Consider the following 43,660-nt stretch of genomic DNA (forward strand, 5'->3'; position numbering starts at 1 on the left):
ACTCATCCGGCTCGTAGTCCGGGAAAATCGTGTCGCCTTCGACTTCCGCATCAATATGCGTCAGATACAGGCGATCCGCGCGCGGCAGCAGCTGTTCATAGACGCGCCCGCCGCCAATCACCATGATCTCTGCCACGTCGCCCGCCGCTTTCAGCGCTTCCTCAATGGAAGTGACCCAGCACACGCCTTCCGCATCGCCCTGCTGGCTGCTGATCACAATATTCAGCCTGTCCGGCAGCGGACGGCCGATCGACTCAAAAGTGCGGCGTCCCATAATGACCGGTTTGTTCAGGGTGTGCTTTTTAAACCAGGCCAAATCGGCTGGCAGATGCCACGGCATGGCATTTTCCATCCCGATAACGCGGTCGGTCGCCATGGCTGCAATCAGGCTTATCATCTGAGAATACTCACAAGGTGTAAAATTGGCGCCATCATACGGAAAGGCGAAAGTTTCGTCGATAGCAAAACCTGGCGAATTAAGTAAAGGTTTAGCGGCGCCGTGTTATTTATTAGCGCTTCAGGCTAAAATAGCCACGGCAAACCCTTTGGGGTTTCTCTCTTCTGCTGAATTCTGAGAACACCATGTTAGAAACCAGTTTACTTATCGTCACTATTGCGACGCTGGGCATGCTTTCGCCCGGCCCCGATTTTTTTCTGATTATCAAAAATGCCGCGCGCTATCCACGCCGCGCCGCGCTGATGACGGCGCTTGGCGTTAACTGCGCCGTGGCAACGCATATGACCTATTGCGTCGCCGGGCTGGCGGTGGTGATCACCACCACGCCGTGGCTGTTTATGCTGCTGAAGTATGCCGGGGCGGCTTATCTGATCTACGTCGGCATCCAGGCGCTGCTTTCACGCGGCGGCAGCAAGATGGACCTCAGCAACGTCGCGGCGGAAAGCACCTCGTTAAAGAAAGCCTTTATGCAGGGCTACCTTTGCAATCTGCTGAATCCTAAGGCCACGCTGTTTTTCCTGTCGATGTTTACGCAGGTGCTGAACGTGCATTCCAGCCTGGGCGAGAAGATTTGGTATGCAGGCATTATTATCACGCTCTCTTCCATCTGGTGGCCGACGCTGGTGGTGCTGATCCAAAGCCCGCCCGTACGCCGTGGCCTGGCCCGCGCGCAGAAGCTGATCGACAGGCTGCTGGGCACCGTGCTGATCGCTTTCGGTATCAAAGTCGCGCTCTCCTGATTAGCGGGGGATAAGCGAAGGCCCGGTTGGCATTGTTGGCAACCGGGCCTTTTTACTTTGCGGCTTTAGCGACTATACGGCAGCAGCAATACCTACTTCCCACGCGCGGACGGGGTAAAACCACAGGGTTATTCTGCGGTGGGTTATCTGTCGAGGTTTCCGGCCAGCGTCGTCTGACGTTTAAACTCGTCCTTCGCTTTTTGTAGCTGTTGCATAAAACTTTCGTCAGCGTGCAGACGGGCCACGACAGCCCCGCCGACGATGCGGGCGGCGTTAACATCGCTCTGCCAGTGATAGCCGCAAATTACCCGGCTCTGGCCCATTTCATAGCCGCGCTTGAGGATTTCATTCTGTCTGGCGGGGTTTATTTCGGTCAGCACCAGCGCCGTAGCCCAGCCAATTGTTGTATGCCCGGAAGGATAAGCGCCGTTGGTAGACAGCTCCTGCTGCTGATCGGTGCGGCAGGTCGGTTCCTGATAAAAAGCAAAAGGACGAATGCGCATATAGCGAATTTTGGCGCTGCGGGTGGCCAAATCGCCGGCATCCTCACGCATTTTCATCACCAGCCGATAAAGCTCCGGCGTTTTACTCTTGCTGATTTCTCGTCCAAACGCGCCGGAAAAAGCCGCGGCCACGCCATCGCCTGCGACATGCGCATCTTGCCACGCCTGCTTGCCCCGGGGCGTATCGCGCAGGCTTTTGCCCAGCTCGTACTGCGCTTTGTCGTTAAGAAATTCGATGCTGTCCGTCGCGGGCGGCGGCGGCAACAGCGTCAGGCTGTCGGGGGATTGCGCCTCCTGCAGGAAATAAAAGTCAGGTTGCGTGGTAACGTCTTTCGCCGCAAAGGCCTGCGAAAAAAAGGCCATGCAGGCCAGAGCTATTAAGCGTTTTTTCATTGTTTCATCCCTGATGTTGAGTAAAAGCGCCGACGGTTCGGCAACGGGACAAGCCTATAGCATTTTTTGGCGCATCAATTTTAAAGGCGTCACAAAACACATTATTGGGGCGGGAACGCGGCGGAGATAAAAAAATCCCCGCCGTAGCGGGGATGGGCAGAGAAAACGCTTTAAGCCTGTTTGATCTGCGCGTGCATTTCCTGCACGGAGATCACCTGCTCAGTCGGATCGGCATTCAGCGACATAGCCGTCGCGAAACCGCCGTTCAGCGTGGTGTCATAGTGCACCTTATACTGCAACGCGCTGCGGCGGATCAGTTTGGAATCCTCAATCGCCTGGCGTCCGGCCGTGGTGTTAACAATGTAGGCATATTCCCCGTTCTTCAGGCGATCCTGAATATGCGGGCGGCCTTCATGCACCTTGTTAACCAGACGCGGATTGATGCCCGCTTCGCCCAGCACTACCGCCGTGCCGTGGGTGGCGTCCAGCTCAAAGCCCAGCTTTTGCAGCTTAGCGGCCAGATCCACAATACGCTTTTTGTCGCCTTCGCGAACGGAGAGCAGCGCGCGGCCGCTTTTCTTCATATTGCTTTGCGCGCCCAGCATCGCTTTAGAGAAAGCTTCGGCAAAGGTGCGGCCAACGCCCATGACTTCGCCGGTGGAGCGCATTTCCGGGCCAAGGATAGGATCGACACCCTGGAATTTATTAAACGGCAGTACCACTTCCTTCACCGAATAATAAGGCGGGATCACCTCTTCCGTTACGCCCTGCTCTGCCAGCGTTTTGCCCGCCATCACGCGCGCGGCGACTTTCGCCAGCGGCACGCCGGTCGCTTTAGAGACAAACGGCACGGTACGCGCGGCGCGAGGGTTAACCTCAATCAGATAGACTTCGTTATCTTTTACCGCGAACTGCACGTTCATCAGCCCGCGCACGCAAAGCTCAAAGGCCAGTTTTTCGACCTGCTGACGCATTACGTTCTGGATCTCTTTGCTCAGCGTATAGGCCGGCAGTGAACAGGCCGAGTCGCCGGAGTGCACGCCAGCCTGCTCGATATGTTCCATGATGCCGCCTATCAGCACGCGCTCGCCGTCGCAGATGGCGTCAACGTCCACTTCAACCGCGTCGTCCAGGAAGCGATCCAGCAGCACCGGTGCATCGTTGGAAACGGAAACCGCCGTCTGGAAATAGCGCTTCAGGTCAATTTCGTCATAGACGATTTCCATTGCCCGGCCGCCCAGCACGTAAGAAGGACGCACCACCAGCGGATAGCCGATAGCCACCGCTTTTTCCACCGCCTGCTCCAGCGCCGTGACCGTTGCGTTGGCCGGCTGCTTCAGGCCCAGGCGGTCCACCGCCTGTTGAAAACGCTCGCGGTCTTCGGCACGGTCAATCGCATCCGGGCTGGTGCCGATAACCGGCACGCCTGCGGCTTCCAGCGCGCGCGCCAGCTTCAGCGGCGTCTGGCCGCCGTACTGCACGATCACGCCTTTTGGCTTCTCGATGCGCACAATTTCCAGCACGTCTTCCAGCGTGACCGGCTCAAAGTAGAGGCGGTCAGAGGTATCGTAATCGGTAGAGACGGTTTCCGGGTTGCAGTTAACCATAATGGTTTCATAGCCGTCTTCACGCAGCGCCAGCGCGGCGTGCACGCAGCAGTAGTCAAACTCAATGCCCTGACCGATACGGTTTGGCCCGCCGCCCAGCACCATGATCTTGTCGCGATCCTGGTTGGGATTGGCTTCGCACTCTTCTTCATAGGTGGAGTACATATAGGCGGTATCGGTAGAGAACTCCGCCGCACAGGTATCCACGCGCTTGTAAACCGGGTGCAGATTATACTGCTGACGCAGCTTGCGCACTTCTGATTCCGCCACGCCAGCCAGCACGGCCAGGCGCGCGTCGGCAAAGCCTTTACGCTTCAGGGTACGCAGGAAATCGGCGGTCAGGCCGTTGATGCCTTCGCGGGCAACCTGCTCTTCCAGCCGCACCAGCTCTTCGATCTGCACCAGGAACCAGCGGTCAATATTGGTCAGATTGAAGACGCCGTCCACGGACATGCCCGCGCGGAACGCATCGGCCACATACCAGATACGGTCACAGCCGGCATCTTTCAGCTCGCGGCGAATGGTGGTCAGCGCTTCCGCATCGTTCAGGTCAACTTTCGGGTCGAAACCGTGCGCGCCTACTTCCAGGCCGCGCAGTGCTTTCTGCATTGATTCCTGCAAGGTGCGGCCAATCGCCATCACTTCGCCCACGGACTTCATCTGCGTGGTCAGACGATCGTTGGTGCCCGCAAACTTTTCAAAGTTGAAGCGAGGGATTTTGGTGACGACATAGTCGATGGAAGGCTCAAACGAGGCCGGCGTGCGGCCGCCGGTGATATCGTTCATCAGCTCGTCCAGCGTATAGCCGACGGCCAGCTTGGCGGCGATTTTCGCAATCGGGAAGCCGGTCGCTTTGGAAGCCAGCGCCGAAGAGCGGGAAACGCGCGGGTTCATTTCGATAATGATCAGACGACCGTTTTCCGGGTTCACCGAGAACTGCACGTTGGAGCCGCCGGTTTCCACGCCGATTTCACGCAGTACCGCCATCGAGGCGTTACGCATGATCTGGTACTCTTTGTCGGTCAGCGTCTGCGCAGGCGCTACGGTGATGGAGTCACCGGTATGGATGCCCATCGCGTCAAAGTTTTCAATGGAGCAGACAATGATGCAGTTGTCGTTTTTGTCACGCACCACTTCCATTTCATACTCTTTCCAACCGATCAGCGATTCATCAATCAGCAGTTCGTTGGTTGGCGACAGATCCAGACCGCGCTCGCAAATCTCTTCAAATTCTTCGCGGTTGTAAGCGATACCGCCGCCGCTGCCGCCCATGGTAAAGGAGGGACGGATAATGCACGGGAAGCCAACGTCTTCAGCAACTTTCAGCGCTTCTTCCATATTATGGGCGATACCGGAACGTGCGGTTTCAAGGCCGATTTTCTTCATCGCCTTATCGAAACGCTGGCGGTCTTCCGCTTTATCAATTGCATCCGCCGTCGCGCCAATCATGGTGACGTTGAACTCTTCCAGCACGCCCTGACGCTCCAGCTCCAGCGCGCAGTTCAGCGCGGTCTGGCCGCCCATGGTCGGCAGCACGGCATCCGGACGCTCTTTCTCAATAATTTTGCGCACCACTTCCCAGTGAATCGGTTCGATGTAGGTGGCATCGGCCATTTCCGGGTCGGTCATGATGGTCGCCGGGTTGGAGTTCACCAGGATAACGCGATAGCCCTCTTCGCGCAGCGCTTTACAGGCCTGCGCGCCAGAGTAGTCAAATTCACAGGCCTGGCCGATAACGATCGGACCCGCGCCCAGGATCAGGATACTTTTTATGTCGGTACGTTTTGGCATTCTTTCGCTCCTGATTATTTATTTGAACGGTAGGCTTCGATCAGTTCGATAAAGTGATCGAACAGCGGTGCGGCGTCGTGTGGGCCAGGGCTGGCTTCGGGATGGCCCTGGAAACTGAACGCCGGCTTATCCGTGCGATGAATGCCCTGCACCGTGTGGTCAAACAGCGAGGTATGGGTAATACGCAGGTTCGCTGGCAGGTTGTTGTTGTCTACGGCAAAACCGTGGTTTTGCGCGGTGATCATCACGGTATTGTTGTCGTGATCTTTCACCGGATGGTTGCCGCCGTGGTGGCCCAGCTTCATCTTCACCGTTTTCACATCGCTGGCCAGCGCCAGCAGCTGATGGCCCAGGCAGATGCCGAATACCGGGATCTCCGTTTCCAGGAAAGTCTTAATCGCGGCGATAGCGTAGTCGCAGGGTTCCGGATCGCCAGGGCCGTTAGAGAGGAAGATGCCGTCCGGGTTCATCTTCATTACCTCTTCCGCAGGCGTTTGCGCCGGGACAACCGTCAGACGACAGCCGCGATCCACCAGCATCCGCAGGATATTTCGCTTCACGCCGTAATCGTAGGCCACCACGTGGAAAGGCAGCTCCTCTTCTTTCTTCGGTGCAGGCAGGCCGTCCAGCGTCCAGCTGCCCTGTAGCCACTTGTAGGTTTCTTGCGTGGTGACTTCCTTCGCCAGATCCATGCCCTTCAGGCCTGGAAAAGCTTTTGCTTTTTGCAGCGCCAGCTCGGCATCCGGCGCGTCGCCTGCGATGATGCAGCCGTTCTGCGCGCCTTTTTCACGCAGCAGACGGGTCAGCTTACGCGTGTCGATATCGGCAATGGCGACAATATTCAGACGCTTCAGGTAAGCGGAAAGCCCCTCTTCATTACGGAAGTTGCTGGCGATCAACGGCAGGTCGCGGATAACCAGGCCTTCAGCATGAACCTGGGCGGATTCTTCATCGGCGATATTGGTGCCGACATTGCCGATATGAGGATAAGTGAGAGTAACAATCTGGCGGGAATAGGAAGGATCAGTGAGGATTTCTTGATAACCGGTCATTGAAGTGTTGAAAACAACTTCACCCACTGCCGTTCCTGTTGCCCCGATGGCCCGACCGTGGAATTGGGTTCCGTCTTCCAGAACCAATAGCGCTGACTTAATCAAAACATCCTCCAGAGAATAAACAGTCACATTATTTGCATATTAATTCATGATACACCTTTAAATCAATGCAAAACCTGCCTGCCTGCTCGATTTTTGGCAAATTGCGCGCATTCTAATGATCGCCCCGGCTGATGTCTACCCTGAAGCGGAGTTTTTCATTGTTTTTTGTGCCACTGGCGTAAAAAGATGATGATAGCCACCAAAAACAGCAACTATCGTGGTGATAAAAACGGTTGCCTGACGAAATGAATGGGAAAAATCCAGATAGCCCGAAAAATAGTGGACCAAATGGTCAAAATTAACAAATCAACCCTGTAAAAATGCAGAAAAACACCTAAAAACAACTTTTTGTTAAAAATACCATCTAAATATTATTTATATGCACAAATAAAAAAGGGCAGCAAAACTACCCAATTAAAACAGCAGCTTAAAAAAATATCCAGACTCGTACTTATCAATTATTATCAATATTAAGCACATTCCTCATATCAAAAAGACCTTCTTTACTCGCAAAAACCCAGGATGCAGCACGAACAGCGCCTTTTGCAAAGGTCATACGACTTGAAGCCTTGTGCGTTATCTCTATACGCTCGCCAATATCCGCAAACATCGCGGTATGCTCGCCGACGATATCGCCTGCCCGCACGGTAGCAAAACCAATGGTTTGTGGCTTACGTTCGCCGGTGTGCCCTTCCCGACTATAGACCGCATGCTCTTTAAGATCCCAGTCCATGGCGTCCGCTATCGCTTCGCCCATCGCCAGCGCGGTGCCGGAAGGCGCATCAACCTTATGGCGATGGTGCGCTTCGATAATTTCGATGTCCGCATAATCGCCCATCACCTGCGCGGCCTGCTCCAGCAGCTTCAGCACCAGATTGACGCCCACGCTGAAGTTGGCGGCAAAAACGATGGCTATCTCTTGCGCAGCCGCGCCGATCGCCGCCTTACCGGCCTCGTCAAAGCCGGTGGTGCCGATGACCATCGCTTTTTTGTGCTGACGACAAAACGCCAGATATTCCAGCGTGCCTTCGGGACGGGTAAAGTCGATCAGGACATCAAACTCATCGGCAACCAGCCGATCGCTGACCTTCACGCCCAGCGTACCGGTTCCGGCCAGCTCGCCCGCGTCAATGCCGACCAAAGAAGAGCCGTTACGCACCAGCGCGGCTCCCACGCAAACGCCTTCCGCTTCGTGAGCGGCCTGAATTAACTGACGCCCCATGCGTCCCGCTGCGCCAACAATAGCCAGACGGACCTGTGCCTCATTCATAATGTTTCCCTTAAGTCTGTGCATACAAAACGAAGACAGGTTAACGACACCTTAAGCGCCGCGCCACTAAAAAACACAGGACAGCGCGCGCCTGGCAAAGCTTTCAGGCGGACGGAGAACAGGAAGTGCCGTGTAACAAACTGACGGAAGGTAAACTGGCCCGGACGCCGCGTTATAGCAGCGCCCGCAGGTTAAAATGACGGCATCATTTTATGGGACATGAAAGATCGTGACTACAGGGGGGGTTCTGGTGCTGTTGTTGGTGCTGGTGTTGGTGTTGTTGGTGCTGGTGTTGGTGGTGTTTGTGCCCCTGAACACAGACAGTTCATCAATACCAGCCCGCCCAGCAAAAAGAAACCTACTTTGAACAGGTTGGCGGTTAACGCCAGGTTGGCCTGACTGAGATCGCATAAAAAGCTTCCGCCGCTGACGCGGGTGGCTTCTGTTCGGGTTATTTCTCTCATTTTAATTTCCTTTTAAAATTGAACGGCGCCACACAGAAATAGCAGCGTGAGGCACGACTTATCACCTGAAAATAGTATATCCCCTTCTGACAGAGCAAAATCATACTACGTCTGATAAAACATCCCCGTCAAAATAAATATTCACCCTGCAGTGAAAAAACAAAAAAAACAGGCAAGATTCATTAACAATAAGAAAATAACCAATCAAAAGAGGCTTAAACATGGTAATTTCACGTCACTACATGAAAAATCGAGAAAGGAAGTGTTTAAAGCGCCCCATCAGAACGAATACAACTTTCAGCCCCGCTTAACTGCAAACCCTGACTGCAAACCCTGACCGCAAACTCTAACCGCAAACCCTGACTGCAAACCCTGACCGCAAACCCTGACTGTAAACCCTGACTGCAAACCCTGACTGCAAACCCTGACATTAGGCATTAAAGTTTAAATATTAAAGATCAATATTTTAAGATGAAAACCAAAAATCTTTATTATCGCTTTATCTACCAGACTTCCCCGGCTATTAATTAGCATCATAATGTTCATTTATATATGTAACTATTTAAAACACTTTCCAAAACCACTGCATTAATTATTTCCAGCAGATGAAAATAAGAAACGAAAATAACTACTTTTAAAGCACCATTGAAAACAGGTGGCCCAGTTGCTAATGAGTAACTGTCTTATTTTATTGGCGCTCCGGTTACCTGATTGAGATAAACCCGGGCGGCCAGTCTGTCCGCCCGTTTTGTAAAACGGCCATTTTCATCATGGCTCAGAGATTTGCTTACGGCAATCGCGGATAGGCATCGGCAATCCTGTCGCCAGTGAAGTTCGCAATCCAGCCTTCCTGATTGTCGAAAATACGGATAGCGGTAAAGTGCGGTGACGATCCCATATCAAACCAGTGCGGCGTTCCCGCAGGCACGGAGATTAGATCGTTCTTTTCACACAGGATTTGATAAATATGCCCGTCCAGATGCAGGCAGAACAGCCCCGCCCCCTCCACGAAGAACCGCACTTCGTCCTCGCCATGCGTATGTTCGGAAAGAAACTTTTCCCGCAGCGTCTCTTTCTGCGGATTGTCCGCGCGCATACTGATTACGTCCCAGCTCTGGTAGCCTTTTTCCGCGACCAGCCGATCGATAGCGTGCTGATAAGCGTTTATAACCGTTTCCGGCTGCGGATCCACGCCTAAATCGCGATCCGCCTGCCAGCGCTCAAAACGCACGTTTTTGCCACTCAGTTTCTGACGGATCGCTTCTTCATCGGTACTTTGCCAGATCGGCGTTTTCGCTTCGCTGTCGGTAAAAATGGTCAGTGCGCTCATACAAACGACTCCAGAGTAAGGTGATCGAACCGGTTGACCTGAGGATGACGGCTGACGTCATCCGCTTCATCGCGAATTAGCTGCACGGTATGCCAGCCCGCTTCCCGAGCGGCGTCCAGCTCCTGACGAATATCGGATAAAAACAGCAGCTCGCCCGGTGCCAGCCCGATATCTGCGGCAATATTGCGGTAAGAGTCCGTTTCGCGCTTGGCCCCGACGTGCGTATCGAAATAGCCGCTGAACAACGAGGTAATATCACCCTCGTCGCTGTAGCCAAATAACAATTTCTGCGCAGCTACCGAGCCGGATGAATAAACATACAGCCCAATGCCAGCCTGGTGCCAGGCTTTCAGCGCGGGCAGCACGTCCGGATAGAGATGGCCGGTAAAGCTGCCGTTAAGATAGCCATCGCGCCAGATCATGCCCTGTAACGCTTTCAGCGCGGTGGATTTGCGGTCTTCATCCATAAAACCGAACAGCACGGTGATTAAATCCTCTACCGTGGCCTGCGGCTGCGCGATTTCATCACGCAGATCGCTCAGCGCCTGCGCCACCTCTTCCCGGTGCTGAAAAGCGGCAATAAAGGCCGCCAGATTTTCGCGCGCATACGGGAAAAGCACGTTGTGTACGAAGCGAATATCGCTGGTGGTGCCTTCAATATCGGTGACAATAGCGCGGATCATTTGGCCTCCAGAAGCCGACGTTGTAATTCACACTGGAAAAGGAACTCCAGCCCTTCAAGATGGCGACGCGCTTCGTTCACGTCTCTTCCCCAGCAGGTCAGGCCGTGGCCGCGCAGCAGGAAACCGTAGCGCAGCGGATGGCCTTCCGCGTACTGCTCAATACGTTTCGCCAGCGCCTCAATATCCTGATCGTTATCGAACAGCGCAATAGCCACCTCTTCCAGATGCGAGCTTTGTCCGGCCAGCGTTTTCTGCATTTCATAGCCTTGCAATACTAATGCGGCGCGTTTCTCAACTCTTGAGAGTACGGTCGCGTTCACCGTATGAACGTGCAGTACGGCACCCGCTTCGGGAAACAGACGATAGATTAGCGTATGCAGGCCCGTTTCTGCGGAAGGCCTGCGGCCGGAAGGCGCATGGTTAGTGGCGATGGCGACCTGAATAAAGTCCTCGCGGGTTAGCGAACCTTTGTCTTTGCCGGATTCGCTCAGCAGGCAAAACTCGCTGTCCTGCCGCACCGACATATTGCCGCCGGTGGCGGGCGCCCAGCCTTTGGCACCGATCCAGTGGCAGGCCGCCACCAGCCGATCTAATTGCGATGTTGTCATAACCTTCCTTTTCAACCGCTAAGCACGGCATATTCTTATCGTTTAGACGTCTAAGCGTCTTGATTGCCAAATATTAGCACTGACGTTATAGTGGCAGCAACGGGCTAAAACATATCCATAGCGTTCCGCAAGGGTGACTAATCATGAGCCAGACGCCGATTAAGCCTGAGAGCAAACTCCCCGCTCTGGGTACCACTATTTTTTCGCAAATGAGCGCGCTGGCGCAGCAGCATAACGCCATTAATCTTTCTCAGGGCTTCCCGGATTTCGACGGCCCGGATTATCTGAAAGCGCGCCTGGCGCATCACGTCAGCGCTGGCGCCAACCAGTATGCGCCGATGACCGGCGTGCAGCCGCTGCGGCAGGCGATTGCGGCTAAAACGGCGGAGCTTTACGGGCATAAACCCGACGTCGACAGCGAAATCACGGTGACGGCAGGCGCGACCGAAGCGCTGTATGCCGCCATTACCGCGCTGGTGCGGCCGGGCGATGAGGTGATCTGTTTCGATCCCAGCTACGACAGCTATGCGCCAGCAGTGGCGCTGGCTGGCGGCGTGATGAAGCGCATCGCTTTGCAGCCGCCGGCTTTTCGCGTCGACTGGCAGGAATTTACCGCGCTGCTGTCGCCTCGTACCCGTCTGGTTATCCTCAATACGCCACACAATCCTTCCGCTACCGTCTGGCAAAAAAGCGATTTTGCCTCGCTGTGGCAGGCGGTGAAAGCACAGGAAATCTATGTGCTGAGCGACGAGGTTTACGAGCATATCTGCTTTGCCAAAGAGGGCCACGCCAGCGTGCTCGCCCATCCGCAGCTGCGTGAGCGCGCTATTGCCGTTTCCTCGTTTGGCAAAACCTTTCATATGACCGGCTGGAAGGTCGGTTACTGCGTGGCGCCGCCAGCCTTAACGGCGGAAGTGCGCAAGGTGCATCAGTATCTGACCTTTGCCGTCAACACGCCCGCACAGCTGGCATTGGCCGATATGCTGAACGCCGAACCAGAGCACTACCGCGAGCTGCCGGCGTTTTATCGTGCCCGCCGTGACCGTTTTGTACAGGCGCTGGCGAAAAGTCGCCTGAAAATCCTGCCGTGTGAAGGCACCTACTTTCTGCTGGCCGACTACAGCGCCGTTTCCGATTTGGATGACGTCGCCTTTTGCCAGTGGCTGACCAAAGAAGCGGGCGTGGCGGCGATCCCGCTGTCGGTTTTCTGCGCCGGGCCTTTCCCTCATAAACTCATCCGTCTGTGCTTTGCCAAACAGGAAGCCACGCTGGATGCGGCAGCGGAGCGGCTATGTCAGCTTTAAACCTGAGCGTGCTACAGCAGCCGCTGGTCTGGATGGACGGCGAAGCCAATCTGCGTTTTTTTGACGAGCTGTTAGCCGGATTAACGGGCCGCGACCTGATTGTACTGCCGGAAATGTTTACCACCGGCTTTGCGATGGAGGCGGCGAAAAGCTCGCTGCCGGAAGCGCGCGTGGTGGGCTGGCTACAGGAGAAAGCCCGCGCGGCTGATGCCATGATCGGCGGCAGCGTCGCCGTTCAGACGCCCGCGGGCGCGGTCAATCGCTTCCTGCTGGCGGAGCCGGACGGCACGGTACATCGCTATGACAAGCGTCATCTGTTCCGCATGGCTGGCGAGCACCAGCATTATCTGGCGGGCGAAAAGCGGGAAATCATAGCGTTCCGCGGCTGGCGCATTCTGCCGCAGATTTGCTATGACCTGCGCTTTCCGGTGTTTTCCCGCAGCCGCAACGATTACGATCTGGCGCTGTATGTCGCCAACTGGCCGGCAGCGCGTGCGGCGCACTGGCAGGCGTTGCTGCTGGCGCGGGCGATTGAAAATCAGGCTTACGTAGCCGGTTGCAATCGCACCGGCCATGATGCCAACGGCCATAGCTACAGCGGCGACAGCCGGATTATCAGCCCGCAGGGCGAAATCCTGGCGGCTGGCGAACCGCATCAGCCAGCGGTACTGAGCGCCGAGCTGTCGCTGGATTCGCTGCGCGAATATCGGGAGCGTTTTCCGGCCTGGCGCGATGCGGATGAGTTTAGTTTATAAGCCGTTGCTGCCCGGCATTGCATAGCCTGCTGGCTGAATGCTTCAGCCCGATCGGCTTTCCTGCACGCTTACCTTTGCTGTAACGCTGTTAAACACAATATTCAGCAGCACGGCTACGACACAGGCGGCGCTGATGCCGGAATGGAAAATCGTTCTGACCCAGTCAGGGAAGCGGTCGTAAAAGGTCGGCATCACGATGGGGATCATGCCAAACGCAATGGCCGTCGCCACCACCACCAGGTTCATATTCTCTTTGTAATCGACCTTTGCCAGCGTGCGGATACCGGATGCCGCGACGGTGCCGAACAATACCACGCCCGCGCCGCCCAGCACCGGAGCGGGAACGGCCGCGACTATCCGGCCCAGCACGGGCAGACAGCCAAGCAGCACCAGGATCGCGCCGCCCGCCGCCACTACATAGCGGCTTTTGATGCCGGTAATAGCGACCAGACCAATGTTCTGGGCGAAGGCGCTCTGAGGAAAGGAGTTAAACAGCGGCGCGAGCGCGCTGGTCAGCATATCGGCCCGCAGCCCGCTGGCGATGCGTTTACCGTCAACCTGCGTACCGACAATGTCGCCGATAGCGATCAGCCCGGCAGTGGTTTCGGTAAGCAGCACCAGCACGATCAGCGTCATCGACAGGATGGCCGCCACGTCGAAAACCGGCAGCCCAAAGCTGAGGATGCCGGGCAGCGCCACCACGTCGCCATGCAGCACGCCCGAAAACTGCGTTTTACCGCCTGCCACAGCAAACAGCGTGCCCAACACCATAGCCGCCAGCACGGCCAGCCTTTTTATCGCGGCGTTGCCTACGCGATGAAACAGCAGCACCATCCCCAGCGTCAGCGCGGCCAGCCCGATATTGCCCGGCGAGCCCCATTCCGGCGCGTGTGGATTACCGCCCATCGCCCAGCGCGCGGCGACCGGCATCAGCGACAGGCCGATCACCGTAATCACGGTGCCGGTCACCACCGGAGGAAAAAAGCGGATGATATGGGCAAACAAAGGAGCAATAAGCAGACCAATCAGCGAAGAGGCGATCACCGCGCCGAACACCACCGGCAGGCCGCCGCCGCTGGTCACTAACGTCACCATGGTCGCCACGCCCGCGAAAGAGACGCCCTGCACCAGCGGCAGACGTGAGCCGAAACCGGGCACGCCCAGCGCCTGGAGCAGCGTGGCGCAGCCGCTGACAAATAGCGCCGCCGTCACCAGCATCCCCAGTTCGGCGGCGTGCAGCCCGGCGGCCGAGCCGATAATCAACGGCGGCGCGATAATGCCGCCGTACATCGTCAATACATGCTGCAATCCCCAGGCAAAAGATTTGCCTGTCGGGTAACGCGTATCTTCTGGCCTGGCGCTCATGTTTACCCCTCACTGCTGCACTCGCCGCAAAGGCGGTGCTGGTTATTAATCTCTCCCCAACATCATTCAGGCTGCGGCCCGAAGGATAAAAGGATCAGCTGCCGCGATAGGTAGACCACGACCACGGCGAAATCAGGAAAGGCAGGTGATAGTGGCTGCCCGCTTCCGGCAGCACGAAATCGATTTGGGCGCTGACGTAGAGCGCGTCGCGGCCGTCGGCGGCAAAATAGTCGCCGATCTCAGCAATTAAGCGGTAATGGCCCGGCGCCAGCGGCTCGGGCGTTAAGTCTGTGATGCGGCCATCCGCATCGGTATCGCCCTGCGCCACCGGCAGCCAGCCCTGACTGCTGTTCTGCTCCAGCGAAACGGCGACGCCAATCGCCGGTTTGCCCAGCGCGGTATCCAGAATATGCGTGGTGATGGTGCTCATTGAACTCTCCTGTGCAAATGTAGCTGGGTTAGCGAAACGTCTCTTTTAAACGCAGCAGAGTGATTTCCCGTAGCTGATCCAGCGCTTCCTGCTGCTCCTGTTGCGGGTCGTTGGCGAGGCGTCGATGCAGTTCGGCCAGCATCTCTCCGGCGCTTCGCCCTTTAGCGCGGATTAAAAACACCCGGCCAAAGCGCTGTTCGTAAGCGGCGTTTCCTACCCGTAGCGCCTCTTTCAGCGCGGCATCCGCCTCCTTAACGCTGCCCTGCTCGCCGCTGGAAAGCGCGGCCTCTTTGTCGCTGCCCTGCGCCTTTTCACCGATGCGTGGATGCGCGGAAAGCGCCTTGTCCAGCGCCTGACCGTCCCAGCCGCTCGCCAGCTGCTCGCCGGTTTGCAGCAGCTCGTCCAACGACGCGAAAGGGCGTGCGGCCACCACTTCTTCCACCCAGCTTGCCAGCGCGACGCAGTGGGCAATCTGCTTTCTGGCCTCGGTGACCGGGGCCTGATTAAACTGTTCAGGCGACACGCTGACCTCCTGTGCTGTCCGCTGACAGCGCTATCTCGCTCACCGCTTTCGTCCAGGCGCGAACCGCCAGCGCCACGTCTTCCACCCTGACCGATTCCGCCGGATGGTGGCTGATGCCGCGATCGCAGCGGACAAACAACATGCCGACCGGCCAGCGCTCCGCCATGGCAATGGCGTCGTGACCCGCGCCGCTGGGCAGCGAAAGCGAGCGGCCCTGCACCGCCGTTACCGCCTGGCTCAGCGCCGCCTGAAGTTTTTCGTTACAGCGCGTCGCCGGGATCTGGTAATACTCTTCGGCGCTGAAGCTTAAGCCGCGCCGCAGCGCTATCGCTTCCGCCTGGGTCAGCAGCGCCGACAGCAGTTCCGCCAGCGCCCGATCTTCCGGCCCCCGCACGTCCAGGCTCAGCGCCACCTCGCCGGGGATCACGTTGACCGCGCCCGGCAGGCACTGGAGCGTGCCGACCGTTGCCACCAGCTGCGGGCCGTGCTTTGCCGCAGCCTGTTCGATAAACACCATCCATTCCGCTGCCGCCGCCAGCGCGTCTTTACGATGCGTCATCGGCACCGTGCCCGCATGGCCCGCCTCACCGACAAACCGGCAGTTCAGGCGGCGTGCGCCGTTGATCGCCGTGACCACGCCCAGCGCCAGGTCTTCCTGCTCCAGGCACGGCCCCTGCTCTATGTGCAGCTCCAGATAGGCGACGATATCTTTTACCTCACGCGCCGCCTCGCCAATCGCCTGCGCATCCAGCCCGACGTCGGCCATCGCCTGCGCCACGGTGATGCTGTTGCCGTCGGGATGGCTGACCCAGCTTTCCGGCCAGCTTCCGGTCAGGCCGCGACTGCCCAGCAGCGTGATGCCGAAGCGCGTTCCCTCTTCGTCGCCGAAGCCGACGATTTCCACCGCCAGCGGCAGCCGCAGATTTTGCCGGTGCAGCGCCTGCACGGCTTCAATCGCGGTCAGCACGCCGAGCATCCCGTCGTAGCGGCCCGCGTTGCGCACGGTATCCAGATGCGATCCCAGCAGCAGAGCGGGGGCATCGGGCTGCTGCCCTTCATAGCGTCCGCAGATATTGCCGACGCTGTCCTGCCAGATGCGCATTCCCGCCGCCGCCATCCATTCCCCTACCAGCCGGTTGGCCTGGAGGTGTTCAGGCGACAGATAGACGCGGGTGAGCGCGTCCGCCGTTTCGCTGATTTCCGCCAGGCGATCGCAGCGCGCCATCACCCTGGCCGCTGCCTGCTGCGCCTCTGCAAGATTGAGTGGCTCCATCAGCGGCTCCCGACGGCGTAACGATCCCAGGCCGCCTGCATCGCCGCGCCCTGAGGCGTTTTATAACCCAGCCAGGTCAGCACCGATTCCAGCGCGCTCAGCGTCTGCATCACGCAGTCTTTACGGGCGTTATAGCCCATGGTGCCGATGCGCCAGACCTTGCCGTGCAGCGGGCCGAACGAGGTGCCGATTTCAATGCCGAAGTCCTCAAGCATCAGCTTGCGCACCTGGTCACCGTTAATGCCCTGCGGGATGACCACGCCCAGCACGTTGTTCATCTTGTGTTGCAGGTCGCCGAAGGTTTCCAGCCCCATGCCCTGAATGCCTTGCAGCAGCGCGTCGCCGTGCAGCTCGTGGCGGGCGATGCCGTTATCCAGGCCCTCCTGCATAATCAGCCGCGCGCATTCACGCGCGCCGAACAGCGCCGACGTCGCTTCGGTGTGGTGGTTCAGCCGCTCCGGCCCCCAGTAATCCATGATCATCCCCAGATCGAAATAGTTGGAGTAGATCATCTCGTCGTCGCCATCCTGATGCGCCGCCGTGCGGATCCCTTCCTCTACGCATTTGCGTTTGCGGATCGCGGCTTCCATTTCCGAACTTAGCGTGATCGGCGAGGTGCCGGACGGGCCGCCGAGGCATTTCTGCATTCCGGCGGAGACCGCGTCCAGACCCCAGGCGTCGGTTTCCAGCGCGTTGCCGGCCAGCGAGGCCGTGGCATCGGTATAGAACAGCACGCCATATTTTTTACAGATGCCGCCCAGATCGGCCAGCGGTTGCAGCATGGTGGTGGAGGTATCGCCCTGCACGGTCAGCAGCAGACGAGGGCGCACAGTTTTGATCGCGTCTTCGATGCGATCCGGCGTGAAGACTTCGCCCCACGGCACTTCGATGGTGTGCACTTCCGCGCGGCAGCGGCGGGCGATCTCGCACAGCAGATGGCCAAAGCGGCCAAAAACGGGCACCAGCACCTTATCGCCGGGGCGGATCGCCGACAGCAGAATAGCCTCGATGCCCGCGCGCGAGGTGCCGTCAACCAACAGCGTCCAGCGGTTCTGCGTGCGAAACACGCCGCGATACAGTTCCATCACCTCGTTCATATAGTGCGTCATGGCCGGATCGTACTGCCCAAGCAGCTGGCTGGACATGGCGCGCAATACGCGAGGATCGGCGTTAATAGGCCCAGGCCCCATCAACAGGCGCTGCGGCGGATTAATTTGCGGATAGCGGGTTACATCCATTTCGTTTCCTTCTCTTGCAGATCCGGTGCTCAGCTCAGGCCGCGCACCGATGAGATAAACTGTTTCAGCTCCGCCGTCTGCGGGCTGGCGAACACGCTTTTGCTGTCGCCCTGCTCCCAGACGCGGCCCTGATGCATAAACACCACGCGGTCGCCCACTTCCCGGGCAAAATTCATTTCGTGCGTGACTAAAATCAGCGTCATGCCTTCACGGGCCAGCTGCTCAAGCACCTTCAGCACTTCACCCACCAGCTCCGGATCGAGCGCCGAGGTGATTTCATCGCACAGTAAGACTTTGGGCGTCATCGCCAGCGCCCGCGCAATCGCCACGCGCTGCTGCTGGCCGCCGGAAAGGCTGGACGGGTAGTAATCCATGCGCTCACCGAGGCCGACCTTCTCCAGCATTTGCGCCGCCAGCGCCCGGCATTCCACCTCTTTCTTTTTCAGCACGCGCCTGGGCGCCAGCATGACGTTTTCCAGCGCCGTCATATGCGGAAACAGGTTGAAGTTCTGAAACACCATGCCGACGGAGCGGCTGATTTCCCGCGCCTGCGAATCGCGATCGGTAATGGTCATGCCGCCCAGCTTGATGCTACCTTCCTGATAGCCTTCCAGCCCGTTGATGCAGCGCAGTAGCGTGCTTTTCCCCGAGCCGCTGCGGCCGATAATCGAGATGACCTCGCCCATATCAATGTCCAGATCCACGCCTTTCAGCACGTGGTTGGCGCCGTAATATTTCTGTACCTGATTAATGGTGATGAGCGGCATTGAATTTTTTCTCCAGGTACTGGCTGTAGCGCGACAGCGGATAGCAGATCAGGAAGTAGCCCAGCGCCACCAGCCCGAAAACTTTAAAAGGTTGGTAGGTCACGTTATTCAGGATGGTGCCCGCTTTAGTCAGCTCGACAAAGCCGATAATCGACGCCAGCGCGGTGCCTTTGACCACCTGTACGGCAAAGCCCACGGTCGGCGCGATGCCGATACGCAGCGCCTGCGGCAGCACCACGCGATACAGCGTCTGGCCTTTGGCAAGCCCCAGGCAGCGCGACGCTTCCCACTGCCCTTTCGGCAACGCGTTAATGCTGCCCACCCAGATATCGATCAGAAAGGCGCTGGTATAGAGCGTCAGCGCCAGCGAGGCGGCCGTCCACGGCGAGACGTCGATGCCGAACAGCGCCACGCCGAAAAACGCCAGGAACAGCTGCATCAGCAGCGGCGTGCCCTGAAAAAGCTCGATATAGGCGCTGATAACCCGGTTAGGCCAGCGGCGGCGCGTCAGGCGCACCATCACCAGCGGCATCGCCACCAGCGTGCCGCCGAAGAACGCAGTCAGCGACAGCAGCAGCGTCCAGCGCGCCGCCAGCAGTAAATTGCGCAGAATGTCCCAGTCGGTAAATGTCGTCATCAGGCCGTTCCTCCCAGCCATTTACGTCCGGCCGCCAGCAGCAGCTGACGCATGGCGATCGACAGCGCCAGATAAATCAGTGTGGTGACCAGATAGACCTCAAAACTTAAAAAGGTGCGTGACTGGATCAGGTTGGCGGCAAAGGTCAGCTCTTCATACGAAACCTGCGAGACCACGGACGATCCCAGCATCACAATGATGCACTGGCTGACCAGCGCCGGATAAATGCGCTTTAAAGAAGGCGGCAAAACCACGCGCAGGAAAGTCTGCGACCGCGTCAGGCCCAGTACCCGGCCCGCTTCCCACTGGCCTTTCGGCGTGACCTGGATCCCGGCGCGGATAATTTCCGTGCTGTAGGCGCCCAGGTTGATCAGCATCGCCAGCAGCGCCGCTTCGCCAGCGGTCAGCTTCAGCCCCAGGTTCGGCAGGCCAAACACGATAAAGAACAGCTGCACCACAAACGGCGTGTTGCGGATCAGCTCAACGTAGCAGCCCCACAGGCGGCTGAGCGCCGAAGGCCGTCCGCTACGCAGCGCCGCGCCCAGAATACCGAGCGCCACGCCGCCCGCCGTCGCCATCACCGTCAGCTGAATAGTGATCCAGAGTCCGGCCAGCAGCTGCGGCCAGTAAGGCAGCAGCGCCGGAAAGTCGAGTTGCTCCGTCATCGGCCGGCCCTTACGCGCTGAAGTCGGCCGGCAACGGCGCTTTCAGCCACTGCTGCGACAGCCCGTTCAGCGTTTTATCTTTGATCGCCTGTTCGATAAGGCCATCCACCTTCGCCTTCAGCGCCGGTTCGCCTTTGCGCATCCCGATAAAACAGGGCGAATCTTTCAGCATAAACTTAGCCACCGGCGCTTTGTCTGCGTTCTGGCGCGCAATCGCCGCCACCACCAGGTTGCCGGTCGCCACATACTGTACCTGGCCCGACAGGTAGGCCGACAGCGTGGTGTTGTTATCCTCATAGCGTTTCAGCTGCGCGTCTTTGGGCGCAATATCGCTTAATGCCATATCCTCCACCGCGCCGCGAGTTACGCCAATCGACTTGCCGCTCAGCCCGGCTGCCGCTTTCAGTTCGGCCTCTTTCGGCCCGAAAACGCCCAGGAAGAAAGGCGCATAGGCGCGGCTGAAGGCGATAACTTTTTCCCGCTCGGGATTTTTACCCAGGCTGGAGATCACCAGATCCACTTTATCCGTCTGTAAATAAGGGACACGGTTGGCGCTGGTGACCGGCACCAGCTGTAACTTAAGTTTCATCTGGCTGGCCAGGTAGCGCGCCATATCGATATCGTAACCCTGCGGCTGTAGCTCGGTGCCGACCGAGCCAAACGGCGGAAAGTCCTGCGGCACGGCGACGCGAAGCACGCCGCGTTTCTCTATATCCTGCAACTGATCCGCTTGTGCGGCCTGGGTGAACAGCAATACTGCGCCCGCGATCGCCAGTAACGTTTTTTTCATTTTCTCTTCCCCGGTTAAGCCAATATGAAACGAAAGATTCCTGAAATAATCATTTGCAACTAATGTGCCAGCCACGGAAAAAGGGATCGCCAGCCGTGGAACAGCACGCAAAGAAAGGAAAAAGCGGTTTCAAACCAGCCAGAAAGCAGGAGATAAGGCAGAAAAAGAAGCATGTCAGCAAGTTCAGAAAATGGTTTCCCGATGCCTGCGGCGCTGCCCTGAAATAAAGCAAAGCACCAAAATGGTGCCCTGTCAGCGTTGTTCCAGCTCGTCCAGCTGGCCGTACAGATTAGCGATATGATGGATGCGCTGACGACCTTTACTTAACAGCTCATGCAGCAGCGCATTGGTCAGCAGGTTGATGAGGCTGTTGGCGCAGGCATAGCTGTCGAAAGCGGACACGCTGTCCAGCGGCGCGCAAAGCTGCCATGTCGCCAGCGCCAGGATCGCCTGCGCCTGCGGCTCACAAATCACCAGCGTGGGCACGCCAGCCTGCTGAAGCTGTTGCAGCAGGGGCTTAATGATGCGCGGACGACGGCGAAAGGCAATCACCACCACTACATCGTCCGGCGTCATATCCGGCAGCTCTTCCGCCAGCGTCTGCCCCGGCTGCGGCACGACGGAGACCTCGCCGCGCGCCTGCAACAGCTGCTGCCGAAGGTGCAGCGCCACCGGCCAGGAGTTGCGCATACCGACAATAAAGATGCGCCTGCTGGCGGCCAGTCTTTGCACCACCTCGCCGAACTGCGCGGCGTCCAGCTGGCTTACCCACTGCGTCAGGTTTGCCATCTCTTGCTTGTAGTGGCGCGCCAGCAGCGTGTTGCCCTGCACCGCGTCGCGATTGTCGGTCAGCGGCATGCCGCTTTGGCGCAGCGTACGCAACTCGTCGCGCATATCGCGATATTTCTCATAGCCAAGACGTTTGAATAAGCGACTGACGGTCGCTTTAGAAACGCCGCTGAGCCGCGCCAGCTCTGCGCTGTTATAGCTAATCAAATCGTCAAAATGATCGAAAATGAAATCCGCCGCGCGCTGCTCCTGCGGAGAAAGCTGGGGATAGTGATTTCTCAGGCGCTCATCAAGCTGCTTCATGATATGAACCTTGTAACTTTTGTTTCAGAGAAGATAACGTATACAAATAACGTGCCGGGCAGAAAAGTTCACCTTCATCTTGCAAGCCGGATGCGTTTTTTCACTGCCCTGCCGTTCCGGCTGCAACAAACTGGAACAGCTCTTGCTTCCCTTTCTGCTCCGTCCCTGAAAATGAGAACGTGATGATACAAAGTAATCTCGCTCCGCTTGGCATGGCCGTAACGCCTCATCATCTCGCCAGTGAAAGCGCGCTGGCCATTCTGCGCGAAGGCGGCAACGCTATTGAGGCGATGGTCGCGGCGGCGGCCACGATCGCCGTGGTTTATCCCCATATGAACGGGCTGGGTGGCGACGGCTTCTGGCTGATTATGCCGCCGCAGGGCGATCCCATCGCCATCGACGCCAGCGGCGCGGCCGGATCGCTGGCCGATTTCGCTTTTTATGACGGCGCGGCGGCTATCCCCCATCGCGGGCCAAAATCGGCGCTGACGGTAGCCGGAACGGTCAGCGGCTGGTCAGAAGCGCTGACGATAGCCAACGAGCTTAGCGGTGCCGTGATGCCCGTTTCACGCCTGCTGGCCGATGCGATCCGCTATGCGGCGGACGGCATTCCCGTCACCCAATCGCAGTCGACCGCAACCGCCGGCAAATATCACGAGCTGGCGGCGTAGCCGGGCTTCGCGGCCGCTTTCCTGCCGGATGGCGAGGTGCCGCGCGCCGGCAGCCGCTTTACCCAACCGGCGCTGGCAAACACACTGGGCATCCTGACGGAACAGGGGCTGGACAGCTTTTATCGCGGCTCGCTGGCTAATCGCCTGGCGGCAGAAATGTCGGCGCTTGGCATGCCGATTACGCTGGAAGATCTTAATAAGCATCGGGCGAAGCGCCGTAAGCCATTAAGCATCCGCCACGAGTACGGCGAGGTCTTTAATATGACGCCGCCGACCCAGGGCCTGGTGTCGCTGGCGATTTTGGGCATCACCAATCATCTGAATATGGCGGAAGCAGACGAGGTGCAGACCGTGCACCGCATCGTGGAGGCGACCAAGCTGGCTTTCGGCCTGCGCGACCGCTATCTCACCGATCCGATGCATATGCGCGAAGAGATGCAGGCGCTGCTTGATTCCGACCAGCTCGAAACGCTGGCGGGGCAAATCAGCGACAGCCGCGCGGCCGGCTGGGGAACCGGCAAAGGGCCGGGTGATACCGTGTGGATGGGCGTGATGGACAGCAGCGGCCTTGCCGTCTCTTTTATTCAGAGCATCTATCACGAATTCGGCAGCGGCGTGGTGCTGCCCGGCACCGGCATCACCTGGCAAAATCGCGGCGCGGCGTTCAGCCTGGATCCCGAACACCTGCTGGCTTTAGCACCGGGCAAACAGCCTTTTCATACGCTTAATCCCGCCGCCGCACGGCTGAACGACGGCCGCACCATGGTCTACGGCTCGATGGGCGGCGACGGCCAGCCGCAGACTCAGGCCGCCATTTTTACCCGTCACGTGGTGCAGGGAATGCCGCTACAGCAGTGCGTCAGCGCGCCGCGCTGGCTGCTCGGCCGCACCTGGGGCCAGGCTTCCGATTCGCTGAAGCTGGAGGGCCGTTTTTCTGCCGCTACCTTTACCCGCCTGCGCGAGCTGGGGCATGAAGTCGAAGCACTGGAGGATTTCAGCGAGGCGGTCGGCCACGCAGGCGCGATTGTCCGCCATACCAACGGCATGCTGGAAGGCGCCAGCGATCCCCGCAGCAACGGCAGCGCGGCCGGTTTTTAACAGGAGAACATCATGAACACCGAAATTGACTGGACGGCTTATCTGGCCCACATGGAGCAGGTGCTGGGCGTACCGATGGACGACCGTCGTCGCGCCGAGCTGCTGGTGCAGTTTTCACGTATTGCCGAGATGGCCGCGCCGCTGATGGCGTTCCCGCTGGATGAACGTCAGGAAATCGCAGGAGTATATAAAGCATGACGCTAAGCTCCCTTTCCATTGCCGAACTAAAAAGCGCGCTGCTTAAAGGCGAGCTGAGCGCCAGAGAAATCGCGCAGCAAACGCTGGACGGGATCGAGCGACTGGATCCGACGATCAATGCCTGGACGAGCGTAACGCGGGATCGCATGTTGAGCGAGGCCGATCGTCTCGATCGTCAGCGCAAAGAGGATCGTCCGTTACCCGCGCTGGCGGCCATTCCCTGCGCGGTAAAAAATCTTTTTGACGTTGCGGGCCATACCACGCTGGCGGGTGCCAGCCTGCTCAGCGATCGCCCGGCGGCCAAAAAAGACAGCTGGGCAGTGAGCAAGCTTAGCGAGGCGGGCGCGCTGCTGTCCGGCATGGTGAATATGGACGCCTATGCCTACGGTTTTACCACGGAAAACAGCCACTACGGCGCCACGCGTAACCCTCACGATAGCCAACGTATCGCCGGGGGATCCTCTGGCGGATCGGCGGCGGCCGTCGCCGCTGGCCTGGTGCATTTTTCACTGGGCTCGGATACCAACGGCTCGATCCGGGTACCGGCTTCGCTGTGCGGCATTTTTGGCCTGAAGCCGACGTTTGGCCGCCTGTCGCGCAGTGGCAGCCAGCCCTTTGTCGCCAGCCTCGATCATATCGGGCCTTTCGCCCGCAGCACCGAAGATCTGGCGTTGGTTTACGATGCGTTACAGGGCCGCGATCCGCAGGATAGCTTTCAGGCGGAAAAAGCGATCCAGCCTGTTCATCGCCTGTTGGAGCAAGGCGCACAGGGCCTGCGGTACGCCGTGCTGGGCGGCTATTTTCAAACCTGGTGTGATGACGATGCCCGCGCAGCCGTCGCGCAGGCCGCAAAAGCGCTTGATGCGCAGGAAGAGGTGCTGATGCCGGAGGCCGCGCTGGCCCGTACCGCCGCGTTTATCCTGACCGCTGCCGAAGGCGGCAACGCCTGGCTGCCCGCGTTGCGCACGCAGCCGGAGCGTTTTGAGCCGCTGTCGCGCGAGCGCCTGCTGGCCGGTGCGATGACGCCTTCCGCCTGGTACGTGCAGGCGCAGCGCTTCCGCCACTATTTTCGTGAGCGGGTGCTGCCCCTGTTCGGGCAGTTTGACGTGCTGATTGCGCCCGCCACGCCCACCAGCGCCACGCTGATTGGACAGGAAACGATGCATATCAACGGCAGCGATTTGCCCATCCGCGCCAGCATGGGCATGTTGACGCAGCCCATCTCCTTTCTGGGGCTGCCCGTGACGACCGTGCCGCTGCAAACGCCGGGCGGCATGCCGATCGGCCTACAGCTTATCGCCGCGCCGTTTAAAGAAGAAGCCTGCCTGCGCGTGGCATGGACGCTGGAGAAAATGGGCATAGCTAAAGCACCTGTAGCAGGAGGATTGACAGCATGACGGATAAAATTAATCGCCCCTCGGTGCTGGCAGAGGTTACCGAAGCTTTTTATCGCTACGAGCAGGCGCTGACCGGCAACGATATCGACGTGCTCGACGAGCTGTTCTGGCATGACGAGCGCACCGTGCGGCTGGGCGCAGGAGAAAATTTATACGGGATTGAGGCGATCCGCGCTTTCCGCGCCGCGCGTCCTGCACAGGGCCTGGCTCGTCAGCTGCGTAATACGGTAATCACCACGTTTGGCGATGATTACGCGGTATGCAGCACAGAGTTTACCCGTGAGGGAACGGATAAGATTGGTCGTCAGCAGCAGACATGGGTGAAGCTGCCGCAAGGCTGGCGGATTGTCGCCGCGCAGGTCAGCCTGATAACGTGCGGCGAATAATGCCGTTTCACCAGGAGTGAATCCGCAGACCCGGCAGAAGCCCGACCGGCTATTTTTTAGCCTGAAAATGCTTTTACCAGGGCCAGGCTCTTTTCTGTCACCTGTTTGCGGGAGAGAGCCAGGCCTTAAGGTCGTTTAATCCGTAACCGGATAGCGCATTAAAAAATGGACCGCATCAGTTTATTTAAGCGCTTAATTATCAACCAGTGTCTATCGGTTTACCGCCGTCCTTATCTCTGTTGAGCTGTTAATAATTTCTTTTTTACTGCTGGCGCTATGTATGATGAATTTTGTCCGTTATCAAAGGGAGAGAGCGTAATGCCTTACAGTCTAGGGGTGCTGGCCGGTATGGGGCCGCGCTCCACCGCGCCTTTTATCGATATGTTGGTGGATGAGTGCCAAAAGCAATACGGGGCCAGGTTCGATATCGACTATCCCAAAATGCATATTATTTCCTTGCCGACGCCTTTTTTCCCTGACCGGGCGGTTGAAGATGCCGCAATGTCAGCGGCACTGCGCGATGGCATTAGCGATCTGGTAAAAGTCGGGGTCAATTTGATCGTGGTGCCCTGCAATGTAGCCCATTGCTACTTTGCTGAAATGCAGGAGGCCAGCGCTGGCATTCCTGTCCTGCATATTGCCGACTGCGCGCTTGAACGCCTTGCCGCAGCGGAGAACATCGCCGTGATTGCTACTGAGGCTACGCTTGATGCGGGTTTTTATCAGCAGCGTCTGCATCTGACAGGAAAGCGCTGTGTCTCTTCTGAGCCATTACGTGCGAGCACAACGCGTTTGATAGCGCTGATTAAGCAAAACGGATTTACCGATCCTGAAGTGATAACGCAGTGGCGGGCGCTGATTTCTCTGGCGCAGGAAGCTGGCGCCCAGGCGCTGCTTATTGCCTGTACGGACATCAGCCCCTTACTTAAAAGCCATCCTCAGCAGTTGCTGCCGATTGTTGATACGGCAGCAAGCCTGGCTGAAGCTGCTATTCGTGGTTTTGCCAGCTCCAGGTCGATCCGCTAGCTAATTTTTCCTCTGCTGGCGATCCTGTCAGGATGGCACATCATGCCTTCCTGACAGGTTTACTTACGCCTCCGGCGCCGGGTGCGTCTTTATCCAGTGGTCGGCAATCTGCTGACGCGTGCAGATCCAGACCTTATCATGCTGCTGTACATGATCCAGAAAGCGCTGCAATGCGCGGAAGCGGCCAGGCCTGCCCAGCAAACGGCAGTGCATGCCGATGGAAAGCATTTTCGGCGCGGTTTCACCCTCTTCATACAGCACGTCAAAGCTGTCTTTCAGATAGGTGTAAAACTGCTCCGCCGTGTTAAAGCCCTGCGGCGTGGCGAAACGCATGTCGTTGGTTTCCAGCGTATAAGGTACGATCAGGTGCGACTTGACCGTCCCGTCCTGACAGGTCACCTTTGTCCAGAATGGCAGATCGTCGCCGTAATAGTCGCTGTCGTAGGTAAAGCCGCCCTGCTCCACCACCAGCCTGCGCGTATTCGGGCTGTCGCGTCCCGTATACCAGCCGGTTGGCGCTTTGCCGAAAAGATCGGTCAGCGTATCCACCGCCTGCTGCATATGCTGCCGCTCGGTTTTTGCATCCATTCCCTGATAGTGGATCCAGCGCCAGCCGTGGCTGACCACGTCGTAATCGGCGTTTTTAATCGCCTCGACGATTTCCGGATGACGTGCCAGCGCCATCGCCACGCCAAAAACGCTTAGCGGCAGGCCGCGCTTCTGGAACTCGTTGTGGATGCGCCAGAAACCGGCGCGCGAGCCGTATTCATACAGCGATTCCATCGACATATGGCGCTCGGGATAGCTGGCCGCACCGATAATATCCGATAAAAACTGCTCGGAGCCGGTATCGCCATGCAGCACGCTGTTTTCCGCGCCCTCTTCATAGTTCAGAACAAACTGCACGGCGATACGTGCATTGTCCGGCCAGGCCGCATGGGGCGGCTTTCCGGCGTAGCCGATCAGATCGCGGGGATAGTTTTTATTGAAGCTGTACTCTTTCTTTTCATCAGCATCGGTCATGATCGTAGTCCTGTTCCAGAGCAAGATAACTTAGTTTAGGCGCTTAAACTGACCCGACAGGTTTTTTCGCAGCGGATAGTCCAGATCGCCATGCTTACTGGTCGACAGCCCCAGCGCCACCAGCGATTCCACCATTTTTACCGCCGCGCCCACGCCGTCAATAACCGGCATATTCAGCTCCTGCGTCAGTTCCCGCGCCAGCCGGGCCATGCCGCCGCAGCCCAGTACAATGGCGCCGCTGCCGTCCTCTTTTTTTGCGCGGATGCAGCGCTCACGCACTTTTTCCTGCGCCAGCCCTGTGCCATCCTCCAGCGCCAGTACCGGCAGATCGATAGCATGCAGCGCGGCGCAATGCGGTTCAAAACCATACTGCTGTAAAAGATGACGCGCGATAATAACGGTGCGCGGCAGCGTGGTGACGATGGAAAAGCGCGTGGCAACCATCGTAGCCATATGCATAGCGGCTTCCGCAATGCCGATAACCGGCCCCGAAGCCAGTTCGCGCGCCGCCAGCAGCCCCGGATCGCCAAAGCAGGCGATAACGTGACCGCAGACGCCCTGCTCGCGTCCGGCTTTTATTTGCTCCAGCACGCCGATAGCGGCGACGGCCTCGTCAAAATGCCCTTCGATTGAGGGAACCCCTTCCGAGGGACAAACCGCCAGGATTTCCGTCGTCGGCGATGCTACGGCGCGCGCCGCTTCGCCAATGGTTTCGGTCATCGCCAGGCTGGTATTGGGATTGATAACCTGAATAAGCTGTTTAACGGTCATTCGCGCCTCCAAAACCGGTGAACAGGCTGGCGAAATCCGGCAGCGTTTCGCCACCGCGCTCGAAATGCAGGCTCGCTACTATATGCGCAAAATGTTGCCGCATTGCTTCAGTAAGCGGCACCAGCGCTTTTTGTCTGAGCAGGCCGATCAGCCTGTCGTGGTCGTCACAGCGGCAGCCCTGCTGCCACGGCGCGCCCCAGGCCGCAATCACCAGCGACGAACGCTGGGTCAGTCGGGTCACCATCTCGGTCAGCACCTGGTTACCGGAGATCGCCTGAAGCTGAATATGGAACGCGGCGGAAAGCCGGATCGCCGCCGGGCCGTCACGCTCGTCATGCGCCTGCTGTTCCTGCTGGATTAGGTTTTCCAGCGCGACCAGATGGGTAGACTGACAGTGCGCCAGCACGGTGGGAAGATTGGCGCATTCGATAAGTTCACGCGTACGGAAGATGTCCTGCGCTTCTTCTGTCGAAGGCGTGGCAACTTGTGCACCACGCTTGGGCGTTAACACCACCATCTGCACCGCAGCGAGGCGAGTCAGCACTTTACGGATGCCGGTTCGGCTAACGCCGAAGACGTCGGCAAGCGCTTCTTCCGGCAGTTTGCTGCCCGGCGGCAGCTGACGCTCCACCATCGCCTTCATCAGCGCCTGAAAGATAGCTTCGTCTTTGTCATTCAGGTCGGTAGCCCTTTTCAGGCCGCTTTCACTTTTCATTTCCTGGTCCGCTCAGGTTTATCTTGCCTAAAATCGTACACACGATTGGCTTATTTTGTATACATGAATTCAACTTCTGGCCTGGATCCTGCAATACCTCTCTCAACCGTTTGCTATTTCGTTGAATTGTTGAGGAGCAGGTTTCATGCCAAAGAGTCTACATGTTACTCCGGCGTCCGCAGAGGAAGCGCACGCCAGCTACAGCCCGCGGCTGTGCAACGAGGATCTGGCCCCGACGCGCGAGCAGAACTGGAGCTGGTACAACATCTTTTCTTTCTGGATGTCGGACGTGCACAGCATGGGCGGTTATGTGGTGGCGGCCAGCTTTTTCACGCTGGGTCTGGCGAGCTGGCAGGTACTGATTTGTCTGCTGGCGGGCATTTGCATCGTGCAGCTGTGCGCTAATCTGATCGCTAAGCCCAGCCAGATGACCGGCGTGCCTTATGCGGTCGTCTGCCGCCAGGCCTTTGGCGTATTCGGCGCCAATATTCCGGCGGTGATCCGGGGTCTGATCGCGTTCGCCTGGTACGGTATCCAGACCTGGCTGGCCGCTAACGCGCTGATGCTGGTAACGCTGAAGTTTTGGCCTTCACTGGCGCCGATGACGCAGGTTTCCTGGCTGGGCCTGTCGCAGCTTGGCTGGCTCTGCTTTGGTTTTATGTGGCTTGCTCAGGCGCTGGTGTTCTGGCACGGCATGAAGGCGATTAAGCGTTTTATCGATGTGGCCGGCCCGGCGGTCTATGTGGTGATGGTGCTGCTGGCGGTCTGGATTGTATACAGAACGGGTTTTGAAGGTATTTCCTTTACGCTCTCCACGAAACAGCTCAGCGGCAGCCAGCAGCTCTGGCAGATGGTGACCGCGACGGCGCTGGTCGTCTCTTATTTCTCCGGGCCGCTGCTTAATTTTGGCGACTTCGCGCGCTATGGCAAAAGCATGAAGGCGATCCGCCGCGGCAATCGCTGGGGGCTGCCGTTTAACTTTTTGCTTTTTTCCGTGGTGACGGTGGTGATTGTTTCCGGTACGCAGTCGCTGTTCGGCCATATGATTACCGACCCCATTGAAACGGTCAGCCGCGTGGGCAGCGATTTGGCGGTGGCCGTTGGCCTGCTGACGATGATCACCGCGACGATCGGCATCAACATCGTCGCTAACTTCGTTTCGCCCGCGTTCGATTTTTCTAACTGCTCGCCGCAGAAGATTAGCTTCCGCACCGGCGGCATGATTGCTGCCGTAGGATCGGTGCTGCTGACGCCGTGGAACCTGTTTCAGTCGCCCGAGCTTATCCACTATACGCTGGACGTGCTGGGCGCCTTTATCGGCCCGCTGTTTGGCATCCTGCTGTGCGATTTTTACCTGGTCAAACGCGGACAGATTTCAACGGACGATCTTTTTAATGCTACGCCGCAGGGAAAATACTGGTATCGCGGCGGCTTCAATCCTAAAGCGATTGCCGCGCTGCTGCCCTCAGTACTGATTGGGCTGGCGATTAGCTTTTCGCCTTCGCTGCACGAAGTGGCTAACTTCAGCTGGTTTATCGGCGTTGCTTTGGCGGCAGGCTGCTATCGCTGGATGGCACGCGAAGAGTGCGTAAGCGCTGTGCCGCGTTACGCGAGCCGCGTAGCGGTGGAGAAAAGACGCGCTTAAATGATAAGGGCAGAAAGCCTGCTACCGGCAGGCTTCCGCTTAAAAAAACGTTCAGCTCTGCGCGCCTTCCTCTGATTTGATAGCTTCAATTTTTAGCGCTGCTTCAATTAATTCAAGCTTGTATACGTAGTAACCTGCCATTTTTTTAAGCATCAAAGCCCCTAAAGAAACCCCTAATAGTAAAGCCAACACCTGAATAACAATGCCCTCTACCGAATAGAATCCTTTACTAAACATGGCCAGTAAATTGTTGGGCCCGCCCAGTCCTTTGATGGCGCCATAAGCCAGCCCAATTAGCGCCATTAAAGCTGTCTTATCGCCAAAAACATTGCTGACTCTGACGAGTAAACGGTTTATTTTCAGCTGTACCCAGTGTTTGGCATAGTCTAATTCTAACTTTGAATAATAGCTTAGCTTTTTGGCATTAGCTTCATCGTGGTCGATTTCAAGAAGTAGCTCAGTTATAGCCTCTTTTTTCCACCCAAATATTTTTATTAATCCGTAGAGCGAAGGTATAAACATGGCTACGAGCGCACTTAAAGTACAAAGTAAATATAGCGCTGTCGCCAGCCAGATGACTTTAAGGCCTGGCGTATTATACTGGCACCAGAGTGCGAGCATTAACAATAATAGAAAGCAGATACCACTAAAGGCAAGCCCCCAGGCGCTGATAATATTTATGATTCGCTCACGCCGGGTAATGAATCTGAAGGGCTTATAGGGTTCACACCCCTCCAGCTCACGGATAATTTGGTTTAGCCTGTACATAAAAAAGCCCTCATAGCAGTATATAAATACAGGCTTTTATTTTCATTCAACGACCAAAAATATTCCACCTCTTTAATAAAAAAGACGACGCATATTTTCAGCTTAAATTATTTAAAAGCTTTCATTTTTATTGGATAAAAGAGTACAGGTCGGCTCACAATCAAGCCTGGCCTGTACTCTGCGATGCCCCGTCAAAGGCTATGTTCGGTGCGGGCAATAATATCGTCCTGGGCGTCGGGAGAAAGCGCGGTAAAGAAGGCGGAATATCCCGCTACGCGCACCACCAGATCGCGATAATTATCGGGCTGCGCCTTTGCGGCCAGCAGCGTTTCCCGCGAGACGATGTTGTACTGAATATGCCAGCCTTTGTGCGCTTCAAAGAAAGTGCGCAGCAGCAGCATCAGCTTTTGCCTGTCGCCCGGATTATCCAGCGCGGCGGGATTCAGCTTCTGGTTCAGCAAAACGCCGCCCAGAATCGATCCGGTAGGCAGCTTGCTGACTGAACCCATCACCGCCGTCGGCCCCAGGCGATCGGTGCCTGACGCCGGACTGGCCCCTTCCGCCAGCGGCGTTCGCGCTTTACGCCCGTCCGGCGTCGCCATCGTCTGCGCGCCAAAAGGCACGTTGGCAGAGATAGACGAGGTACCCGCATAGTAACCGCCACCGATCGGGCCACGGCCATGGCGTGGATTAACGTAGCTTTTCAGCTCCTCAATATAGGTTTGATAAGCGCGCGTCAGCAGCTCATCGACATAATCATCATCATTGCCGTATTTTGGCGCGCCGTTAACCAGACGCTGGCGCAGCTGCTCGCCATTCAGACCGTCAAAATCGGTGGCCAGCGCTTCGCTTAATGCCTGCTGCGCCACCACTCCTTGTTCAAACACCAGTTTTTTCACCGCCGCCAGGCTGTTGCCCAGATTGGCGATGCCCACCTGCAATCCCGATACCCAGTCATATTTTGCGCCGCCCTGCTTGATGCTTTTTGCCCGCTCAATACAGTCATCCACCAGCGCCGAACAGAGAATATCGTGCGCGTTCTCTTCCAGCACCGTATCCACCACGTACTCTATTTCTATCGATTTGCGGGTGTAATAGCGGATCTGCTCATCCCAGGCGCTCATAACCCGATCGAAACTGTCGAAATTGCCTGCGGAAAGCGCTTTGTCCTGCGGCAGAAACGTTTTGCCGCTGGTGGCGTCGCGTCCGCCTTCCAGCGACGCCAGCATCACGCGGGCGAAATTAATAAAGCTCATCCCGGTGCAGCGATAGCCCCACTTGCCGCCCACGGCCGTTTCGATGCAGCCGATAGCCGCATACTGATAAGCGTCGGCCGCTGAGACGCCCAGCCGGATAAATTGCGGAATGACGATTTCATCGTTGTTAAAGGCCGGCATCCCAAAGCCGCAGCGGATAACCTCCACGCAGGCATTCAGGAAATCGTCGCTCATTCCGGCATGGTAGCGCACGCTCAGGTTTGGCTGCGTCGAACGCAAACGGCCGCAGGATTCCAGAATCGCGTAAGAGAGCGGGTTGACGGCATCCACCGCCTTGTCCACCAGCAGATTCTGTCCGCCGATAGTGACGTTTTGATAGAGCGGACTGCCGGCCGAAGCTTTGGAGTGGGAGCCGGATCGGATCTTATTGACCTCCAGCAGCTTCAGCCAGCAGCTTTGCAGCAGCTCGATCGCCTGCTCGCGATCCGTATGCTGTTCCAGCTCCACGTCGCGGCGATACCAGGGATAAAGGTATTGATCCATGCGGCCAAAAGAGACCGAATGACCGTTAGACTCAATTTGCAGGATCAGCTGAATAAAATAGCAAAGCTGGAGCGCCTGCCAGAAGGTCTGTGGCGGCCGATGGGCGATCACGTCACAATTTTCCGCGATGGTCAGCAGTTCCGCACGGCGCGCGACGCTCTTCTCTGCCTGCGCCATTTCGCGGGCCAGAGTGGCGTAGCGCTTGATATGCTCAGTTACGGCCTGAAGAACGATATCGATGGCTTTCAAAAACTGCTCGCCATGCAGATCGTTCAGATGCGTCAGATCGATGCGGCTGCGGCGTTCCGCCACTTTCTCACGCAGGCCATCCAGCCCTTTCTCCAGCAGCAGCGGAAAGTTGACGGCCAGATGGGCGTCGCCGGAGGTCATATTCCCTTCCGCTTTGATGATGCCGGTTGCCAGCAGCGCCTTCTGCTCCCCGGTAAACATGCCGTAGCAGCGATCCTGCACCGTCTGGCCGCGCCACCATGGGCAGATTTCATGCAGTACCCGCTTGTCCTCTTCAGAAACAGAAAAGCCCGCGCCGGGACGATCCGCCAGATCGTCGATCTCTTTTTCGATCCATGTCACGGTATATTCCGGGAAAATGGGCGCGGCGCGCACCTTGCTGGCCTGGTTGCCTACAATCAGCTCATCATGCTTAATCCAGATAGTCCGTTCCGCCAGATGGTGTGCCAGCGCCAGCGCGCGGCGAACCGGTACGGGTTTATCCTGATGCTGCTGATAGATTTCGCTATAGTGCCGCGCGCGCTCGGTACAAATCGGGGGCTTGCTGATAGCGATCAGGGCTTCTTTATGCGTTTTGATACGGCTGCTTAAAACATCAAGGTTGAGTCTGGTCATCATTTTATCCTCTTAGCGTGGTTATCAGGCCTTTTTGCCGCGCGTACGACTGCGCAAAGGCAAGGATTTCCGGATTATCGAGCGGCCTGGCTGGCGCAAGGTAAGGCTGATTAAGCAAGGCATATTTGCTTTTACCCAGCGTGTGATAGGGAAGGAAATGGATCTCTTTGGCCCGTAATCGATCGGCGGTGAAATCCACTATGCTGCGGATCGACTGCCGATCGGCATTAAAACCCGGAACGAGCGGTACACGGATGACGATCTCCTTGCCCGTTTCCGCCAGCTTGCACAAATTAGCCAGCACCCGCTTCGCCGAACCGTTCGTCCATGCCTGAAAACGCGCTTCGTCGGTGTGTTTAAGGTCGGCCAGGAACAGGTCGATCCAGGGCAGCGAAGGCTGGATATAACGCCACGGCACATGCAGGCAGGTTTCCACGGCCGTATGGATCCCTTCCTGATGGCTGAGCCGTAAGAGCGTTTCGGTGAGGTTTGGCGTCATAAAAGGCTCGCCGCCGGAAAGCGTCACGCCGCCCGCGCTGCGCTGATAAAAAGGCTTATCCCGCCTGACTACGGCCATAATTTCCGCTGCGCTTTTCTCTTCGCCGCAGATCGTCAGCGCCTGGGTGGGGCAACAGTTTTCCAACGCGGAGAAATGGTTGGGACGCATCTTCTCCCGGAAAATGACGAGTTGTTGTTGTTGACGAACGATGGCGTCCGGCACGGCCAGCTGGCATAACTCGCAGCCCGACAGGCAGGCTCTTTTATCAAACAGGATTTCGCGCTCGCGCGAGCAGCTTTCCGGATTCTGGCACCAGCGACATTTCAACGAACAGCCTTTTAAAAACACCACGGTGCGGATACCAGGCCCGTCGTGTGTGGAATAGCGCTGAATATTGAAAATCATGAACCGCCTCCGTCATATTACGTACGAAGATTTAAGTACTTTCAAATGAAAGTAACTTTGATCCCGGGCAATAAACAAGTTCACGCAGCGGGTAATATTTCGGAATTGCGATCGTCAACAGGCTTAAGGAGCTATATGGAACTCTATCTTGATACTGCGGATGTAGCGGCGGTAAAACGTTTAGCGAGGATACTGCCGCTGGCGGGCGTGACCACCAATCCGGCTATTGTCGCCGGCGGGAAAATGCCGTTATCCATTCTGTTACCTGAGTTGCAGGCGGCGCTGGGCGGCCAGGGCAAAATTTTTGCTCAGGTTATTGCCGCCCGGGCGGAAGAGATGGTGGAGGAAGCGTTACAGCTGCGCGCGATCCTTCCTGATGTGATCGTAAAAATTCCGGCTACGACAGAAGGCCTGGCGGCAATCAGGCAGCTGAAAAAAGAGGCTATTCCAACGTTGGGCACCGCCGTTTATGGCGCAGCGCAGGGATTGTTCTCGGCGCTGGCTGGCGCGGAGTATGTCGCGCCTTACGTTAACCGTATTGACGCCCAGGGCGGAAATGGCATTCAGACAGTAGAAGCACTTCAACAGCTGCTTGCTCTGCATGCGCCGGGGGCTAAAGTGCTGGCGGCCAGCTTCAAAACGCCTCGCCAGGCGCTGGAGTGTATGCTGGCTGGCTGCGAAGCAATAACGTTGCCGCTGGATGTGGCCGAACAGATCCTCTCTGCGCCAGCGGTTACCGCCGCGGTCAATCAGTTTGAACAGCAGTGGATAAAGGCTTTTGGAACGGCGAGGCTGATTCAGGAAGAGAAAAGCAGAAAGGAATAAAATCACGGGCTGTATGCCGAAATGACGAAAGCCCGATGCATTGCTGCATCGGGCTTTCCGGATACTTGGCGGAACGGACGGGGCTCGAACCCGCGACCCCCTGCGTGACAGGCAGGTATTCTAACCAACTGAACTACCGCTCCGCGCTTTGTTCCCCGTCGGGAACGGGGCGAATATTACGGTGCGGCCTGCATCCCGTCAATGCTTTTTCTTAAGCTTGCTGATCGACTGCCTGTTTTTTCGACTCTTACGACATTTCAACGTCTTCAGGCACGCCAGAGGCAGCTTCCGCCCTTCTTCATCACCAAATCGAGGCGGGATTCGTGTTCGGCAATCTCTTCGTCCGTCGCCGCTATCACGGACAGGCCAGAAGCCGGACGCGTGATGCGATAGATGGTTTCGTCGTTGCTCTGCTCCTGCCTGTCGCCCTCCATCGAAAACTTCAGCGACGTCTGCCCACCGGTCATGGTCAGGAAGACCTCGGCCAGAATTTCGGAGTCAAGCAGAGCGCCGTGCAGCGTTCGCTTACTGTTATCTATTTCATAACGCGAGCAGAGCGCATCCAGGCTGTTGCGCTTGCCGGGAAACAGCCTGCGCGCCATCGCCAGGCTATCGGTTATCTGGCAGAAGGTTTCGGTTTTGGGGATATTGCGGCCAAGCTTGCCGAATTCGTAGTCCATAAAGCCGATATCAAACGAGGCGTTATGGATCACCAGCTCGGCACCTTCTATATAGGCCAGGAAATCGTCGGCAATGTCGGCGAAGGTCGGCTTATCCGCCAGAAATTCGTCGGCAATACCGTGTACGCCGAACGCTTCCGGATCGACCAGGCGATCGGGCTTGAGATAAACATGGAAGTTGTTGCCGGTGAGACGACGGTTTACCACCTCAACGGCGCCGATTTCAATAATGCGGTGCCCTTCATAGTGCACCCCGATCATATTCATACCGGTGGTTTCAGTATCGAGGACGATCTGACGCGTTGTATTTACTGTGCTCATAGGACCCGTTTATGTCAGACTTGGCTTTTTTTCACAGGGAGTCTACCAGAGATGCCTAAACAGGTAGAAATTTTCACCGATGGTTCTTGTCTTGGCAATCCTGGCCCGGGCGGATACGGCGCAATTTTACGTTACGGCCAGCACGAGAAAACGTTCAGCGCCGGCTATCAGCTGACCACCAATAATCGAATGGAGCTGATGGCGGCTATCGTCGCGCTGGAAGCGCTGACTAAACCCTGCGACGTCGTGCTGAGTACCGACAGCCAATACGTGCGTCAGGGCATTACCAGCTGGATCCATAACTGGAAAAAGCGCGGCTGGAAAACGGCGGACAAAAAGCCGGTTAAAAACGTCGATCTCTGGAAACGGCTGGATACGGCACTGGGCCAGCATCAAATTACCTGGGAATGGGTAAAAGGCCATGCCGGCCATCCTGAAAACGAACGCTGTGACGAACTGGCGCGCGCGGCCGCCGGCAATCCATCCTTTGAAGACATCGGCTATCAGTCAGCATCCTGATGGCGTCGACGCATCCGGCTGGTTGCGCCAACGGCGGGTGCAAGCCTTCTTTGGGCCGCTGCCTTTTTGGCCGGATTCATCGTTAACGGGAAAGTCCGCTTGCGCGCGACGATAATGCTCAGGCAGCCCAGCGCCGGAAGATGCGTGCTGATGACCTTACCGCCCTGACGATTCCACGGCAGCACCTGAAAGCGCGAGCGCTGCACCACCTCGTAGTTTAACAGGCTGAGCCAGTCCATCAGCCTGGTCTGGGTAAACATCCGACTGTTCCACGGCACGCGTTGGCGCAGGCCGGGCACCAGTTTGCCCGTCCCCAGCACGCTGAACAGATTGAAGCCGCTGATAATCATCCAGCCGTCATCGATCAAAACGCGATCTACCTCGCGCAGAATACGGTGCGGATCGCTGCTCCAGGCCAGGCTGTGCGCCAGTAAACAGGCATCAACCGATTTTGATTCAAAAGGCAGGCTGCCGGCATCGGCCAGAACCTGCAAATTGTCGCCCTGTAAGCCAACGTTGACCTGATGCGAAATGGCGCAGCTTGCCGTGTCGATTTCCGCGCTCAGCGAGCCGATTTTCAGCAAATGAAAACCGTATAGCCTGTCCAGACAGGGTTGCAGATGCCGGGTCAGCGCGTCACGATAGTAGTCTCCCCAGGGGATGTCCGCCCAGGAATACGGCACGTGACGAATATGGCGTGTTTTAGCGGGCTTCATGCTTTACCATCTTCTTTCCATTGCGGCCAGTCAACGAGGCGATAATGAATCTTACCAGCATTCCGGCTTTTCAGGATAACTACATCTGGACATTAAATAACGATCGGGGCGACTGCCTGATTGTCGATCCGGGCGAAGCGGCACCGGTACTGACGGCCATGGAAAAAAACCAGTGGCGGCCAGCGGCGATCCTGCTGACGCATCATCATCACGATCACGTTGGCGGCGTGAAAGAACTGCTGCAACATTTTCCCGATCTGGTGGTGTACGGCCCGCAAGAGACACAAGATAAGGGAAGCAATCGGCTTGTCGCTGAGGGTGATAAGGTCGCTATTTTGGGCCTCGAATTTAGTGTGATTGCTACGCCGGGGCATACTTTAGGACATATCTCATACTATAGCGCACCTTACCTTTTCTGTGGTGATACGCTGTTTTCCGGCGGCTGTGGACGTCTGTTTGAAGGTACCCCTCAACAGATGTTCAATTCTTTTCAAAAGCTTAATCAGCTTCCGGGTGAAACGCTGGTGTGCTGCGCGCACGAATATACGTTATCGAATATGAAGTTTGCCTGCTCGCTGCTGCCACAGGATACGAAAATAGCGGGCTATTATCGCGAAATTAAGGAGTTACGTGCAAAAAACGCGGTTTCCTTGCCCGTAACGCTCGCTTTTGAGCGGCAAATAAATGTTTTTCTGCGTACGCAAGATGCTGATTTACAGAAAGTTATTGGCTTCGAAACACCTCCGCAACAAGAATGGCAAGTTTTTGCAACTCTACGCGAGAAGAAAGACCATTTTTGATTTTTCGGGTTGTGTTGAGCAGCCCGAGCACGTATAGTTGCTCGTCTTTTAAGCGAACAATGACACACACATGAAGGCTAAAGCGATATTACTACTCGCCTCGGTCCTGCTGGTGGGGTGCCAGGCGCCTAAGCACGACGCCCCCGAACAGCATGCACAGAGTTTGTCTTCAGCACAGAGCAGTCAGAACGCAGATCGGTTGTTATCGCCACGCTGGCAGGACGATGGGACCAGCCTGACGAAAGATCAGGATCTGTGGAATTTCATTAGCGATGAGCTGAAGATGAAGGTTCCGGAAAACCCCCGGATACGCGAACAAAAACAAAAGTATTTAAGAAACAAGAGCTATCTCCACGATGTAACGTTACGGGCTGAGCCGTATATGTACTGGATTGTCGAGCAGATTAAGCAACGTAAGATGCCGATGGAACTGGTACTATTACCCATAGTGGAGAGCGCTTTTGATCCTCATGCGACCTCTTCTGCCAATGCCGCAGGCATCTGGCAGATCGTGCCGCAGACGGGGCGTAATTATGGTCTTAAGCAGAACCAGTGGTATGACGGTCGTCGCGATATTGTCGCCTCTACCAAAGTCGCACTGGATATGATGCAGCGGCTGAACGGGATGTTCGGCGGTGACTGGCTGCTGACCGTGGCCGCGTACAACAGCGGCGAAGGCCGCGTGCTGAAAGCGATAAAAAGCAACAAGGCTCGCGGTAAGGCAACGGATTTCTGGTCGCTGTCGCTTCCGCATGAAACCACGGTTTATGTGCCGAAGATGCTGGCGTTAAGCGAGCTGTTGAAAAACAACAAGCGTTACGGCATCCGTCTTCCGGAACCTAACGAAACCCGTGCGCTGGCGCGTGTTGAAGTGGGTCAGCAGATTGAGCTGACGCAGGCGGCGGAAATGGCCGGCATGTCGCTGAACAAGCTGAAGAGCTTTAATACAGGCTACAAGCGCGGGATGACGGCGCCTAACGGCCCGCACTATATCATGGTGCCGAAGTCGCACGTGGCGCAGCTGCGCAACTCCCTGGCAACAGGCGATATCGCGGCGGTGCAGCCAACGGCGCTGGCCAGTACCAGCACCTCTTACAAGGTGCGTAATGGTGATACCCTGTCAGGCATTGCAAAACGCCTGAACGTGTCGGTGAAGACGCTACAGCAGGCTAATAACCTGCGCGGCGTGAACATCAAACCGGGGCAGACGCTCAGCCTGGGCGGCGGCGAAAGCGCAGCCAGACTGGCCGATAATGGCAACAGCATCACCTATAAGGTTCGTAAGGGTGATTCTCTGGCCAGCATCGCAAAACGTCACGGCGTGAACACGAAAGATCTGCTGCGCTGGAACAGCGGCGGTTCGGCGAATATTCAGCCCGGCGACAGGCTGACGCTATTTGTCACCAACAACGCCACGCCTGACAGCTAAAGCTCAGTTTAAAAACCAGTCTTCGGACTGGTTTTTTTATGCCCGACATTTCCCGTTCCCCTCTCCTGTGCTTTACTGCCCCTCTGTCCAACGATCCTGAGGCCGCCATGACGAATGATCTGGTTGCGCTGCTGAACCAGCATCGCCTGATTGAACTGAGCCACGTTTATGAAGAAGGCATGCCGGTCTGGCCCGGTGACGGGCGCTTTTTCATGAGCAGCGCAGAAACATTCGCCGCAGGCGACGGTAACTATAACTGTCAGCTGAGCTTAGGCGATCATTGCGGCACGCATATAGACGCGCCGGCACATTTTATACCGGGCGGAAAAAGCATTGATAAGGTTGATATTCGCCAGCTGACCGGGCGTGGTCGCTGTCTGGATATGACCCATTTGCCGCAAAACAGCGCGATTACGCGTGCGACGATCGCGGACTGGGAAGGCAGATACGGCGAAATAGCGGCAAAGGATATCGTCCTGTTTCATACGGGCTACGATAAAAAGTGGCGTTGCCGTCCCGATCATACCGCGTTTATGAACGGCTGGCCGGGGCTGTCAGCCAGAGGCGCAGATTACCTGTTGGGAAAAGGCGTTACGGTTTTCGGTACCGATGCGATGTCGCTGGATGATGCAGGCAGCAAAGATTATCCGGCTCATCAGGCGATACTAAGTGCCGGAGGCCTGATCGTTGAAAGCCTGGCAAACCTTTACAGCCTGCCGACGGCTTTTACCTTTATCGCTTTGCCTTTGCGTATCAAAGGCGGCTCCGCCTCGCCCGTGCGCGCCGTGGCTCTGGTACAGGATTAAGGCTTAAACTCAACCAGTAAAGGGTTATGGTCGGAAGCACGCGTCACCAGCACGGAGGCCTCCGCTACGCCCATATCGCGGTAGAAAACGAAGTCCAGCGGCCTGCCAAAGGCTTTACGGCGATGGTCGTCGGTAAAGTTGACCTCGTGCAGCCCCATATTATGGGCAAAGGTATAAAGCGCATTGATCCGCTGGCGGCTCCAGGCATTAAAATCCCCGGCCATAATCACCGGCCCTTTATGGTGAATAATCTGTTCGCCTATAGGGCCAAGCTGCTTGCTGTATACGTCGATCCCCAGGCTAAAGTTGACCGCATGGATATTCACCACCATCAGCATCTTGCCGTCCGGTAGCGGATAGGCGGTGACAAGGGCTGATTTAGCCAGCCGCAGCAGCGGTTCACGTTCGCGCAGCGGATAACAGTAGACGGGATGCGCAGCGGCCAGCGTCATCACGCCGGAAGGATGCTGCGGCAGGACGAATGCCGGTACCTGATCCGCCGCCAGATAGTTACTGGTGGCAAAACGGATCAGCTCTGGGGTCGTCTGCGCTTCCTGTAGCAATACCAGCTGAGCGTCTTTACCGAAGTTTTGTAATACCGAAAGCCATTCGGCGCGCTGCTGTTTAAATATGTTCCATACCAGCACCCGTAGCGTAGCGTGCTCTGTCAGCGGCGCACCGGGCGGTAACGCTTTGCCCATATGCAGCATAGCGCCCGGCGGAAAAATACGTTCCGCTGGCTGCCCTGCTACATATCTCATGGCATAAGTTTTTTTCCGCACGTTAGCGTCTGACCTCTGCGTGTTGATCAATGATCCTGCATTCAGTTATAGGGACTTTATGGCCGGGTTTCAATCGGAGGCGCCTAATAAGTGCCAGCTGAAGGTAAGCAAATACAAACTTTTGGTTGTCCGCCGCCTGTAACTGTAGTCGATTTAACGCACCGGCTCCGGTTATGTATCTGATAGCGTTCATAACAGGGCAGAGATCCGACTGTTTACAGGCCAGACGAGCACCGGGCGTTTTCAGACAACGCCGCGGGGATGCTTTATTGCTGTCAACGCACTGACAGAGGCCTGGCAGCCTCACCCGTTGTCTGGCTTCCCCTGCTTCCTCATGCTTTAATTACCGCCTGCAGGCTCCAAAAAAAGCATTACGTTCAGGAAGCAGTCATGAAGGCAAACTCAGAGGAACTGGCGATTTTTGTCGCCGTGGTGGAAAGCGGCAGTTTCAGCAAGGCCGCCGAGCGGCTGAAAATGGCAAATTCTGCCGTTAGCCGTGCGGTAAAAAAGCTGGAAAACAAGCTCGAGGTAGAGCTACTGACACGCACCACCCGACAGATTAAATTAACCCAGGAAGGCGAAGCCTACTTCAAGCGCGTTCAGGCGATTCTTCAGGAGATGTCCGCAGCGGAAAACGAGCTGGCAGAACGAAAAAGGCTGCCAAAAGGGTCACTGCGTATTGATGCTGCTACGCCGGTGGTTCTGCATCTGTTAATGCCGATGATTAAACCTTTTCGGGAGCGCTTTCCTGAAGTCACCCTCTCTCTGGTTTCATCCGAAACTTTTATCAATCTGATTGAACGTAAGGTAGATATCGCAATCCGTGCCGGTAATCTTACTGATTCCAGCCTTCGCGCGCGCCTGCTGTTTAATAGTCGACGTAAAATAGTCGCCAGCCCTGGCTGGCTGCAACAGTTCGGCACGCCGCAAACCGTAGAGGATTTGGCACAGCACGACTGTCTGGGTTTTGTTGAACCCCTGAGCCTGAACCGTTGGCCCATTGCTAATGCAGACGGGCAGCTTTATGACATTACGCCCGCCAGTACCTCAAACAGCGGCGAGACGCTCAGGCAGCTGTGCCTGGCCGGTAACGGCATTGCCTGCCTGTCGGACTTTATGATCAATAAAGATTTAAACGATGGTTCGCTGATAGAGGTTATGGCCGACAGGCTTGTGCCGGTAGATATGCCATTTAACGCGGTTTACTATGGGGATCGCTCGGCTAACTCACGCGTTCGCTCTTTTATTGATTTTGTCAGCGAATGGCTCAGGCAACATCCGCTTTAAAGAAAAAAGATAGTCGAAGGCTGGCCTGTCCAGGAAGGAATAATGGCAGAACACAGGCAGGCCGGCTGACCAAAACTTACACGCAAAAAAAAGCCCTGAGCGTTAGCTCAGGGCCTTATATAAAGTGGCGGAACGGACGGGGCTCGAACCCGCGACCCCCTGCGTGACAGGCAGGTATTCTAACCAACTGAACTACCGCTCCACCGATTCTGTACTGAACTCAGAATGTTGCTTCCGATCTCAGGTGTTTCGCCCTTTCCACATCACTGGAAGGTCTGAGCGCAAACGGTTTAGTCACGTTTACTGCTCTTAATTGATGCCTGGCAGTTCCCTACTCTCGCATGGGGAGACCCCACACTACCATCGGCGCTACGGCGTTTCACTTCTGAGTTCGGCATGGGGTCAGGTGGGACCACCGCGCTAAAGC

The 43,660-nt window shown here is 56.9% G+C and carries 41 protein-coding genes, 2 tRNA genes, 1 rRNA gene and 2 pseudogenes (1 of these 46 only partly in view); 15 read left to right on the forward strand and 31 right to left on the reverse strand.

Translation table 11 applies throughout. The features are described 5' to 3' along the window. Positions 1-397: the 5' portion of a type 3 dihydrofolate reductase gene (gene folA, locus AB3U87_RS09845; protein WP_394148904.1), read on the reverse strand. 86 nt of this gene lie to the left of the window's left edge; 397 of the gene's 483 nt are visible here — the first part of the coding sequence; it begins with the start codon at positions 395-397; the stop codon falls past the left edge of the window. A gap of 185 nt (positions 398-582) precedes the next feature. On the opposite strand from folA, the gene AB3U87_RS09850 reads away from it, so the two are divergent. After that, positions 583-1,197 carry a LysE family transporter gene (locus AB3U87_RS09850; RefSeq protein ID WP_253455321.1) on the forward strand — a complete coding sequence of 205 codons (615 nt, stop codon included), beginning with the start codon at positions 583-585 and terminating at the stop codon, positions 1,195-1,197. A gap of 143 nt (positions 1,198-1,340) precedes the next feature. On the opposite strand, the gene AB3U87_RS09855 is transcribed toward AB3U87_RS09850, so the two are convergent. The 8 genes from AB3U87_RS09855 to AB3U87_RS09890 all read right to left on the reverse strand — a co-directional run bounded on the left by AB3U87_RS09855 (position 1,341) and on the right by AB3U87_RS09890 (position 11,003). Next, positions 1,341-2,093, reverse strand: coding sequence for an acid phosphatase (locus AB3U87_RS09855; protein WP_301730729.1), 753 nt, complete (start codon positions 2,091-2,093; stop codon positions 1,341-1,343). Positions 2,094-2,263: 170 nt separating this feature from the next. Next, entirely contained in the window at positions 2,264-5,491 is a 3,228-nt protein-coding gene (carB, locus tag AB3U87_RS09860) for a carbamoyl-phosphate synthase large subunit (RefSeq protein ID WP_253455323.1), read from the reverse strand. Between the two features lie 14 nt (positions 5,492-5,505). Further along, positions 5,506-6,648: a glutamine-hydrolyzing carbamoyl-phosphate synthase small subunit gene (carA, locus tag AB3U87_RS09865; RefSeq protein ID WP_301251485.1), complete on the reverse strand. Its 1,143-nt coding sequence runs from the start codon at positions 6,646-6,648 to the stop codon at positions 5,506-5,508. A gap of 454 nt (positions 6,649-7,102) precedes the next feature. After that, complete coding sequence (dapB, locus tag AB3U87_RS09870) at positions 7,103-7,918, reverse strand: 4-hydroxy-tetrahydrodipicolinate reductase (RefSeq protein ID WP_394148905.1); 816 nt, start codon at positions 7,916-7,918, stop codon at positions 7,103-7,105. A 233-nt stretch (positions 7,919-8,151) separates the two neighbouring features. Then, positions 8,152-8,382, reverse strand: coding sequence for a hypothetical protein (locus tag AB3U87_RS09875; RefSeq protein WP_301251487.1), 231 nt, complete (start codon positions 8,380-8,382; stop codon positions 8,152-8,154). Between the two features lie 787 nt (positions 8,383-9,169). Next, positions 9,170-9,712: a 1,2-dihydroxy-3-keto-5-methylthiopentene dioxygenase gene (locus tag AB3U87_RS09880; RefSeq protein WP_253455327.1), complete on the reverse strand. Its 543-nt coding sequence runs from the start codon at positions 9,710-9,712 to the stop codon at positions 9,170-9,172. Beyond that, positions 9,709-10,395 (reverse strand): acireductone synthase, encoded by a 687-nt coding sequence (gene mtnC / locus AB3U87_RS09885; protein WP_301253352.1) that lies wholly within the window; start codon positions 10,393-10,395, stop codon positions 9,709-9,711. Before mtnC ends, AB3U87_RS09880 begins: the two co-directional genes overlap by 4 nt. Next, positions 10,392-11,003, reverse strand: coding sequence for a methylthioribulose 1-phosphate dehydratase (locus AB3U87_RS09890; protein ID WP_394148906.1), 612 nt, complete (start codon positions 11,001-11,003; stop codon positions 10,392-10,394). Before AB3U87_RS09890 ends, mtnC begins: the two co-directional genes overlap by 4 nt. 143 nt (positions 11,004-11,146) lie before the next feature. Here AB3U87_RS09890 and AB3U87_RS09895 point away from each other — a divergent pair, with 143 nt between their 5' ends. Both AB3U87_RS09895 and AB3U87_RS09900 read left to right on the forward strand, forming a co-directional pair. Next, positions 11,147-12,307 carry a pyridoxal phosphate-dependent aminotransferase gene (locus tag AB3U87_RS09895; protein ID WP_394148907.1) on the forward strand — a complete coding sequence of 387 codons (1,161 nt, stop codon included), beginning with the start codon at positions 11,147-11,149 and terminating at the stop codon, positions 12,305-12,307. Beyond that, complete coding sequence (locus AB3U87_RS09900; protein WP_394148908.1) at positions 12,295-13,062, forward strand: amidohydrolase; 768 nt, start codon at positions 12,295-12,297, stop codon at positions 13,060-13,062. Before AB3U87_RS09895 ends, AB3U87_RS09900 begins: the two co-directional genes overlap by 13 nt. A 42-nt stretch (positions 13,063-13,104) precedes the next feature. Here AB3U87_RS09900 and AB3U87_RS09905 read toward each other — a convergent pair whose 3' ends face one another. The 10 genes from AB3U87_RS09905 to hpxU form a co-directional block, all read right to left on the reverse strand. After that, positions 13,105-14,427 carry a nucleobase:cation symporter-2 family protein gene (locus AB3U87_RS09905; RefSeq protein WP_394148909.1) on the reverse strand — a complete coding sequence of 441 codons (1,323 nt, stop codon included), beginning with the start codon at positions 14,425-14,427 and terminating at the stop codon, positions 13,105-13,107. Positions 14,428-14,521: 94 nt separating this feature from the next. After that, the gene (uraH, locus tag AB3U87_RS09910; RefSeq protein ID WP_253455333.1) at positions 14,522-14,857 is read right to left on the reverse strand and encodes a hydroxyisourate hydrolase; all 336 of its coding nucleotides are present in this window, start codon (positions 14,855-14,857) and stop codon (positions 14,522-14,524) included. A 28-nt stretch (positions 14,858-14,885) separates the two neighbouring features. Continuing rightward, entirely contained in the window at positions 14,886-15,380 is a 495-nt protein-coding gene (gene uraD, locus AB3U87_RS09915) for a 2-oxo-4-hydroxy-4-carboxy-5-ureidoimidazoline decarboxylase (RefSeq protein WP_394148910.1), read from the reverse strand. Further along, positions 15,370-16,653: an allantoate amidohydrolase gene (gene hpxK, locus AB3U87_RS09920; RefSeq protein ID WP_394148911.1), complete on the reverse strand. Its 1,284-nt coding sequence runs from the start codon at positions 16,651-16,653 to the stop codon at positions 15,370-15,372. Before hpxK ends, uraD begins: the two co-directional genes overlap by 11 nt. Beyond that, the gene (locus AB3U87_RS09925) at positions 16,653-17,891 is read right to left on the reverse strand and encodes a pyridoxal-phosphate-dependent aminotransferase family protein (protein WP_370735027.1); all 1,239 of its coding nucleotides are present in this window, start codon (positions 17,889-17,891) and stop codon (positions 16,653-16,655) included. The genes hpxK and AB3U87_RS09925 overlap by 1 nt, the downstream gene beginning before the upstream one ends. A gap of 29 nt (positions 17,892-17,920) precedes the next feature. Then, entirely contained in the window at positions 17,921-18,658 is a 738-nt protein-coding gene (locus AB3U87_RS09930) for an amino acid ABC transporter ATP-binding protein (protein ID WP_253455337.1), read from the reverse strand. Next, complete coding sequence (locus tag AB3U87_RS09935; RefSeq protein WP_301730741.1) at positions 18,639-19,295, reverse strand: amino acid ABC transporter permease; 657 nt, start codon at positions 19,293-19,295, stop codon at positions 18,639-18,641. Before AB3U87_RS09935 ends, AB3U87_RS09930 begins: the two co-directional genes overlap by 20 nt. Then, on the reverse strand, positions 19,295-19,960 hold the full coding sequence (locus AB3U87_RS09940; RefSeq protein WP_253455339.1) for an amino acid ABC transporter permease: 666 nt from the start codon (positions 19,958-19,960) through the stop codon (positions 19,295-19,297). The genes AB3U87_RS09935 and AB3U87_RS09940 overlap by 1 nt, the downstream gene beginning before the upstream one ends. A gap of 10 nt (positions 19,961-19,970) precedes the next feature. Continuing rightward, positions 19,971-20,750, reverse strand: coding sequence for a transporter substrate-binding domain-containing protein (locus tag AB3U87_RS09945; protein ID WP_253455340.1), 780 nt, complete (start codon positions 20,748-20,750; stop codon positions 19,971-19,973). A gap of 252 nt (positions 20,751-21,002) precedes the next feature. Continuing rightward, positions 21,003-21,842, reverse strand: a complete 840-nt coding sequence (gene hpxU / locus AB3U87_RS09950; protein ID WP_253455341.1) for a MurR/RpiR family transcriptional regulator HpxU — start codon at positions 21,840-21,842, stop codon at positions 21,003-21,005. A 182-nt stretch (positions 21,843-22,024) separates the two neighbouring features. Between hpxU and AB3U87_RS09955 the strand changes: the two are divergent. From AB3U87_RS09955 to AB3U87_RS09975, 5 genes and pseudogenes are all read left to right on the forward strand, one after another. Beyond that, positions 22,025-23,611: pseudogene (locus AB3U87_RS09955) on the forward strand (gamma-glutamyltransferase family protein). Positions 23,612-23,623: 12 nt separating this feature from the next. Continuing rightward, positions 23,624-23,809: an oxalurate catabolism protein HpxX gene (hpxX, locus tag AB3U87_RS09960; protein WP_253455343.1), complete on the forward strand. Its 186-nt coding sequence runs from the start codon at positions 23,624-23,626 to the stop codon at positions 23,807-23,809. Further along, the gene (locus AB3U87_RS09965) at positions 23,806-25,206 is read left to right on the forward strand and encodes an AtzE family amidohydrolase (protein ID WP_394148912.1); all 1,401 of its coding nucleotides are present in this window, start codon (positions 23,806-23,808) and stop codon (positions 25,204-25,206) included. Before hpxX ends, AB3U87_RS09965 begins: the two co-directional genes overlap by 4 nt. Then, the gene (gene hpxZ / locus AB3U87_RS09970) at positions 25,203-25,592 is read left to right on the forward strand and encodes an oxalurate catabolism protein HpxZ (RefSeq protein ID WP_301253361.1); all 390 of its coding nucleotides are present in this window, start codon (positions 25,203-25,205) and stop codon (positions 25,590-25,592) included. Before AB3U87_RS09965 ends, hpxZ begins: the two co-directional genes overlap by 4 nt. Positions 25,593-25,910: 318 nt before the next feature. Further along, complete coding sequence (locus AB3U87_RS09975) at positions 25,911-26,618, forward strand: aspartate/glutamate racemase family protein (RefSeq protein ID WP_369895582.1); 708 nt, start codon at positions 25,911-25,913, stop codon at positions 26,616-26,618. A 63-nt stretch (positions 26,619-26,681) separates the two neighbouring features. On the opposite strand, the gene puuE is transcribed toward AB3U87_RS09975, so the two are convergent. From puuE to AB3U87_RS09990, 3 genes are read right to left on the reverse strand one after another with little or no spacing between them, the layout of a single operon-like run. Continuing rightward, positions 26,682-27,641, reverse strand: a complete 960-nt coding sequence (gene puuE, locus AB3U87_RS09980) for an allantoinase PuuE (RefSeq protein WP_301253367.1) — start codon at positions 27,639-27,641, stop codon at positions 26,682-26,684. A 30-nt stretch (positions 27,642-27,671) separates the two neighbouring features. Then, complete coding sequence (hpxA, locus tag AB3U87_RS09985; protein ID WP_253455348.1) at positions 27,672-28,412, reverse strand: allantoin racemase; 741 nt, start codon at positions 28,410-28,412, stop codon at positions 27,672-27,674. Beyond that, on the reverse strand, positions 28,402-29,127 hold the full coding sequence (locus AB3U87_RS09990; RefSeq protein WP_253455349.1) for a GntR family transcriptional regulator: 726 nt from the start codon (positions 29,125-29,127) through the stop codon (positions 28,402-28,404). The genes hpxA and AB3U87_RS09990 overlap by 11 nt, the downstream gene beginning before the upstream one ends. A gap of 145 nt (positions 29,128-29,272) precedes the next feature. Here AB3U87_RS09990 and AB3U87_RS09995 point away from each other — a divergent pair, with 145 nt between their 5' ends. Next, entirely contained in the window at positions 29,273-30,772 is a 1,500-nt protein-coding gene (locus AB3U87_RS09995; protein WP_253455350.1) for an NCS1 family nucleobase:cation symporter-1, read from the forward strand. A gap of 51 nt (positions 30,773-30,823) precedes the next feature. Here AB3U87_RS09995 and AB3U87_RS10000 read toward each other — a convergent pair whose 3' ends face one another. The 3 genes from AB3U87_RS10000 to AB3U87_RS10010 all read right to left on the reverse strand — a co-directional run bounded on the left by AB3U87_RS10000 (position 30,824) and on the right by AB3U87_RS10010 (position 35,068). After that, a complete protein-coding gene (locus tag AB3U87_RS10000) occupies positions 30,824-31,540 on the reverse strand; it encodes a hypothetical protein (protein ID WP_301253369.1) in 717 nt (238 codons plus the stop codon). A gap of 191 nt (positions 31,541-31,731) precedes the next feature. Beyond that, the gene (locus AB3U87_RS10005; RefSeq protein ID WP_394148917.1) at positions 31,732-34,164 is read right to left on the reverse strand and encodes a formate C-acetyltransferase/glycerol dehydratase family glycyl radical enzyme; all 2,433 of its coding nucleotides are present in this window, start codon (positions 34,162-34,164) and stop codon (positions 31,732-31,734) included. 4 nt (positions 34,165-34,168) lie between these two features. Continuing rightward, positions 34,169-35,068: a glycyl-radical enzyme activating protein gene (locus AB3U87_RS10010; protein WP_394148913.1), complete on the reverse strand. Its 900-nt coding sequence runs from the start codon at positions 35,066-35,068 to the stop codon at positions 34,169-34,171. Positions 35,069-35,203: 135 nt separating this feature from the next. Between AB3U87_RS10010 and fsa the strand changes: the two genes are divergently transcribed. After that, entirely contained in the window at positions 35,204-35,893 is a 690-nt protein-coding gene (gene fsa, locus AB3U87_RS10015) for a fructose-6-phosphate aldolase (RefSeq protein WP_394148914.1), read from the forward strand. 66 nt (positions 35,894-35,959) lie between these two features. Here the strand turns inward: fsa and AB3U87_RS10020 are convergent. Together AB3U87_RS10020 and dnaQ are read right to left on the reverse strand one after the other, a co-directional pair. Continuing rightward, a tRNA-Asp gene (locus AB3U87_RS10020) sits at positions 35,960-36,036 on the reverse strand. Positions 36,037-36,159: 123 nt separating this feature from the next. Then, positions 36,160-36,894, reverse strand: a complete 735-nt coding sequence (gene dnaQ / locus AB3U87_RS10025) for a DNA polymerase III subunit epsilon (protein ID WP_394148915.1) — start codon at positions 36,892-36,894, stop codon at positions 36,160-36,162. On the opposite strand from dnaQ, the pseudogene rnhA reads away from it, so the two are divergent. Next, positions 36,887-37,413: pseudogene (rnhA, locus tag AB3U87_RS10030) on the forward strand (ribonuclease HI). The gene dnaQ and the pseudogene rnhA sit on opposite strands and share 8 nt — an antisense overlap. Here rnhA and AB3U87_RS10035 read toward each other — a convergent pair. Then, entirely contained in the window at positions 37,398-38,129 is a 732-nt protein-coding gene (locus AB3U87_RS10035; RefSeq protein WP_253455355.1) for a class I SAM-dependent methyltransferase, read from the reverse strand. The pseudogene rnhA and the gene AB3U87_RS10035 overlap by 16 nt on opposite strands. 44 nt (positions 38,130-38,173) lie before the next feature. Here AB3U87_RS10035 and gloB point away from each other — a divergent pair, with 44 nt between their 5' ends. From gloB to AB3U87_RS10050, 3 genes are all read left to right on the forward strand, one after another. Continuing rightward, positions 38,174-38,929 carry a hydroxyacylglutathione hydrolase gene (gene gloB / locus AB3U87_RS10040; protein ID WP_253455356.1) on the forward strand — a complete coding sequence of 252 codons (756 nt, stop codon included), beginning with the start codon at positions 38,174-38,176 and terminating at the stop codon, positions 38,927-38,929. Positions 38,930-38,999: 70 nt separating this feature from the next. Beyond that, complete coding sequence (mltD, locus tag AB3U87_RS10045) at positions 39,000-40,358, forward strand: murein transglycosylase D (protein WP_125288908.1); 1,359 nt, start codon at positions 39,000-39,002, stop codon at positions 40,356-40,358. A gap of 107 nt (positions 40,359-40,465) precedes the next feature. Next, complete coding sequence (locus AB3U87_RS10050; RefSeq protein ID WP_370735036.1) at positions 40,466-41,164, forward strand: cyclase family protein; 699 nt, start codon at positions 40,466-40,468, stop codon at positions 41,162-41,164. On the opposite strand, the gene AB3U87_RS10055 is transcribed toward AB3U87_RS10050, so the two are convergent. After that, positions 41,161-41,946 carry an endonuclease/exonuclease/phosphatase family protein gene (locus AB3U87_RS10055; RefSeq protein ID WP_253455358.1) on the reverse strand — a complete coding sequence of 262 codons (786 nt, stop codon included), beginning with the start codon at positions 41,944-41,946 and terminating at the stop codon, positions 41,161-41,163. The two genes, AB3U87_RS10050 and AB3U87_RS10055, sit on opposite strands and share 4 nt — an antisense overlap. A 390-nt stretch (positions 41,947-42,336) precedes the next feature. On the opposite strand from AB3U87_RS10055, the gene yafC reads away from it, so the two are divergent. Further along, on the forward strand, positions 42,337-43,233 hold the full coding sequence (gene yafC / locus AB3U87_RS10060) for a DNA-binding transcriptional regulator YafC (protein WP_301253372.1): 897 nt from the start codon (positions 42,337-42,339) through the stop codon (positions 43,231-43,233). A gap of 125 nt (positions 43,234-43,358) precedes the next feature. On the opposite strand, the gene AB3U87_RS10065 is transcribed toward yafC, so the two are convergent. Further along, positions 43,359-43,435: transfer RNA gene (locus AB3U87_RS10065), tRNA-Asp, on the reverse strand. A 116-nt stretch (positions 43,436-43,551) separates the two neighbouring features. After that, positions 43,552-43,660, reverse strand: a 5S ribosomal RNA gene (rrf, locus tag AB3U87_RS10070); the annotation flags it as partial.

The organism is Erwinia plantamica (genome assembly GCF_043420595.1).
GTDB lineage: Bacteria > Pseudomonadota > Gammaproteobacteria > Enterobacterales > Enterobacteriaceae > Erwinia > Erwinia aeris.

Excerpts from the sequence above, each read along its gene's own strand:
- AB3U87_RS09850 (WP_253455321.1), top strand. The coding sequence starts at position 583 with ATGTTAGAAACCAGTTTACTTATCGTCACTATTGCGACGCTGGGCATG.
- AB3U87_RS09855 (WP_301730729.1), bottom strand. The coding sequence starts at position 2,093 with ATGAAAAAACGCTTAATAGCTCTGGCCTGCATGGCCTTTTTTTCGCAG.
- carB (WP_253455323.1), bottom strand. The coding sequence starts at position 5,491 with ATGCCAAAACGTACCGACATAAAAAGTATCCTGATCCTGGGCGCGGGT.
- dapB (WP_394148905.1), bottom strand. The coding sequence starts at position 7,918 with ATGAATGAGGCACAGGTCCGTCTGGCTATTGTTGGCGCAGCGGGACGC.
- AB3U87_RS09875 (WP_301251487.1), bottom strand. The coding sequence starts at position 8,382 with ATGAGAGAAATAACCCGAACAGAAGCCACCCGCGTCAGCGGCGGAAGC.
- AB3U87_RS09880 (WP_253455327.1), bottom strand. The coding sequence starts at position 9,712 with ATGAGCGCACTGACCATTTTTACCGACAGCGAAGCGAAAACGCCGATC.
- mtnC (WP_301253352.1), bottom strand. The coding sequence starts at position 10,395 with ATGATCCGCGCTATTGTCACCGATATTGAAGGCACCACCAGCGATATT.
- AB3U87_RS09890 (WP_394148906.1), bottom strand. The coding sequence starts at position 11,003 with ATGACAACATCGCAATTAGATCGGCTGGTGGCGGCCTGCCACTGGATC.
- AB3U87_RS09895 (WP_394148907.1), top strand. The coding sequence starts at position 11,147 with ATGAGCCAGACGCCGATTAAGCCTGAGAGCAAACTCCCCGCTCTGGGT.
- AB3U87_RS09900 (WP_394148908.1), top strand. The coding sequence starts at position 12,295 with ATGTCAGCTTTAAACCTGAGCGTGCTACAGCAGCCGCTGGTCTGGATG.
- AB3U87_RS09905 (WP_394148909.1), bottom strand. The coding sequence starts at position 14,427 with ATGAGCGCCAGGCCAGAAGATACGCGTTACCCGACAGGCAAATCTTTT.
- uraH (WP_253455333.1), bottom strand. The coding sequence starts at position 14,857 with ATGAGCACCATCACCACGCATATTCTGGATACCGCGCTGGGCAAACCG.
- hpxK (WP_394148911.1), bottom strand. The coding sequence starts at position 16,653 with ATGGAGCCACTCAATCTTGCAGAGGCGCAGCAGGCAGCGGCCAGGGTG.
- AB3U87_RS09925 (WP_370735027.1), bottom strand. The coding sequence starts at position 17,891 with ATGGATGTAACCCGCTATCCGCAAATTAATCCGCCGCAGCGCCTGTTG.
- AB3U87_RS09930 (WP_253455337.1), bottom strand. The coding sequence starts at position 18,658 with ATGCCGCTCATCACCATTAATCAGGTACAGAAATATTACGGCGCCAAC.
- AB3U87_RS09935 (WP_301730741.1), bottom strand. The coding sequence starts at position 19,295 with ATGACGACATTTACCGACTGGGACATTCTGCGCAATTTACTGCTGGCG.
- AB3U87_RS09940 (WP_253455339.1), bottom strand. The coding sequence starts at position 19,960 with ATGACGGAGCAACTCGACTTTCCGGCGCTGCTGCCTTACTGGCCGCAG.
- AB3U87_RS09945 (WP_253455340.1), bottom strand. The coding sequence starts at position 20,750 with ATGAAAAAAACGTTACTGGCGATCGCGGGCGCAGTATTGCTGTTCACC.
- hpxU (WP_253455341.1), bottom strand. The coding sequence starts at position 21,842 with ATGAAGCAGCTTGATGAGCGCCTGAGAAATCACTATCCCCAGCTTTCT.
- hpxX (WP_253455343.1), top strand. The coding sequence starts at position 23,624 with ATGAACACCGAAATTGACTGGACGGCTTATCTGGCCCACATGGAGCAG.
- AB3U87_RS09965 (WP_394148912.1), top strand. The coding sequence starts at position 23,806 with ATGACGCTAAGCTCCCTTTCCATTGCCGAACTAAAAAGCGCGCTGCTT.
- hpxZ (WP_301253361.1), top strand. The coding sequence starts at position 25,203 with ATGACGGATAAAATTAATCGCCCCTCGGTGCTGGCAGAGGTTACCGAA.
- AB3U87_RS09975 (WP_369895582.1), top strand. The coding sequence starts at position 25,911 with ATGCCTTACAGTCTAGGGGTGCTGGCCGGTATGGGGCCGCGCTCCACC.
- puuE (WP_301253367.1), bottom strand. The coding sequence starts at position 27,641 with ATGACCGATGCTGATGAAAAGAAAGAGTACAGCTTCAATAAAAACTAT.
- hpxA (WP_253455348.1), bottom strand. The coding sequence starts at position 28,412 with ATGACCGTTAAACAGCTTATTCAGGTTATCAATCCCAATACCAGCCTG.
- AB3U87_RS09990 (WP_253455349.1), bottom strand. The coding sequence starts at position 29,127 with ATGAAAAGTGAAAGCGGCCTGAAAAGGGCTACCGACCTGAATGACAAA.
- AB3U87_RS09995 (WP_253455350.1), top strand. The coding sequence starts at position 29,273 with ATGCCAAAGAGTCTACATGTTACTCCGGCGTCCGCAGAGGAAGCGCAC.
- AB3U87_RS10000 (WP_301253369.1), bottom strand. The coding sequence starts at position 31,540 with ATGTACAGGCTAAACCAAATTATCCGTGAGCTGGAGGGGTGTGAACCC.
- AB3U87_RS10005 (WP_394148917.1), bottom strand. The coding sequence starts at position 34,164 with ATGACCAGACTCAACCTTGATGTTTTAAGCAGCCGTATCAAAACGCAT.
- AB3U87_RS10010 (WP_394148913.1), bottom strand. The coding sequence starts at position 35,068 with ATGATTTTCAATATTCAGCGCTATTCCACACACGACGGGCCTGGTATC.
- fsa (WP_394148914.1), top strand. The coding sequence starts at position 35,204 with ATGGAACTCTATCTTGATACTGCGGATGTAGCGGCGGTAAAACGTTTA.
- dnaQ (WP_394148915.1), bottom strand. The coding sequence starts at position 36,894 with ATGAGCACAGTAAATACAACGCGTCAGATCGTCCTCGATACTGAAACC.
- AB3U87_RS10035 (WP_253455355.1), bottom strand. The coding sequence starts at position 38,129 with ATGAAGCCCGCTAAAACACGCCATATTCGTCACGTGCCGTATTCCTGG.
- gloB (WP_253455356.1), top strand. The coding sequence starts at position 38,174 with ATGAATCTTACCAGCATTCCGGCTTTTCAGGATAACTACATCTGGACA.
- mltD (WP_125288908.1), top strand. The coding sequence starts at position 39,000 with ATGAAGGCTAAAGCGATATTACTACTCGCCTCGGTCCTGCTGGTGGGG.
- AB3U87_RS10050 (WP_370735036.1), top strand. The coding sequence starts at position 40,466 with ATGACGAATGATCTGGTTGCGCTGCTGAACCAGCATCGCCTGATTGAA.
- yafC (WP_301253372.1), top strand. The coding sequence starts at position 42,337 with ATGAAGGCAAACTCAGAGGAACTGGCGATTTTTGTCGCCGTGGTGGAA.